Origin of the sequence: Pseudomonas sp. RL_5y_Pfl2_73, assembly GCF_963970515.1 — a bacterium.
Lineage (GTDB): Bacteria > Pseudomonadota > Gammaproteobacteria > Pseudomonadales > Pseudomonadaceae > Aquipseudomonas.
Window position 1 is genome coordinate 169,170 of the sequence record NZ_CAXAPD010000002.1, and the last position, 56,020, is coordinate 225,189.

Annotated in this window: 58 protein-coding genes and 2 tRNA genes (2 of these 60 only partly in view); 19 read left to right on the forward strand and 41 right to left on the reverse strand. The window is 60.1% G+C overall.

The genetic code is table 11. From position 1 onward, the window contains the following. The 3 genes from AACY42_RS02560 to AACY42_RS02570 all read left to right on the forward strand — a co-directional run. A protein-coding gene (locus tag AACY42_RS02560; protein ID WP_339476121.1) for an AmpG family muropeptide MFS transporter crosses the window boundary here: on the forward strand, positions 1-639 show its final stretch. Its footprint begins 921 nt before the window's first position; 639 of the gene's 1,560 nt are visible here — the last part of the coding sequence; its start codon lies off the left edge, out of view; the stop codon is at positions 637-639. Between the two features lie 129 nt (positions 640-768). Then, positions 769-2,484 carry a proline--tRNA ligase gene (locus AACY42_RS02565; protein WP_339476123.1) on the forward strand — a complete coding sequence of 572 codons (1,716 nt, stop codon included), beginning with the start codon at positions 769-771 and terminating at the stop codon, positions 2,482-2,484. Between the two features lie 17 nt (positions 2,485-2,501). Beyond that, a complete protein-coding gene (locus tag AACY42_RS02570) occupies positions 2,502-3,455 on the forward strand; it encodes a hypothetical protein (protein ID WP_339476126.1) in 954 nt (317 codons plus the stop codon). A 203-nt stretch (positions 3,456-3,658) separates the two neighbouring features. Here the strand turns inward: AACY42_RS02570 and dinB are convergent, their stop codons facing one another. Next, positions 3,659-4,720 carry a DNA polymerase IV gene (gene dinB / locus AACY42_RS02575; protein WP_339476128.1) on the reverse strand — a complete coding sequence of 354 codons (1,062 nt, stop codon included), beginning with the start codon at positions 4,718-4,720 and terminating at the stop codon, positions 3,659-3,661. Between the two features lie 286 nt (positions 4,721-5,006). Here dinB and AACY42_RS02580 point away from each other — a divergent pair. From AACY42_RS02580 to AACY42_RS02595, 4 genes are all read left to right on the forward strand, one after another. After that, a tRNA-Met gene (locus tag AACY42_RS02580) sits at positions 5,007-5,083 on the forward strand. 233 nt (positions 5,084-5,316) lie between these two features. Then, positions 5,317-5,393 (forward strand) — tRNA-Met (locus tag AACY42_RS02585). Positions 5,394-5,545: 152 nt separating this feature from the next. Beyond that, positions 5,546-8,188 carry a bifunctional lysylphosphatidylglycerol flippase/synthetase MprF gene (mprF, locus tag AACY42_RS02590; RefSeq protein ID WP_339476130.1) on the forward strand — a complete coding sequence of 881 codons (2,643 nt, stop codon included), beginning with the start codon at positions 5,546-5,548 and terminating at the stop codon, positions 8,186-8,188. Further along, entirely contained in the window at positions 8,188-9,492 is a 1,305-nt protein-coding gene (locus AACY42_RS02595) for a virulence factor family protein (RefSeq protein WP_339476132.1), read from the forward strand. Before mprF ends, AACY42_RS02595 begins: the two co-directional genes overlap by 1 nt. Before the next feature lie 49 nt (positions 9,493-9,541). Here AACY42_RS02595 and AACY42_RS02600 read toward each other — a convergent pair whose 3' ends face one another. After that, positions 9,542-11,383 carry a potassium transporter Kup gene (locus AACY42_RS02600; RefSeq protein WP_445261520.1) on the reverse strand — a complete coding sequence of 614 codons (1,842 nt, stop codon included), beginning with the start codon at positions 11,381-11,383 and terminating at the stop codon, positions 9,542-9,544. 338 nt (positions 11,384-11,721) lie between these two features. Between AACY42_RS02600 and rimO the strand changes: the two genes are divergently transcribed. From rimO to tsaA, 5 genes are all read left to right on the forward strand, one after another. Continuing rightward, positions 11,722-13,062: a 30S ribosomal protein S12 methylthiotransferase RimO gene (gene rimO / locus AACY42_RS02605; RefSeq protein WP_339476138.1), complete on the forward strand. Its 1,341-nt coding sequence runs from the start codon at positions 11,722-11,724 to the stop codon at positions 13,060-13,062. Between the two features lie 202 nt (positions 13,063-13,264). Continuing rightward, entirely contained in the window at positions 13,265-13,738 is a 474-nt protein-coding gene (locus tag AACY42_RS02610) for a GNAT family N-acetyltransferase (protein WP_339476141.1), read from the forward strand. Between the two features lie 83 nt (positions 13,739-13,821). After that, complete coding sequence (locus tag AACY42_RS02615; protein ID WP_339476143.1) at positions 13,822-14,532, forward strand: rRNA pseudouridine synthase; 711 nt, start codon at positions 13,822-13,824, stop codon at positions 14,530-14,532. A 57-nt stretch (positions 14,533-14,589) separates the two neighbouring features. Beyond that, complete coding sequence (locus AACY42_RS02620) at positions 14,590-15,051, forward strand: YehS family protein (protein ID WP_339476145.1); 462 nt, start codon at positions 14,590-14,592, stop codon at positions 15,049-15,051. 34 nt (positions 15,052-15,085) lie between these two features. Then, the gene (gene tsaA, locus AACY42_RS02625; protein ID WP_339476147.1) at positions 15,086-15,784 is read left to right on the forward strand and encodes a tRNA (N6-threonylcarbamoyladenosine(37)-N6)-methyltransferase TrmO; all 699 of its coding nucleotides are present in this window, start codon (positions 15,086-15,088) and stop codon (positions 15,782-15,784) included. A 243-nt stretch (positions 15,785-16,027) separates the two neighbouring features. Here tsaA and fpr read toward each other — a convergent pair whose 3' ends face one another. Next, positions 16,028-16,807 carry a ferredoxin-NADP reductase gene (fpr, locus tag AACY42_RS02630; protein ID WP_003184787.1) on the reverse strand — a complete coding sequence of 260 codons (780 nt, stop codon included), beginning with the start codon at positions 16,805-16,807 and terminating at the stop codon, positions 16,028-16,030. Positions 16,808-16,928: 121 nt separating this feature from the next. Here fpr and AACY42_RS02635 point away from each other — a divergent pair, with 121 nt between their 5' ends. Next, entirely contained in the window at positions 16,929-17,855 is a 927-nt protein-coding gene (locus AACY42_RS02635) for a LysR family transcriptional regulator (RefSeq protein WP_063322709.1), read from the forward strand. A 4-nt stretch (positions 17,856-17,859) separates the two neighbouring features. Here the strand turns inward: AACY42_RS02635 and AACY42_RS02640 are convergent, their stop codons facing one another. From AACY42_RS02640 to AACY42_RS02650, 3 genes are all read right to left on the reverse strand, one after another. Further along, positions 17,860-18,222 carry a diacylglycerol kinase gene (locus AACY42_RS02640; protein WP_339476154.1) on the reverse strand — a complete coding sequence of 121 codons (363 nt, stop codon included), beginning with the start codon at positions 18,220-18,222 and terminating at the stop codon, positions 17,860-17,862. 72 nt (positions 18,223-18,294) lie between these two features. Continuing rightward, positions 18,295-18,948, reverse strand: coding sequence for a response regulator transcription factor ErdR (gene erdR, locus AACY42_RS02645; RefSeq protein WP_339476157.1), 654 nt, complete (start codon positions 18,946-18,948; stop codon positions 18,295-18,297). A 201-nt stretch (positions 18,949-19,149) separates the two neighbouring features. Continuing rightward, complete coding sequence (locus AACY42_RS02650) at positions 19,150-19,896, reverse strand: tRNA-uridine aminocarboxypropyltransferase (protein WP_339476159.1); 747 nt, start codon at positions 19,894-19,896, stop codon at positions 19,150-19,152. A 184-nt stretch (positions 19,897-20,080) separates the two neighbouring features. Here AACY42_RS02650 and AACY42_RS02655 point away from each other — a divergent pair, with 184 nt between their 5' ends. After that, complete coding sequence (locus tag AACY42_RS02655) at positions 20,081-20,503, forward strand: quorum-sensing-regulated virulence factor family protein (protein WP_339476160.1); 423 nt, start codon at positions 20,081-20,083, stop codon at positions 20,501-20,503. On the opposite strand, the gene AACY42_RS02660 is transcribed toward AACY42_RS02655, so the two are convergent. Continuing rightward, positions 20,504-20,698, reverse strand: coding sequence for a hypothetical protein (locus AACY42_RS02660; protein WP_339476162.1), 195 nt, complete (start codon positions 20,696-20,698; stop codon positions 20,504-20,506). It lies immediately after the preceding gene. A gap of 462 nt (positions 20,699-21,160) precedes the next feature. On the opposite strand from AACY42_RS02660, the gene AACY42_RS02665 reads away from it, so the two are divergent. Continuing rightward, positions 21,161-22,279 carry an LOG family protein gene (locus tag AACY42_RS02665; protein ID WP_339476164.1) on the forward strand — a complete coding sequence of 373 codons (1,119 nt, stop codon included), beginning with the start codon at positions 21,161-21,163 and terminating at the stop codon, positions 22,277-22,279. A gap of 46 nt (positions 22,280-22,325) precedes the next feature. Here the strand turns inward: AACY42_RS02665 and recX are convergent, their stop codons facing one another. From recX to AACY42_RS02780, 23 genes are all read right to left on the reverse strand, one after another. Then, positions 22,326-22,793, reverse strand: a complete 468-nt coding sequence (gene recX / locus AACY42_RS02670) for a recombination regulator RecX (RefSeq protein WP_339476166.1) — start codon at positions 22,791-22,793, stop codon at positions 22,326-22,328. A gap of 8 nt (positions 22,794-22,801) precedes the next feature. Beyond that, positions 22,802-23,854 carry a recombinase RecA gene (recA, locus tag AACY42_RS02675; protein WP_047230023.1) on the reverse strand — a complete coding sequence of 351 codons (1,053 nt, stop codon included), beginning with the start codon at positions 23,852-23,854 and terminating at the stop codon, positions 22,802-22,804. Between the two features lie 83 nt (positions 23,855-23,937). Then, positions 23,938-24,438: a CinA family protein gene (locus AACY42_RS02680; RefSeq protein WP_339476172.1), complete on the reverse strand. Its 501-nt coding sequence runs from the start codon at positions 24,436-24,438 to the stop codon at positions 23,938-23,940. Between the two features lie 71 nt (positions 24,439-24,509). Next, the gene (locus AACY42_RS02685; protein WP_339476174.1) at positions 24,510-25,046 is read right to left on the reverse strand and encodes a lysis system i-spanin subunit Rz; all 537 of its coding nucleotides are present in this window, start codon (positions 25,044-25,046) and stop codon (positions 24,510-24,512) included. Beyond that, a complete protein-coding gene (locus AACY42_RS02690; RefSeq protein ID WP_339476176.1) occupies positions 25,028-25,591 on the reverse strand; it encodes a glycoside hydrolase family 19 protein in 564 nt (187 codons plus the stop codon). Before AACY42_RS02690 ends, AACY42_RS02685 begins: the two co-directional genes overlap by 19 nt. A gap of 118 nt (positions 25,592-25,709) precedes the next feature. Beyond that, positions 25,710-26,726, reverse strand: a complete 1,017-nt coding sequence (locus AACY42_RS02695) for a phage late control D family protein (RefSeq protein ID WP_339476177.1) — start codon at positions 26,724-26,726, stop codon at positions 25,710-25,712. Positions 26,727-26,735: 9 nt separating this feature from the next. Further along, positions 26,736-26,948: a tail protein X gene (locus AACY42_RS02700; RefSeq protein WP_339476179.1), complete on the reverse strand. Its 213-nt coding sequence runs from the start codon at positions 26,946-26,948 to the stop codon at positions 26,736-26,738. Beyond that, a complete protein-coding gene (locus tag AACY42_RS02705) occupies positions 26,941-27,324 on the reverse strand; it encodes a phage tail protein (RefSeq protein WP_339476181.1) in 384 nt (127 codons plus the stop codon). The genes AACY42_RS02700 and AACY42_RS02705 overlap by 8 nt, the downstream gene beginning before the upstream one ends. Beyond that, a complete protein-coding gene (locus AACY42_RS02710) occupies positions 27,324-29,429 on the reverse strand; it encodes a phage tail tape measure protein (protein WP_339476183.1) in 2,106 nt (701 codons plus the stop codon). Before AACY42_RS02710 ends, AACY42_RS02705 begins: the two co-directional genes overlap by 1 nt. A gap of 6 nt (positions 29,430-29,435) precedes the next feature. After that, positions 29,436-29,561: a hypothetical protein gene (locus tag AACY42_RS02715; RefSeq protein WP_003184823.1), complete on the reverse strand. Its 126-nt coding sequence runs from the start codon at positions 29,559-29,561 to the stop codon at positions 29,436-29,438. Continuing rightward, entirely contained in the window at positions 29,558-30,124 is a 567-nt protein-coding gene (locus AACY42_RS02720) for a phage tail assembly protein (protein WP_339476185.1), read from the reverse strand. Before AACY42_RS02720 ends, AACY42_RS02715 begins: the two co-directional genes overlap by 4 nt. A 197-nt stretch (positions 30,125-30,321) precedes the next feature. Further along, on the reverse strand, positions 30,322-30,828 hold the full coding sequence (locus AACY42_RS02725) for a phage major tail tube protein (protein ID WP_339476187.1): 507 nt from the start codon (positions 30,826-30,828) through the stop codon (positions 30,322-30,324). After that, on the reverse strand, positions 30,828-31,994 hold the full coding sequence (locus AACY42_RS02730; RefSeq protein ID WP_339476190.1) for a phage tail protein: 1,167 nt from the start codon (positions 31,992-31,994) through the stop codon (positions 30,828-30,830). The genes AACY42_RS02725 and AACY42_RS02730 overlap by 1 nt, the downstream gene beginning before the upstream one ends. A gap of 2 nt (positions 31,995-31,996) precedes the next feature. Then, positions 31,997-32,206 carry a hypothetical protein gene (locus tag AACY42_RS02735; protein ID WP_339476194.1) on the reverse strand — a complete coding sequence of 70 codons (210 nt, stop codon included), beginning with the start codon at positions 32,204-32,206 and terminating at the stop codon, positions 31,997-31,999. Positions 32,207-32,308: 102 nt separating this feature from the next. After that, the gene (locus AACY42_RS02740) at positions 32,309-32,737 is read right to left on the reverse strand and encodes a phage tail protein (RefSeq protein ID WP_339476196.1); all 429 of its coding nucleotides are present in this window, start codon (positions 32,735-32,737) and stop codon (positions 32,309-32,311) included. 2 nt (positions 32,738-32,739) lie between these two features. After that, positions 32,740-34,692 carry a phage tail protein gene (locus AACY42_RS02745; RefSeq protein ID WP_339476198.1) on the reverse strand — a complete coding sequence of 651 codons (1,953 nt, stop codon included), beginning with the start codon at positions 34,690-34,692 and terminating at the stop codon, positions 32,740-32,742. Continuing rightward, positions 34,693-35,328 carry a phage tail protein I gene (locus AACY42_RS02750; protein WP_339476201.1) on the reverse strand — a complete coding sequence of 212 codons (636 nt, stop codon included), beginning with the start codon at positions 35,326-35,328 and terminating at the stop codon, positions 34,693-34,695. Further along, a complete protein-coding gene (locus tag AACY42_RS02755; protein WP_339476203.1) occupies positions 35,325-36,320 on the reverse strand; it encodes a baseplate J/gp47 family protein in 996 nt (331 codons plus the stop codon). The genes AACY42_RS02750 and AACY42_RS02755 overlap by 4 nt, the downstream gene beginning before the upstream one ends. After that, positions 36,317-36,649 carry a phage baseplate protein gene (locus tag AACY42_RS02760; protein WP_014336817.1) on the reverse strand — a complete coding sequence of 111 codons (333 nt, stop codon included), beginning with the start codon at positions 36,647-36,649 and terminating at the stop codon, positions 36,317-36,319. Before AACY42_RS02760 ends, AACY42_RS02755 begins: the two co-directional genes overlap by 4 nt. Before the next feature lie 11 nt (positions 36,650-36,660). Then, positions 36,661-37,272, reverse strand: coding sequence for a phage baseplate assembly protein V (locus AACY42_RS02765; protein WP_339476208.1), 612 nt, complete (start codon positions 37,270-37,272; stop codon positions 36,661-36,663). Positions 37,273-37,275: 3 nt separating this feature from the next. Beyond that, entirely contained in the window at positions 37,276-37,788 is a 513-nt protein-coding gene (locus AACY42_RS02770; RefSeq protein ID WP_339476210.1) for a hypothetical protein, read from the reverse strand. 36 nt (positions 37,789-37,824) lie between these two features. Next, entirely contained in the window at positions 37,825-38,175 is a 351-nt protein-coding gene (locus AACY42_RS02775) for a phage holin family protein (RefSeq protein ID WP_339476212.1), read from the reverse strand. Positions 38,176-38,691: 516 nt separating this feature from the next. After that, positions 38,692-39,426 carry a LexA family transcriptional regulator gene (locus AACY42_RS02780; RefSeq protein WP_339476470.1) on the reverse strand — a complete coding sequence of 245 codons (735 nt, stop codon included), beginning with the start codon at positions 39,424-39,426 and terminating at the stop codon, positions 38,692-38,694. Between the two features lie 554 nt (positions 39,427-39,980). On the opposite strand from AACY42_RS02780, the gene AACY42_RS02785 reads away from it, so the two are divergent. The 3 genes from AACY42_RS02785 to fdxA all read left to right on the forward strand — a co-directional run bounded on the left by AACY42_RS02785 (position 39,981) and on the right by fdxA (position 44,037). Then, entirely contained in the window at positions 39,981-40,340 is a 360-nt protein-coding gene (locus AACY42_RS02785) for a DUF6124 family protein (RefSeq protein ID WP_339476214.1), read from the forward strand. Between the two features lie 651 nt (positions 40,341-40,991). After that, the gene (mutS, locus tag AACY42_RS02790; protein WP_339476217.1) at positions 40,992-43,571 is read left to right on the forward strand and encodes a DNA mismatch repair protein MutS; all 2,580 of its coding nucleotides are present in this window, start codon (positions 40,992-40,994) and stop codon (positions 43,569-43,571) included. Between the two features lie 142 nt (positions 43,572-43,713). After that, positions 43,714-44,037, forward strand: a complete 324-nt coding sequence (fdxA, locus tag AACY42_RS02795) for a ferredoxin FdxA (protein WP_339476220.1) — start codon at positions 43,714-43,716, stop codon at positions 44,035-44,037. 1,496 nt (positions 44,038-45,533) lie between these two features. Here the strand turns inward: fdxA and rpoS are convergent. The 8 genes from rpoS to AACY42_RS02835 form a co-directional block, all read right to left on the reverse strand. Then, the gene (gene rpoS / locus AACY42_RS02800; RefSeq protein WP_003198289.1) at positions 45,534-46,541 is read right to left on the reverse strand and encodes an RNA polymerase sigma factor RpoS; all 1,008 of its coding nucleotides are present in this window, start codon (positions 46,539-46,541) and stop codon (positions 45,534-45,536) included. A 106-nt stretch (positions 46,542-46,647) separates the two neighbouring features. Next, positions 46,648-47,493 (reverse strand): peptidoglycan DD-metalloendopeptidase family protein, encoded by an 846-nt coding sequence (locus AACY42_RS02805; protein ID WP_339476223.1) that lies wholly within the window; start codon positions 47,491-47,493, stop codon positions 46,648-46,650. Between the two features lie 211 nt (positions 47,494-47,704). Next, a complete protein-coding gene (locus AACY42_RS02810) occupies positions 47,705-48,340 on the reverse strand; it encodes a protein-L-isoaspartate(D-aspartate) O-methyltransferase (RefSeq protein WP_170862085.1) in 636 nt (211 codons plus the stop codon). A 41-nt stretch (positions 48,341-48,381) separates the two neighbouring features. Further along, positions 48,382-49,131: a 5'/3'-nucleotidase SurE gene (gene surE, locus AACY42_RS02815; protein WP_339476225.1), complete on the reverse strand. Its 750-nt coding sequence runs from the start codon at positions 49,129-49,131 to the stop codon at positions 48,382-48,384. Next, positions 49,119-50,177, reverse strand: a complete 1,059-nt coding sequence (gene truD / locus AACY42_RS02820) for a tRNA pseudouridine(13) synthase TruD (protein ID WP_339476228.1) — start codon at positions 50,175-50,177, stop codon at positions 49,119-49,121. The genes surE and truD overlap by 13 nt, the downstream gene beginning before the upstream one ends. After that, positions 50,174-50,647: a 2-C-methyl-D-erythritol 2,4-cyclodiphosphate synthase gene (ispF, locus tag AACY42_RS02825; protein WP_063322748.1), complete on the reverse strand. Its 474-nt coding sequence runs from the start codon at positions 50,645-50,647 to the stop codon at positions 50,174-50,176. Before ispF ends, truD begins: the two co-directional genes overlap by 4 nt. A gap of 43 nt (positions 50,648-50,690) precedes the next feature. Further along, entirely contained in the window at positions 50,691-51,536 is an 846-nt protein-coding gene (fghA, locus tag AACY42_RS02830; RefSeq protein WP_339476231.1) for an S-formylglutathione hydrolase, read from the reverse strand. An 8-nt stretch (positions 51,537-51,544) separates the two neighbouring features. After that, entirely contained in the window at positions 51,545-52,657 is a 1,113-nt protein-coding gene (locus AACY42_RS02835) for an S-(hydroxymethyl)glutathione dehydrogenase/class III alcohol dehydrogenase (protein ID WP_058542189.1), read from the reverse strand. Positions 52,658-52,764: 107 nt separating this feature from the next. Between AACY42_RS02835 and AACY42_RS02840 the strand changes: the two genes are divergently transcribed. Beyond that, positions 52,765-53,661: a LysR substrate-binding domain-containing protein gene (locus AACY42_RS02840; protein WP_230152137.1), complete on the forward strand. Its 897-nt coding sequence runs from the start codon at positions 52,765-52,767 to the stop codon at positions 53,659-53,661. A gap of 81 nt (positions 53,662-53,742) precedes the next feature. Here the strand turns inward: AACY42_RS02840 and ispD are convergent, their stop codons facing one another. The 3 genes from ispD to eno form a co-directional block, all read right to left on the reverse strand. After that, positions 53,743-54,450: a 2-C-methyl-D-erythritol 4-phosphate cytidylyltransferase gene (gene ispD / locus AACY42_RS02845; RefSeq protein ID WP_339476239.1), complete on the reverse strand. Its 708-nt coding sequence runs from the start codon at positions 54,448-54,450 to the stop codon at positions 53,743-53,745. After that, positions 54,447-54,725: a cell division protein FtsB gene (gene ftsB, locus AACY42_RS02850; protein ID WP_003184873.1), complete on the reverse strand. Its 279-nt coding sequence runs from the start codon at positions 54,723-54,725 to the stop codon at positions 54,447-54,449. Before ftsB ends, ispD begins: the two co-directional genes overlap by 4 nt. A gap of 171 nt (positions 54,726-54,896) precedes the next feature. Beyond that, on the reverse strand, positions 54,897-56,020 hold the 3' portion of the coding sequence (gene eno, locus AACY42_RS02855) for a phosphopyruvate hydratase (RefSeq protein ID WP_339476243.1). Its footprint extends 166 nt past the window's final position; 1,124 of the gene's 1,290 nt are visible here — the last part of the coding sequence; its start codon lies off the right edge, out of view; it ends in the stop codon at positions 54,897-54,899.

Below are 56,020 nucleotides of genomic sequence, written 5' to 3' on the forward strand. Positions count from 1 at the left end.
GATTTCATCCTGCGCTATCGCTGGCAAGCGCTGCTGCTGCTCGGGCTGATCGCAACCTATCGGATGTCTGACACCGTCATGGGCGTCATGGCCAACGTGTTCTACATCGACCAGGGGTTCACCAAGGACCAGATCGCCAGCGTCAGCAAGATTTTCGGATTGATCATGACCCTCGTCGGTGCCGGCATGGGCGGCCTGCTGATCGTGCGCTTCGGCATCCTGCCCATCCTGTTCATCGGAGGCATAGCCTCGGCCGCGACCAACATCCTCTTCCTGATGCTCACCGACATGGGCGCCAACCTGCAGATGTTGATTGTCACCATCTCCCTGGACAACTTCAGCTCCGGCCTGGCCACTTCGGCGTTCGTCGCCTACCTGTCGAGCCTGACCAACCTGAAGTTCTCCGCCACCCAATACGCCTTGCTCAGCTCGATCATGCTGCTGCTGCCGCGCTTGATCGGTGGTTATTCAGGGGTGATGGTGGAGAAATTCGGCTATCACAACTTCTTTCTGATCACCGCCCTGCTGGGCGTGCCGACCCTGCTGCTGATCGCCTTGCACTGGTTCCAGGAGAACCGTCGCCAGGACTCGACACCCACCGAGGAGCCGGCGCCCACCCGGCCCGCGGAAGAATCGTAGGAAACTTCAGCAAACGCCGGGGAAACCGGCGCTCGTACCTGGCGACCGGCCACGCGCCTGTACGCCAGGGCATCTCGCCCGTACAATGCTCCGTCACTTCTCGTCATCAGCAACCGACAACGGCCAACCATGCGCACCAGTCAATATTTGCTTGCCACACAGAAAGAAACGCCTTCCGATGCCGTCGTGATCAGCCATCAGTTGATGCTGCGTGCCGGCATGATCCGCAAACTCGCCTCGGGCCTGTACACCTGGCTGCCGATGGGCCTGCGGGTCATGCGCAAGGTGGAAGCCATCGTTCGCGAAGAAATGAACGCCGCCGGCTCCCTGGAAGTGTTGATGCCAAGCACCCAACCGGCCGAGCTGTGGCAGGAATCGGGGCGCTGGGAAGAATACGGCCCTGAGCTGCTGCGCATCAAAGACCGTCACGGTCGCGACTTCTGTGCAGGCCCGACCCACGAAGAAGTGATCACCGACCTGATGCGCAACGAGTTGAGCAGCTACAAGCAGCTGCCAATCAACCTGTATCAGATCCAGACCAAATTCCGTGATGAGATCCGTCCACGCTTCGGCCTGATGCGCGGTCGTGAATTCATCATGAAGGACGCCTACTCGTTCCATACCGACCTGGCTTCGCTGCAAGTCACCTACGACCGCATGCACCAGGCGTATTGCAACGTGTTCACCCGCCTGGGCCTGAAGTTCCGCCCGGTTGAAGCCGACAACGGCTCCATCGGCGGTGCCGGCTCCCACGAATTCCACGTACTGGCTGAGTCCGGCGAAGACGACATCGCCTTCAGCAATGGCTCCGACTACGCCGCCAACATCGAGAAAGCCGAAGCCGTGCCACGGGAAACCTCCCGCGCCGCACCGACTGAAGCCCTGCGCCTGGTGGACACGCCAAACGCCAAGACCATTGCCCAGTTGGTGGAAGGCTACAACCTGCCAATCGAACGCACCATCAAGACCCTGATCGTGCGAGCGGAAGAAGCCGGCAAGCTGATTGCCCTGATCGTCCGTGGCGACCACGAGCTCAATGAAATCAAGGCCGCCAACCAACCAGGCGTCGCCAGCCCGCTGGTCATGGCCACCGAAGCCGATCTGCGCGACGCCATCGGCGCCGGTGCCGGCTCCCTCGGCCCGTTGAACCTGCCACTGCCGATCATCATCGACCGCTCGGTGGAGTTGATGAGTGATTTCGCCATCGGCGCCAACCTCGACGACAAGCACTATTTCGGCGTGAACTGGGAACGCGACCTGCCGGTTCCAACCGTCGCGGACCTGCGCAACGTCGTGGCCGGCGACCCGAGCCCGGACGGCAAGGGCACCCTGGAAATCAAGCGGGGCATCGAAGTCGGGCACATTTTCCAGCTGGGCAACAAGTACAGCAAGGCAATGAAGTGCGAAGTGCTGGGCGAGAACGGCAAGCCGGTCACCCTGGAAATGGGTTGCTACGGCATCGGCGTTTCCCGCGTGGTGGCTGCCGCCATTGAGCAGAACAACGACGAGAAAGGCATCATCTGGAGCGACACGCTGGCGCCTTTCCAGATTGCTCTGGTGCCGCTGCGCTATGAAACCGACCTGGTGCGTGAAGCCACCGACAAGCTCTACGCCGAACTGACGGCCGCCGGCTTCGAAGTGCTGCTGGACGACCGCGACAAGAAAACCAGCCCCGGCATCAAGTTCGCGGACATGGAACTGATCGGCATCCCGCATCGGATCGTCGTCAGTGACCGCGGCCTGGCCGAAGGCAACCTGGAATACAAGAGCCGCACCGAGGCCGAGCCGCAAGCGCTGCCAGTCGCCGATGTGCTGTCGTTCCTTCAGGCCCGTATCCGCCGCTGACACCAGATAGAGACGTCATGTTCAAGCGAAACACCTTAGGCCTCGGTGGCGCCGCCCTGTGCGGCGCCCTGCTGGTCAGCGGCTGTGCCAACCAAATGTCACAACGCAGCGAGCACGAAGAGCGGGTCGAGCGCAAATTGCTCGACCACAGCCTGCAGATCGACGTGGGCGAACCCAAGGTGCTCGACCTGCCGCAGCGTCGGGTGCGTATCCATGAGCAGAAGACCTTCGAAGTCACTGAGTTCGAGGTCACTCGCCATTATGATCGCTACACGCCGTACCAACCCTGGCGGGAGATTTACGAGATTCCCTTGGGCGCGGTGGCCGTGGTGGCCGGTGTCGGCGCGAACGTGGTCAATGTGCTCGCCCTCGGCAACCTGCCGGACACCGTGACCCGTGACTGGATCAGCTACGGTTTCGCCGGGCTCAACCCATTCATGAACGTCCCTTCCCATGGCCGTGCCCAGCAGAACCTGGCGGGTATCGACGAAGTCCAGCGCGACAAGCGCACGGAACACTCGAGCCTGCCCTGGAGCGAACGCCCGGTGGAGGTCAAGGCCGCCCGGCAGACCTTCGAGCTGAGCACTGACCGTAACGGCGTGCTGCGCTTGAACCTGCTGGAAAGCCCGTTCGCCGAACAGGACCTGAGCCAGTTCGGCAAATTGCAGATCAGCGTGACCGATGCCCAGGACGAAGTGCACACCGACTCATCCCTGAGCATCAGCAGCACCTTGCGCAGCAGGCTGGTGGAAGCCCACGCGTTGATCTACGACGACCTGGAAGATGACGAGGTGAGCCAGTGGGTGCATCGAGTCAAGCGCCTGTCGGAGCTGGGACTTGAAGAAGAGGCCAGCGAACTGGAACAGAGCCTGATCGAACTGACGCGCAATGATCCGGAGCTGCAAGCCGAATTCATGAAAGCACTGACCAAGGATGGCGGGCGGTTGGTGGCGGATCCTAGCGTTAACTGAGCCCAGCTTGGATTGGTCAACCTCTCTTGCTCCCGCTGGGCTGTAGGAGCTGCCGAAGGCTGCGATCTTTTGATCTTTCGCTTGAGATGCAAGCGTTAGGGGAGAGATCGCAGCCTCGCTTCGCTCGACAGCTCCTACAGGCCCAGCGGGAGCAAACCCCCTCGCCACAAGAGCAAGGCAAGGCATTCAGCCAACCGACAGCCCTACCGCTCAAACAACTCCAACTGCTCAAACCCACCGCGCAAATCCTCCAGCCGCACCCCGATCCCCAATAACCGCACCGGCTTACCACCCCGGTTGAACGCCTGGGTCAGCAGCAACTGGTAGCTGCCCAAGTCCCGCCCTGCCCCGGCCTGCTCCAGCGTGGTCTGGGTGAAGTCGTGGAACTTCACTTTGACGAACGGCTTGCCCGGTCGATAACTGCTGTCGATCCGCGCCATGCGCCCTTTAAGGGTTTCCATCAGCTCCGGCAGCTTGTCGAGACAACTCACCAGGTCGGGCAGGTCGACATCGTAGGTGTTTTCCACACTGATGGACTGCCGTCGGCTGTCGTTGTGCACCAGCCGCACATCGATCCCCCGGGCCAAGCTCCAGAGCCGCTCACCGAAACTGCCAAATTCGCGCACCAGGGCCAACTTGTCCCATTGACGCAACTGCAGGCAATCGACAATGCCGAACCGGTTCAACTTATCGGCGGTGACCTTTCCAACACCGTGGAGCTTGCTGACCGGCAGGGCCGAGACAAAGTCTTCGACCTGGTCGGGTGTGATGACGAACAACCCGTTGGGTTTTTTCCAGTCACTGGCGATCTTGGCCAGGAACTTGTTCGGTGCGACGCCGGCCGACACGGTGATGTGCAACTGGTTGGAAACCCGCCGACGAATGTCTTGGGCGATGCGGGTGGCGCTGCCACCGAAATGGGCGCAGGTGGAGACGTCAAGGTAGGCTTCGTCCAGCGACAGTGGCTCGATCAGGTCAGTGTAATCGCTGAAAATCGTATGAATTTCCTTCGACGCTTCCCGATAGGCCTCCATTCGTGGCTTGACGATGGTGAGGTCCGGACAAAGCTTCAAGGCGTGGCCGGAGGACATGGCCGAGCGCACCCCGTAGGCCCGCGCTTCGTAGTTACAGGTGGCAATCACACCTCGTCGATCCGCCGAGCCTCCCACCGCCAAGGGCTTGCCGGCCAGCCGCGGGTCATCGCGCATCTCGATGGCGGCATAGAAACAGTCACAGTCGACATGAATGATCTTACGTTGCGTCATAATAAAAGAAGCAGAGTGTGCGACGAATCGGGCCACCAGTATCGCACCGGCACCTGTATATAGCACCAGTAGTTTGAAAGATCCTTCGTTGAGACCCGAAAGCACCTACACAAATGTACTTTTTCAATCGCAACGAACCCTTCAATAGAGCTAGAGCCCTTGCCAGGCCTGCGTCACAGCGTTGCCACAATGCATTCTCTCAAGGCTAAGCACTTGAAGCGGAACAGGTTTTTATCGCATCAGGGTTGACAGCGGCGCGATACTCTGTAGAATGCAGCCACACAGACGCGGGATGGAGCAGTCTGGTAGCTCGTCGGGCTCATAACCCGAAGGTCGTCGGTTCAAATCCGGCTCCCGCAACCAAACATCAAAAAAGGCTACTCGAAAGAGTGGCCTTTTTTGTGCCTGTTCGTTTTTTGACTGGCTGATCAGAGAGTCGCCGCCTACGCCTCCCCTACAAGCAACGAGTTGTAGGACAATTTCCTTTAAATTCCGAGCATTTAGGAAGGTACAGGGCGGATCGACGGTTTATTTGAACCCATGGCCTTTTAACGGTTGACACTTGGGCGTTCGCCTGTAGAATGCCGCCACACAGACGCGGGATGGAGCAGTCTGGTAGCTCGTCGGGCTCATAACCCGAAGGTCGTCGGTTCAAATCCGGCTCCCGCAACCAAACATCAAAAAAGGCTACTCGAAAGAGTGGCCTTTTTTGTGCTTGGTGAAAAAAGACTTTATTAAAAATATTTTGTAATTATTTTTTACTGCAGGGATTGGTAACTTAGCTGCATACCCCCATCCTGTCGCGCATAGCTCAAGAGGTGATTGATGCGCGCCCACTCGTCTGACCCGCAAGACTCCGTTACTGCGACACACCCCATCAAGGCCGAGCGACTGAGCTGGCTGGATCGGATCAGCCAATATCGCCAGCCCATAGGCCTCGCCGTCACACTGCTGCTATTTGCAATTGCATTGATTGCCTGCCGCCACCTGCTGAGCGAGCTCGATCTGTACGCCCTGCACGACTCGATTCTGCAAGTGCCCCAGCCAGCCCTCCTCGGCGCGATCGCCGCCACGGTAGCCGGCTTCATCATTCTTTTGGGCTACGAATGGTCCGCCAGTCGTTATGCCGGGGTGACGTTGCCGCCACAAACCCTGGTCCTGGGTGGGTTCACCGCATTTGCCATCGGCAATGCCATTGGCCTGTCACTGCTGTCGGGCGGCTCGGTTCGCTACCGTCTGTATGCGCGTCATGGCCTGGGGGCCTCGGATGTGGGCCACATGACGCTGTTCGCCAGCCTATCCCTTGGCTGCGCACTGCCGCCATTGGCAGCCCTGGCGACACTCAGCAACCTGCCCGCCGCGTCCGCCGCACTGCACCTGCCTGCGACTTTGCTGGGGGCAATTTCCGTGGCGGTGCTGCTGCTCACCAGCGTGTTGGCCATCGGCATTTACCGCCGACGCCTGCCGGAACAGCCACATCGTGACAGCCTTCTGGTTAAAGTCGGGCGCCGTACACTGCGCCTGCCGGGGCGCCGTCTGACCTTCCTGCAACTGGTGATCACCGCGTTGGATGTCGCCGCCGCGGCCACCGTGTTGTATCTGTTGCTGCCCGAGGCGCCGCCGTTCGGCGCTTTCCTGCTGGTGTACCTGCTGGCGCTGGCCGCTGGGGTGCTCAGCCATGTACCGGGCGGCGTCGGGGTGTTCGAAGCGATCCTGCTGGCCGCGTTCGCCGACAAACTCGGGGCCGCGCCACTGGCCGCCGCGCTGTTGCTGTATCGCTTGATCTACGTGCTGCTGCCGATGCTGGCGGCCTGCCTGCTGCTGCTAATCAATGAGGCGCAACGGCTGTTCCAGACGCGTCAGACCCTGCGGGCGGCATCGGGTTTCGCCGCGCCGATCCTGACGGTGCTGGTGTTTCTCTCAGGTGTGGTGCTGCTGTTTTCCGGGGTAACACCGGAAATCGACACCCGCCTGGAGCACATCGGCTTCCTGATCCCTCATCGGCTGGTCGACGCTTCGCACTTCGGCGCCAGCCTGGTGGGCGTGTTGTGCCTGTTGCTCGCCCAAGGCTTGCGCCGTCGCCTGTCGGCCGCCTGGATGCTGACCACGGTTCTGCTCCTGGTGGGCGCCCTGCTCTCGCTGCTCAAGGGTTTTGACTGGGAAGAAGCCACGCTGCTGACCCTGACCGCCGCCCTGCTGGCGATATTCCGACGCTCCTTTTATCGTCCGAGCCGCCTGACTGAGCTGCCCTTTTCCCCGTTATTCCTGATCGCCAGCCTCTGCGTGCTCGGTGCATCGACCTGGCTGCTGCTGTTTGCCTATCAGGACGTGCCCTACAGCCATCAACTGTGGTGGCAGTTCACTCTCGATGCCGACGCTCCTCGCAGCCTGCGCTCCCTGCTGGGCGCCGCAGTGCTGCTGGTGGTGGTGTCCCTGACCTGGCTGCTGCGCACCGCACGGCCGATGATCCAGTTGCCGACGGCGCAAGAACTGGAACGCGCCAAGCCGATCCTCATGACCTCGTCGCAGCCCGACGGCGGCCTGGCCTTGACCGGTGACAAGGCATTGCTGTTTCACCCCAACGACGAGGCGTTCCTTATGTACGCCCGCCGCGGCCGCAGCCTGGTGGCGCTATACGACCCGATCGGGCCGCCCCTGCAACGGGCTGAAATGATCTGGCAGTTCCGCGACCTGTGTGACACCCACCATGCCCGCCCCGTGTTCTATCAGGTACGTGCCGAGAACCTGCCGTACTACATGGACATCGGCCTGACAGCCATCAAGCTGGGCGAGGAAGCCCGGGTCGACCTCAAGCACTTCGATCTCGAAGCCAAGGGCAAGGAGATGAAGGACTTGCGCTACACCTGGAACCGCGGCACCCGTGACGGCCTGTCGCTGGAGATCCACGAACCGGACCAGGCGCCGATAGAGGAGCTCAAGGTCATTTCCGATGCCTGGCTGACCGGCAAGAACGTGCGCGAGAAAGGCTTCTCCCTGGGCCGTTTCAGCGATGATTACCTCAAGCATTTTCGTATCGCGGTGATTCGTTTCGAAGGCCGTCCGGTCGCATTCGCCAATCTGCTGGAAACCCACGCCCATGATCTGGCCAGCCTCGACCTGATGCGTGCCCACCCCGAGGCCCCGAAACTGACCATGGAGTTCATGATGGTCGGCCTCATCCAGCATTATAAAAACCATGGCTACGCCCGCTTCAGCCTCGGCATGGTCCCGCTGTCGGGCCTGCAACCGCGTCGCGGCGCACCGCTGACCCAACGCCTGGGTTCGATGGTGTTCCGCCGTGGTGAGCAGCTCTATAACTTCCAAGGGCTGCGCCGCTTCAAAGACAAATTCCAGCCTGACTGGGAGCCTCGCTACATGGCCGTGCCCGCCGGACTCGATCCGCTGGTGGCACTGGCTGATACCGCCGCCCTGATTGCAGGCGGCCTGACTGGATTGGTGAAACGCTAATGATGCAACGCTCCTGGCGATACCTAGTGACCGCCCTACTGGTGCTGGCGGTAATTCTCGGTGGCGGTTACTGGTACTGGAACCGCCCAGCCCCGCAACCGACCCTGGAACAGCTGGCGCCCGCCGATGGCGTAGCGATGACCCGGGTTATTCCCGGCACCCAGCCGCGCGCCCAGGTGCTGGTGGCGGTCAATGAAGACCAGAAGCTCAGCGACACGCTGTTGACGACCCTAAGCCGCAGCGGCGCGGCACAGATCGTCCAGGTCATTCTGCCCAAGGACTGCATGTTGCAGGGCCGCGCCCTGCAGATTGGTCTGCGGCAGCTCCAAGGGCCAGCCACACTGGTCAGCGGCATCGGCCCTGGCGCTGTGCTGGCCTGGCGCTGGCTGGCCGAGCAAAAGGACGACAAGGCCAAGGCCGTTTCGGTGGACCTGGCCCTGGAAAAACCCGGCTGCACCCACCTGCTGCCTAAAAGCGCAGCCCACGGTCACTGGCTGGTGGCCTGGAATGACAACCCCGACGACACCAGCGCCGGCTTCGTACGCGATCAATCGAATGCCGAGACCAGCATCAGTGACTACGACATCAACCTGCCGCAAGTGCTGAACAACGAACTGCGCAAGATCCTGGTAGGCACTGACAAGGCCAAGGACGGGCTGAGCATTGCGGTGGTGGAAGTCCCAGCCAGCCAGGCGCGGGATACCGTGACCCTGTTTCTCTCCGGAGATGGCGGCTGGCGCGACCTGGACCGCGACGTGGCCGATGAAATGGCCAAGATTGGCTACCCAGTGGTCGGCATCGACACCCTGCGCTACTACTGGCAGCACAAGAGCCCGGAGCAAAGCGCGGCGGATCTGAGCGAACTGATGCAGCACTACCGTCAGATCTGGGGCACCAAGCGCTTTATCCTGACCGGTTACTCCTTCGGCGCCGACGTGTTGCCGGCCATCTACAATCGCCTGCCGACCACCGAACAACAGCGGGTCGATGCGATCATCCTGCTGGCTTTCGCCCGCACCGGCAGCTTCGAGATCGAAGTCGAAGGCTGGCTCGGCAACGCCGGTACCGAAGCCGCCACCGGCCCGGAAATGGCCAAGCTGCCAGCCGAGAAAGTGGTGTGCATCTACGGTGTTGAAGAAGCCGACGAAAGTGGCTGCACCGACAAGACAGCCGTGGGCGAGGCCATCAAGCTGCCTGGCGGCCACCACTTCGACGAGAATTACCCGGCCCTGGCCAAGCGTTTGATCGACGAGATCAACAAGCGGCAGAGCAAGCAGCCGAACAGTGATCTGACGCAGAACTGAGAAAAGCCCCGGCTACCGCAAGGCAACAAGGGCCGTTTGTTTCCGGTTGCTACATCTCCACCTGCGTCCCAAGTTCAATCACCCGGTTCAACGGCAGATTGAAGAAGCGCAGATTGCCGTTGGCGTTCTTCAACATGAAGGCGAACAACGCCTCGCGCCAGCGGGCCATGCCCTCGAGCTTGGAGGCAATGACGGTTTCGCGGCTGAGGAAGTAGGTGGTGCGCATCGGGCTGAAGTCCAGGTCATCGAGATGACAGAGCTTGAGTGCCTGCGGGACGTCCGGCTCGTCGGTGAAGCCGAAGTGCAGGATCACCCGGAAGAACCCTTCGCCATAGGCATCGACGTCGAAGCGCCGCTGCGGCGGTACCCGGGGGATGTCTTCGTACACCACCGTCAGCAGCACCACTTGTTCATGTAGCACCTGGTTGTGCAACAGGTTGTGCAACAGCGCATGGGGTACGGCGTCCGAACGTGCAGTCAGGAACACGGCGGTGCCCTGTACGCGATGGGGCGGCTGCACGCGAATACTGCTGATGAAGATCGGCAGCGGCAAAGCACCTTCGTCCAGGCGTTCTACCAGCAATTGCTTACCGCGCTTCCAGGTGGTCATCAGCACGAACAAGGCGATACCGGCGATGACCGGGAACGCACCGCCCTGAACGATTTTCGGCACGTTAGCGGCAAAGTACAGGCCATCGACCAGCAGGAAACCGATCAATACCGGCACAGCCAGCAGCGGCGGCCATTTCCACAACAGCAGCATGACCGCCGAGACCAGGATCGTGGTCATCAGCATGGTGCCGGTCACTGCCACGCCGTAGGCCGAAGCCAGCGCGCCGGAAGATTCGAAACCCAGCACCAGCAGCACCACGCCGACCATCAGCGACCAGTTCACCGCACCGATGTAGATCTGGCCCTGCTCGGCGCTGGAGGTGTGCTGGATATACATGCGCGGGATGTAACCGAGCTGGATCGCCTGGCGCGTCAGGGAGAATGCGCCGGAAATCACCGCTTGCGAAGCGATCACCGTCGCCAAGGTCGACAGGCCCACCAACGGGATCAGCGCCCAGCTCGGTGCCAACAGATAGAACGGGTTACGCGCCGCTTCCGGGTCACCCAACAACAACGCGCCCTGACCGAAATAATTGAGCAGCAACGCCGGCAGTACCAGCAGGAACCAGGCCCGTGCAATGGGTTTACGACCGAAATGCCCCATGTCGGCGTACAACGCTTCGGCACCGGTCAGCGCCAGCACCACGGCACCAAGAATCGCCACGCCGATGCCCGAATGGACGATGAAGAAACGCACAGCCCAGGCTGGGTTCAACGCCTGCAGCACTTCCGGGTGTTGGCTGATGCCGTAGACACCGAGGGCGCCGAGCACCAGAAACCAGATGACCATGATCGGGCCGAACAGGATGCCGATCCGTGCCGTGCCATGGCGCTGGATGACAAAGAGCCCCACCAGCACGACCAACGACAGGGGCACGACCCAATGGTCGATGCCCTCGAACGCCAGACCAACGCCTTCGATCGCCGAGAGCACGGAAATCGCTGGCGTGATCATGCTGTCGCCGTAGAACAACGCCGCACCGATCAAGCCGCAGATCACCAGCAATTTGCGCAGCCTCGCCCGTCCTGCTGCTGCCCGCCGCGCCAGGGCGGTGAGCGCCATGATTCCACCCTCACCCTGGTTGTCGGCGCGCAGGACGAACATCATGTACTTGATCGACACGACCCAGATCAACGACCAGAAAATCAGCGACAGGATGCCCAGCACCCCATCGTGGTTGACGGGCACGCCATAACCGCCGGAAAACACTTCTTTGAGGGTGTACAACGGGCTCGTGCCAATGTCGCCATAAACCACTCCGACCGCAGCGACCAGCATGCTCAGCGGTTTCGCTACCGAATGCTCGGCACCCGCCGCCTGACTACTTGCATGACCCATCCAACACTCCTGATTCCCAGACCTGTCTGCTTCTAATGAAGCCCTATGCTTTATGAAGCAGCATGCGCTGTTTTTTACATTTAGTTACAGATGTTTTGTTGACTGTAAAAAACAATACCGCGCAAAGCCGCGAAGCATAGCGCAGCACTCGTCGTATTTCCCGGTATAAAGCTGGTCAAGCAGCCCGGCCGCAGATAGAATTGCGCACTTTTTGATCAGAGGCGCGCCAGGCGCCCTGTCTCGGCAAGAGACGATCCCCCCTTACACCGAGGTTAGACATGTCCACCACTACCGCGCCTGCCAATCCAAAGGTTGGCTTCGTATCCCTGGGTTGCCCGAAGGCTCTGGTCGACTCCGAGCGCATCCTGACCCAGTTGCGCATGGAAGGCTATGACGTTGTGTCCACCTATCAGGACGCCGACGTGGTCGTGGTCAACACCTGCGGCTTCATCGACTCGGCCAAGGCCGAGTCCCTGGAAGTGATCGGCGAAGCCATCAAGGAAAACGGCAAGGTCATCGTCACCGGCTGCATGGGCGTGGAAGAAGGCAATATCCGCAACGTGCACCCGAGCGTGTTGTCCGTGACGGGTCCGCAGCAGTACGAGCAGGTGGTCAACGCCGTGCACGAGGTGGTGCCGCCACGCCAGGACCACAACCCCCTGATCGACCTGGTGCCGCCACAAGGCATCAAGCTGACCCCGCGCCACTACGCCTACCTGAAGATTTCCGAAGGCTGCAACCACAGTTGCAGCTTCTGCATCATCCCCTCGATGCGCGGCAAGCTGGTGAGCCGCCCAGTAGGCGATGTGCTCGACGAGGCCCAGCGCCTGGTCAAGGCTGGCGTCAAGGAGCTGCTGGTCATCTCCCAGGACACCAGCGCCTACGGCGTCGACGTGAAATACCGCACCGGCTTCTGGAATGGCGCCCCGGTGAAAACCCGCATGACCGAGCTGTGCGAGGCCCTCAGCACCCTCGGCGTGTGGGTCCGTCTGCATTACGTTTACCCATATCCGCATGTCGACGAACTGATCCCGCTGATGGCCGCCGGCAAGATCCTGCCGTACCTGGACATCCCGTTCCAGCACGCCAGCCCGAAAGTCCTCAAGGCCATGAAGCGCCCGGCGTTTGAAGACAAGACCCTGGCCCGCATCAAGAACTGGCGTGAAATCTGCCCGGACCTGATCATCCGCTCGACCTTCATCGTCGGCTTCCCCGGTGAAACCGAAGAAGACTTCCAGTACCTGCTGGATTGGCTGACCGAAGCCCAGCTCGACCGCGTCGGCTGCTTCCAGTATTCGCCCGTCGAAGGCGCACCGGCCAACGACTTGGACCTGGACGTGGTGCCGGACGACGTCAAGCAGGACCGTTGGGAGCGCTTCATGGCGCACCAGCAGGCCATCAGCTCGGCGCGCTTGCAAATGCGCATCGGCCGTGAAATCGAAGTGCTGGTGGATGAAGTGGACGAGCAAGGCGCCGTGGGCCGCTGCTTCTTCGACGCCCCGGAAATCGACGGCAACGTCTTCATCGACAATGGCAACAACCTCAAGCCGGGTGACAAAGTCTGGTGCAAGGTGACCGACGCCGATGAGTACGATTTGTGGGCTGAGCAGGTCGGTTGACCTGTGAGAGCAAAGCTTGCTCGCGATAGCGCAGTGTCAGCCACTGCAAATGTTGACTGATACTCCGCCATCGCGAGCACGCGTTGCTCCCACAGGCTCTTGCGAAACTCGGTAAAAAATTGAAAGCCCCGCTCTTGCTACAAGATGCGGGGCTTTTTTGCAGCTATCGTATGGAGATATCCAGCACAAGGAACAGGCGGGCATGCGTCAGCATTCGGTCATCCACACACCGAAACCCAGCGATTACCAGGAACTGACCCAGGTGTGGGAGGCGTCGGTACGAGCCACCCACGACTTCCTGCCGGACAGCTACATCGAGCTGCTGAAAAACCTGGTGCTCACCCGCTACCTGGATGCGGTGATGCTCATTTGCACCCGGGACGCGCGCCAGCGGATCACCGGTTTCGCCGGCGTTGCGGCCGGCAAGATCGAGATGCTCTTCATCGACCCGCAGCACCGTGGCCAGGGCCTGGGCAAGCAACTGCTGCGCTACGCCATGGAACACCTGAACGCCGATCAACTGGACGTCAACGAGCAGAACCCGCAAGCCCTGGGCTTTTACCTCAAGCAAGGCTTCGAAGTGGTCGGGCGCTCGGCGAAAGATGGCATGAACCAACCCTACCCGCTGCTGCACATGCGCTACAAGCAGCCCGGCCTGAAGGCTGGACGCGGCTAAAAACGGCATGAGGCAAATGGACCCGCGATTAACCGGCGCCAGGCAGGTACAATGCCCACCCTCTTTTTGTTACGGCCCCCGTCATGACTGACCCGATTCGTCTCTCCAAACGCCTCATCGAACTCGTCGGCTGTTCCCGTCGGGAGGCTGAGCTGTTCATCGAGGGCGGCTGGGTCAGCGTGGATGGCGAAGTAATCGATGAGCCGCAGTTCAAGGTCACCACCCAGAAAGTCGAACTCGACCCCGAGGCCAAGGCCACCGCGCCGGAACCGGTGACTCTCCTGCTGAATGCGCCTGCTGGCATGGATTCAGACACCGCGATGGCCTCCCTTGGACCGCAGACCCTGAGCGAAGAACATCGCTTCGGCAAACGCCCGCTCAAGGGCCATTTCCTGCGCCTGACCGCCAGCGCCGACCTGCAGGCCAACGCCAGCGGGCTGCTGGTGTTCACCCAGGACTGGAAGATCTTGCGCAAGCTCACCGCCGACGCCGCCAAGATCGAGCAGGAATACGTGGTGGAAGTCGAAGGCGAGATGGTCGCCCATGGCCTCAATCGCCTGAACCATGGCTTGACCTACAAGGGCAAGGAGCTGCCGGCGGTCAAGGCCAGCTGGCAGAACGAGAACCGCCTGCGCTTCGCCATGAAAAACCCGCAGCCCGGCGTGATCGCTCTGTTTTGCCAGGCGGTCGGGCTCAAGGTCGTCGCCATTCGCCGCATTCGCATCGGCGGCGTGTCCATCGGCAAGGTGCCGCTGGGCCAGTGGCGCTACCTGTCTGCCAAAGAGAAATTCTAATTTTCCGGCGCCACACCGAACCGGGGCGCCCACTGCCGATTGATCAGGACTGCACACATGATTCACAACGACGTACTGCGCAGCGTGCGCTACATGCTCGACATCAGCGACAAGAAAGTCATCGAGATCATCAAGCTGGGCGGCCTGGACGTCTCCCTGGCGGACCTGGAGGGCTACCTCAAGAAAGACGAGGAAGAAGGCTTCGTGTTCTGCCCTGACGAAGTCATGGCGCACTTTCTCGATGGCCTGGTGATCTTCAAGCGTGGCAAGGACGAAAGCCGCCCGCCACAGCCGATCGAAGTGCCGGTGACCAACAACATCATCCTCAAGAAACTGCGGGTGGCCTTCGAGCTGAAGGAAGACGACATGCACGCCATCCTCAAGGCCGCCGAGTTCCCGGTGTCCAAGCCGGAACTGAGCGCGCTGTTTCGCAAGTTCGGCCACACCAACTACCGTCCGTGCGGCGACCAGTTGCTGCGCAATTTCCTCAAGGGCCTGACGCTGCGTGTGCGCGGCTGACACCCCCCATGGTCACCCAGATCGTCCCCAACCCATGACTTACAGCGTCTCTCCCATCGGCTTCGTCCGCTCCTGCTTCAAGGAGAAGTTCGCCATCCCCCGCCAACCGCAGTTGGCGCCGGCCGCACGTGGTGTGCTGGAGCTGGTGGCGCCGTTCGATCAGGGCGAGGCAGTGCAAGGCCTGGAGCAGGTCAGCCATGTCTGGCTGCTGTTCCTGTTCCACCAGGCCCTGGAAGACAAGCCACGGTTGAAAGTACGCCCTCCGCGCCTGGGCGGCAACAAGTCCATGGGGGTATTCGCCACCCGCGCCACCCACCGCCCCAACGGCATCGGCCAATCGGTGGTGAAGCTGGAGCGGGTCGAAGCCGGGCGCCTGTGGATCTCAGGGATCGACTTGCTGGACGGCACCCCGGTGCTGGACATCAAACCCTACGTGCCCTACGCCGACATCATCGGCTCAGCCTCCAACAGCATCGCCAGCGCAGCGCCTGCGTTGATTCCGGTGCAATGGGCGGACACTGCCCTGCTTCAAGCGCGCGAGCACGCTACGCGCCTGGAAGAGCCCTTGGTGGAACTGATTGAACAGTGCCTGGCTCAAGACCCACGTCCGGCGTACCAGGTTCCTACCGTCGAACGGGAATATGGCGCGCAGTTCTGGGACCTGGACGTTCGTTGGCATTACCCGCAGGCGGGATTGATTCGGGTATTGGAAGTGATTCCGGCAAAACCGTAACCACCAGAAACGAAAAAGCCCGCGCGGCCTTCATCAGGCGGCGCGGGCTTTTTTGTGGGGCATCTGTTGGACCGAGTCGCCTTCTTGGCGAGCAAGCCCGCTCCCACACTGGATCTCTGGTGAACACAAGATTCGCGCTCACTGCGATCTAATGTGTGTGGGCTTGCTCGCGAAAGCGGTCCAACATTCAACGACTATGTCGGCTGACACCCCCACTCCACACTCCACACTTATCGCAACAGCTTACTTCTCTACAAACGCCCGCTCGATCAGGTAATCACCCGGTTCGCGCATACGCGGCGAAACGGTCAGGCCGAAGCTGTTGAGCACTTCGCTGGTCTCGTCGAGCATGCTCGGGCTGCCGCACAACATGGCGCGGTCGTCCTGCGGGTTGATCGGTGGCAAGCCGATGTCGCGAAACAGCTTGCCGCTGCGCATCAGATCGGTCAAGCGGCCTTCGTTCTCGAACGGCTCGCGCGTCACGGTCGGGTAGTAGATCAGCTTGTCACGCAGCGCTTCGCCGAAGAACTCGTTCTGCGGCAAGTGTTCGGTGATGAACTCGCGGTAAGCGACTTCATTGACGTAACGCACGCCGTGGCACAGGATCACTTTTTCGAAACGCTCATAGGTTTCCGGATCCTGGATGACGCTCATGAAGGGCGCCAGGCCAGTACCGGTGCTGAGCAGGTACAAATGTTTGCCAGGCTTGAGATCGTCCAGCACGAGGGTGCCGGTGGGTTTCTTGCTGATGATGATCTCGTCGCCTTCCTTCAGGTGCTGCAACTGGGAGGTCAGCGGACCGTCAGGCACCTTGATGCTGAAGAATTCGAGATGCTCTTCCCAGTTCGGGCTGGCAATCGAGTAAGCGCGCATAAGCGGGCGGCCATTGGGCTGTTGCAGGCCGATCATCACGAACTGACCGTTCTCGAAGCGCAGGCCCGGATCGCGGGTGCACTTGAAGCTGAACAGAGTGTCGTTCCAGTGATGAACACTGAGGACACGCTCGTGGTTCATGTTGCTCATGTACGGGGACTCCTGGGAATAATGCCTGCGCCGATAATCTGCGCAATTGCATCGCATTCTAATGGCGGCGACAATATCTGTTAAATGGATTATTAAGATAAGGGTTATCGGTTATATAGATATGCGATTTACTCTCCGTCAACTTCAGGTCTTCGTCGCCGTCGCCCAGCAAGAAAGCGTGTCTCGCGCTGCGGGCCAACTCAATTTGTCGCAGTCGGCGGCCAGCACCTCCATCACCGAACTGGAGCGGCAATCGAGCTGCCAATTGTTCGACCGTGCCGGCAAGCGCCTGAGCCTCAACGCCTTGGGCAAACAACTGCTGCCCCAGGCAGTGGCGCTGCTGGACCAGGCCAAGGAAATCGAAGACCTGCTCAACGGTAAGTCCGGCTTCGGCTCACTGGCGGTCGGTGCCACCCTGACCATCGGCAATTACCTGGCGACCTTGTTGATCGGCGGTTTCATGCAGCGCCATCCAGAAAGCCAAGTGAAGCTGCACGTGCAGAACACTGCCAATATCGTGCACCAGGTTGCTCACTATGAAATTGATCTGGGTCTAATCGAAGGTGACTGCAGCCATCCGGACATCGAAGTACAGAGCTGGGTCGAGGACGAACTGGTGGTGTTCTGCGCACCTCAACACCCGCTGGCCAAGCGCGGCCAGGCGACCATGGAGGAACTGACCCATGAGGCGTGGATTCTACGGGAGCAGGGTTCCGGCACACGCCTGACCTTCGACCAGGCCATGCGTCACCACCGTAGCGCACTGAATATCCGCCTGGAGCTGGAACACACCGAAGCGATCAAGCGCGCCGTGGAATCCGGCCTGGGCATTGGCTGCATCTCACGCCTGGCACTGCGCGACGCCTTCCGCCGCGGCAGCCTCGTCGCAGTGGAAACCCCGGACATGGACCTGGCGCGGCAGTTTTATTTCATCTGGCATAAACAGAAGTACCAAACCTCGGCCATGCGCGAATTCCTCGAGCTGTGCCGGGCTTTCACCGCCGGGGCCCAGCGCAGCGACGAAATCGTGCTGCCGACCATTGCCTGAGCCGTTACAACAGTACTACGCCCCACACCAACGCGATCATCGTCAGCGCGAGTAACTGGGCTGCGCTGCCCATGTCCTTGGCGTTCTTTGACAATGGGTGCAGCTCCAGGGAGATGCGGTCGATGGCCGCCTCCACTGCCGAGTTGAGCAATTCCACGATCAATGCCAACAGGCACACGGCAATCAGCAGCGCCCGCTCGACACGACTGACGCTCAGGAAGAATGACAACGGAATCAACACGACGTTGAGCAGCACCAACTGACGGAAAGCCGCTTCGCCGACAAAAGCTGCACGCAGCCCGTCCAAGGAGTAGCCGGAGGCGTTGAGGATGCGTTTCAGGCCGGTCTGGCCTTTAAAAGGTGACATAGAGTGGGCAACTGATCTAAAAGGAGTGGAGAAGCTAATTCAAAGCCGGTCAAAAAAGCGTGAAGCGGAACACTAAGCCTGCGGTGAAATTGACTCAAGTTGTTGCAGCAGCAAGGCCGCCTGGGTCCGGGTGCGCACCTTCAGTTTACGAAAGATCGCCGTGACATGAGCCTTGATGGTGGCCTCCGAAACGTTCAGTTCGTAGGCAATCTGCTTGTTCAGCAAGCCTTCGCAGACCATGGTCAGCACCCGGAACTGCTGCGGTGTGAGACTGGCCAGCCCCTCGCTGGCGGCCTTGGCTTCCTCGGACACGCTCACGGCGTCGAACGCCTGGGGCGGCCAGCAGACATCACCGTCCAGGACCGCCTTCACAGCCTTCTGAATCATCTCGAGGGAACTGGACTTGGGTATGAATCCGCTGGCGCCGAACTCCCGGGCCTTGACCATCACCGAGGCTTCTTCCTGAGCCGAGACCATGACCACGGGGATCTGCGGGTATTGGCCTCGCAACAGCACCAACCCTGAAAAACCATAGGCCCCGGGCATGTTCAGGTCCAGCAGCACCAGGTCCCAATCGGCCTTCGCCGTCAACTGGACCTCCAATTCCGCGATACTGGCCACCTCCGTCAACCGGACAGCCGGGCCGAGGCCCAGGGTCACAGCCTGATGCAACGCGCTGCGAAAAAGCGGGTGGTCATCGGCAATCAGGATTTCGTATGTGGCCATTTTTCAAATGATCCTGTTTTTTATGGCAGGCCCGATGCATTCGCGCCTCGCCAAGACAACTCAAGACCCCGCCATGCAGCGGCATCCACAGGGGCACATTCAACCGTTTCAAACATTGCGGCGCCCTGGTCGGCGCCAAGCATGCCCAGCGAAGCCGGGGTGGTCAAGCAGCACGGCCGCCACACTGTCCAGTATGGGCCACTATTGAGCCAATACTGCTTGCCGCGTACGGATAAAGGGTTGCAACTCGGCGTGGGCCGGGGTCGACACGTTCACCTCCTGCTGGCCCTTGGCGCCGAGGTAATGCTGACTGAACACATCGAAATAGGCGTCCAGGGCCGAAGCGGCATCGCTGTCCCCCGCCAGTTCCAGACACAATGCCGCCACTTCGGCGGTGCACAGGTGCTCACTGCGGGTCGAACGGCGCAGGCGGTAGCGCGACAGTCTGTCGGGCAGCAGGCTCAGAATCGGCAGTCGGTCGAAATACGGGCTTTTTCGAAAAATCTTCCGCGCCTCGGTCCAGGTCGCATCCAGCAGAATGAACAGCGGGCGCTTGGAATGATCGAGGTCGACCGTGTGGGTAACCCGCGATGGCTCGACGTATTCGCCCGGAAACACCAGGTACGGTTGCCATTGCGGATCGTTCAACAGCGCCAGCAGTTGCTCATCGACGTCAGTGCGCGACCAGATGAATGCGTGATTGTCGCGCACGACGTCAGCAATCAGCCAACCCGTGTTGCTCGGTTTGAACACTTCCTTGTTGGTCATGATCAGGCAGACCCCGGAGCGGGTCTCGACACTCGGACGCCAGGCGCACAGGCAATGGCTCTCGATCACTCGGCAGGCACTGCAACGGGGTGCGCGCCAGCCACGGGCCTGAATCGGCCTGATCCCTTCATCGATGCGCTGGTCGCGCAGGCGAGCAACGGCGTTAGGGGCGTGATTCATCGTGGGCGACGCCGACAGACAGGAAAACTCGACACGAACAACACTCGGTAGGGCAATAAAGGCCGGCAGTCTACCAGAGCCCACGCGCCTGTACCGTCCATCCGGGCTCCCCTATAATTCCCAGCCACTGAACGCACAGTCATGTGATCGGTCGAACCACCAGTCACTGAACCAGGAGAGTTTCATGCTGCGCCTTATCGTCCCTACCGTTGCCGTTCTGCTGGCGACGTCTTTCAGCGCTCAGGCTGCTTCGCTGAAAGAACTCGAACTGAACAAGATGCTGCAGAACGTCGCCAAGGAAAGTAGCGTCGGTACGCCACGGGCGATCAACGAAGACATTCTCGACCAAGGCTATACCGTCGAAGGCACCGAGCTGATCAACCATCTCAGCGTGCAAAACAGCCACGCCCAGAAAATGCGCGCAGACCCCAAGGCCGTGTATTTCCAGTTGGGCTCCACGGTGTGCAGCAATCCGGGTTTCCGCAAGTTGATGGCCAAGGGTGCAACGATGCGCTATGAGTTCACCGAGGTTAAGACCAACCGCCCAGTCGCGACCGAGCGCTTCCAGGAATCGGATTGCCCGAAACCCGCCAAGACGAAGAAGTAATCAACCTGAGCTTGCGCGCTGCGGCTCATCGTCGGCGCGCAACTCCGCCACCAGCGCCTGCAAGTAACGCGAGCGCCATGCTCGCCCTCCCAGCCGACGACAGCATTCTTCCTCAAGACTCACCCGATTGGCCTGTGCCGACTCCAACAACATCAAGTACAGCTGCCTGTCGAGCTCCAGAGTGACCCTGGTCATTTTCCCGCCTCCATGCCCGATTCGCTTCAATCCATCACGTGGCACCCAACCCTGGGCGTCAAATTGCATTGGCACGCTTGTTATCAGTAAATCAGAGCGGCACACACCCGGCCGGCAATCTGACGAGCGGCGCGTTAGTTCAGGGCATGTATCAGCGGTTGCCAACGGTCACTTTTGAGCGCCATGATCAGGGCAGCAAAGATCGGCATGACGGTCTAGATTCAAACGTATCCATAGGATTTTCATCGGGCAGAAAGAGGCCGCCCGGCCAACACCTTGGCGTGTCATTGTTTTTTATCAAAGGGAAAAGCAGAACCCGCTGGATGGCTTGGTCGCCTGGCTGTAGACCGCGTCAAGCCAGGTCACCCTCCAGGCCGATGCCTGGGCTGACAACGACACACGGTGTCGTGGCCTCGATGAATTTTCATCCGGGCCGGGGTCCTGTTAAGAAGGAGAAGCTGAATGCCTTACAAACCGAATGACCTGCTCAGTCGTCATTTTGAGAACCACGGCCACGACCTCACTCGCAAGGTCGAAGAGCAACTCAACCTAGTGTCCCCCAACAGCCCCAACCTCCCCATTTACCGAGACATGATCCTGACCGTGCTGCGCATGGCCCAGGAAGATCACAACCGCTGGAATGCCAAGATCACGCTACAAGCCCTGAGGGAACTGGAACACGCCTTCCGTACACTCGAGCAGTTCAAGGGTCGACGCAAGATCACGGTCTTCGGCTCAGCCCGAACGCCCATCGAACATCCACTGTATGGCCTGGCCCGAGAACTGGGGGCGGCGCTGGCCCATTCGGACATGATGGTCATTACCGGCGCCGGCGGAGGCATCATGGCCGCCGCGCATGAAGGCGCAGGGCGCGACCACAGCCTGGGATTCAATATCACCCTGCCTTTCGAGCAACACGCAAACCCGACCGTTGAAGGCACGCCGAACCTGCTGCCGTTCCACTTCTTCTTCACCCGTAAACTGTTTTTCGTCAAAGAGGCCGACGCACTGGTGCTCTGCCCCGGCGGTTTCGGCACGCTTGATGAAGCGCTGGAAGTCCTGACGCTGGTACAGACAGGCAAGAGCCCGCTGGTGCCGGTGGTCCTGCTGGATGTCCCGGGAGGCAAGTTCTGGCAAGGTGCCCTGGACTTCATTCGTGAGCAATTGGAGGAAAACCGCTACATCCTGCCCACCGACATGAAGCTGATGCGCCTGGTGTACAACGCCGAAGAGGCCGTGGAAGAGATCAACCAGTTCTACCGCAACTTCCACTCCAGTCGCTGGCTCAAGCATCAGTTCGTGATTCGCATGAACCACAAGCTAAACGAACAGGCGTTGCAGCAGATGCAGGGAGAATTCGCCGATTTGTGCCTGAGCGACTGCTTTCATCAACATGACTACAGCGGTGAAGAGCACGATGAAGCCCAGTTCAGTCATCTGGCGCGACTGGCGTTTGCCTTCAACGCCCGGGATCACGGGCGCTTGAGGGAACTGGTGGATTACATCAATCTGCCGGAAAACTGGGCCCAACCCACCCCAAAACCCCATCCCCTCACATGGACGCCGATCAAGGTAACCTGAGCCCATAAAAAAACGGCCTGCTATCGAAATAGCAGGCCGTTTTTGTTTAATCATCCATACCGCGACCGCTGAACAAGCGGTTGATCATTTCCATGGAGTAGCCTCGATACGCCAGGAAACGCCCTTGTTTGGCTCGTTCCCGTGCATCGATGGGTAAATGTCCTGAGAACTTTCGGCGCCAGGTGGCCGTCAGTTGCTCCTGCCAATCGATACCACTTTCGCGCAAGGCAAGTTCGATATCCGGGCGTTGCAAACCACGCTGGCCCAGTTCCTCACGAATTCGCAAAGGACCATAACCGGAACGGGCGCGATAGGAGACAAAGCTTTCCAGGTAACGGGACTCCGACAGCAAGCCCTCTTCGGTCAAACGGTCGAGGGCAGTGTCGATCAACTCATCGGGAGCGCCGCGCTGACGCAGCTTACGCGTCAGCTCGACTCGACCGTGCTCGCGCCTGGCGAGCAGGTCCATCGCGGTTCGCCGCACCGCGACGAGGGTATCGAGTACGCCGGTCATCGAATCGATCAGATGTCAGCGTCAGCCAGGTCGTCAGCGGTCTCGCGATTAGCCACGGACTTGACGTCTGCCACCGGGCTCAACAGTTTGTCACGCAGTTGCTTCTCAAGGGTGGCGGCGATTTCCGGGTTGTCCGCCAGGAACTTGGCCGAGTTGGCCTTGCCCTGACCAATCTTGGTGCCGTTGTAGGCATACCAGGCACCCGACTTCTCGACGAAGCCGTGCAATACACCCAGGTCGATCATCTCGCCATTGAGGTAGATGCCCTTGCCGTAAAGAATCTGGAACTCGGCCTGACGGAACGGTGAAGCCACCTTGTTCTTCACGACCTTGACGCGGGTTTCGCTGCCGACAACCTCATCACCTTCTTTCACCGCGCCGGTGCGGCGGATATCGAGGCGAACCGAGGCGTAGAACTTCAGTGCGTTACCACCCGTGGTGGTTTCCGGGCTGCCGAACATCACGCCGATCTTCATACGGATCTGGTTGATGAAGATCACCAGACAGTTGGCATTCTTGATGTTACCGGTGATCTTGCGCAGGGCCTGGGACATCAGGCGAGCCTGGAGACCCACGTGCATGTCGCCCATTTCACCTTCGATTTCAGCCTTTGGCACCAGTGCGGCCACGGAGTCGACGATGATCACGTCAACCGCGTTGGAACGCACCAGCATGTCGGTGATTTCCAGGGCCTGTTCGCCGGTGTCCGGCTGGGAAACCAGCAGGTCGTCGACGTTGACACCCAGCTTGCCGGCGTATTCCGGGTCCAGGGCGTGTTCGGCGTCGACGAAAGCACAGGTCGCACCGGCTTTTTGGGCCTGGGCGATCACGGATAGGGTCAGCGTGGTTTTACCGGAAGATTCAGGACCGTAGATTTCAACGATTCGGCCTTTTGGCAGGCCGCCAATACCAAGCGCAATGTCCAGGCCCAGGGAGCCGGTGGAGATGGAAGGAATAGCCTGACGGTCCTGATCGCCCATACGCATTACGGCACCCTTGCCGAATTGACGTTCGATCTGACCCAAGGCCGCAGCCAAGGCTTTCTTCTTGTTGTCGTCCATTAAAGTCCTCACGTAATCAATAAGGCCTGACGGCCAACACCTGTATAAGTAGCCAGTATTATTCCACAGCGTTTGAGGATCGCCTACCCCTGATTTGAGATTTCTACAGCGGCATGTTGCAACAGCCCCTCTAGCGCGGCCTTCACCGTTTGTCGGCGGACCTCGTCGCGGTTGCCTGCAAAGAATCGCTGCTCGCTGATCACCACCTCGCCAACACCCCAGGCCAGCCACACGGTGCCCACCGGTTTATTCGACGAACCACCGTCCGGCCCCGCTACACCGCTGACCGCCACAGCAAAACGCGCCAGGCTTTTATGCTGGGCACCTCGCACCATGGCCTCGACCACCTCGCGACTGACCGCCCCCACCTTCTCGAACAACTCGGTCGGCACATCCAGCTGCTGGCTCTTCTGGCGATTGGAATAGGTGACGAAACCGGCCTCGAACCAGGCCGAACTCCCGGGAATCCGGGTAATTGCCTCGGCAATCCCGCCTCCCGTGCAGGACTCGGCCGTGGTGACATGGGCATTGAGCAACTGCAGGCGCCTGCCCAGCTCAGCGGCCAGTTCGGTAATGTCGTCCATGGTGCTCTCCTGATTCCACACAAGTGAGGCCTACCGTACACGAGCAATGGAAGCTTGCAAGGCTCGCCGGATTATCGACCCAGCGCTCTGATATAGGCCTGACAGGCCTGCAAGGCAATCAGTCCGCGATCACCGGCATCGGTGATGGCGACAATTCGTTGAGCATGCGCCGGGTCAAGTCGGGCTCTCGCGCTTCCATGATCCACGCCGCCGGCGCGGGTGGCGGCAGGCACTGCACAACCGGCGGCAACATCGTCGGCGTCGAGGAGGACTGACAGCCGGACATCGGCAGTAGCAAGGCGATCGCGCAGGCGATCCTGGTCACGTTGGGCATCGCTCAAGGCTCGGTAATGGGTTTGTTCGCTGGCGGCGAGCTGCTGCTCCAGAGCCAGGCGTTTGTCTTGCTCGGCCTTTTGCTGCGTCGCGGCCGTTTGGGTCATTTGATTAAGCGTCTCGGCCTGGGACTGTGCGAGTCGGGCCAACTGCTGTCCGTAACGCCAGTCCTGGAACCGCCATGCGAGCATCGCCGAGCCGCCGGCCAGCAGCGCGAGCAACACAACAACGCCCAGGGCGCGAGACGAAAAAGGCATCAGGCCGAAGGTTGGCATAACACCGCCCTCGCCCGAGCCCACAATTGCAGGCGGTCCTGCAGGCCGCTCAAACCGCCATTAATGCGCCGGGTGATGGTGTTGAACTGATCGCGATCGGCCAGCTCGTTCAAGCCGTTCCGCTCCCAGAACCACGCAGCGGACTCGGCGGCCCATTGCGGTTGCTCAAGAAGCTCAGGCAAGGCCAGCAGGCGTTCGTCGCCGAACAGCCCCTGACTGCAACGACGGTAATTGTCACGACCGGTAATCTGGATCAGCCCTCGGCCGCGATACTTCTGGCCGTCACCGTCGGCCTGGGGCGAGTTGCCCAAGCGAACGGCCAGGGTTCCGGTATCGTATTTTTTTAGGTATTGCTCGCTGCCTAGCTCGCGCACATAACGCAGTTGTCCCGACTCATGACCGACCTGGGCCAGGAATGCGGCGATGCGCTTGGGCGTGTCGATAAGGTGCCGAGACATTGCGCTGTTGAGAGGAAAAATGAAAACGCCCGTTTGGGCGCGGGCGTTGGGCATGATGTTGATGAGTTGCTGTGGGGTAACGTCCATGATCAGATCATCGAAAACACGTTATTGAAATGCCCAGCTCGCGATAGCGGCGTGTCAGGCAATGGAGGTGTCGAATGTCATATCGCAATCGCAAGCCCGCTCCCACAGGGGCTTGGGGTCAGGCCTTGGCATCCAGGCGGGTGGCATGAATCAAGCTGCGATAGCTTTTTTCCCGGTCGCCACTGGCGGTGACCTTGTCGATCGACCAGCGACCGCGCATGAAATCCGGCCAGGTGAGATCCAGCAGTACGATGCCCTCGGCCGAAAGTCCCGGGTTACCAGGGCACTCGATGTCCACCTTGAGTGCTTCGCGCTCCATCCGTCGCACCTCCCCTTCACCGGCGGCGCGGGCATCGTCGGCGCTCTGGAAGCGCTGGCGCAGGGTCTTGAACGGCGCGACGCCGCTCTCCTCGACCTGCAGCTTGCCGGCCGCCGCATCCCACCAATAGGTCTTGCAGCCCTGGTACTTGGCCCGGGCGTTTTCATCAAACTTGGCCGAAATGAAGGCGTGGTCGCCCGGGCGATTGTTGGTCGTCACCGACAGCTTCATCTCAGGCAGGACCTTGCCCGACAACGACTTCGCCTGGCCGCGCCGGGCCAGCACATACAGCTCGTTGACCGGCTTGGCGACGGCGTCATAACGATGGGCCAGACGCGTGAGGAAGCCCATGTCGGTTTCGTTGGTCTGGTCGATGTGCTCGATTTTGATCAGCGACAGGTCCGGCGCCACCCGGGGCGAAAACCCGTGCCGGGAAGTCAGCTGACGAAACAGCGCCCCAAGGGTCGTCGGACCATGGCTGACGGATCGGCGTTGCTTGAACCCGGTCTGGTCCGCCGCGCTGAACGGCGCCGCCATGGCCACCAGAACGAGTTGCAAGGGAAACAGGAACGGCGTGCGCCCGGTGATGACAAACTCGCCTTTGTCCACCAAACCCGACTCCAGGTAACCGACCCGCAGACCAATCTTGCCGCCCAGGCTGGGCAATCCTTCCAGACCGTCCAGGCTAATGGTGAGTTTCAGTTGATCGGACTCGATACCCGCTGCGTCGACATGCTCCCACTTGAGCAGACGTTCGTTGAGCAGCGCGGCGTTCGCCCCATAAATTTCCACCGCAGGCGTGAAACCCAATGACATGTCGCCTCCTTAATCCCAGGCCGAAACCGGTGTGGGTGCAACAGGTTTGAGTTCCACTTCCGGCAGGACCACCCAGACCCCGGCCGGCAATACCGGGTCCCATTCGGCCAGCAGCGGATTGAGCCGCCAGAGCGCTTCCTCGGCGGCATCGTCACAACGCTCAAGCTCGCGGTACAGCAACAGATTCACCGAATCACCGGCGATACTTCGAACCCTACGCATTGGCGAACTCCGTCAATTCAACCACCCAGCCGACCACCATCGCCGTGCCGTCATCAATGATCTCGGTCTGGGTTTCCGTCACCTTGGTGATCTGCCATAGGCCCCAGTTGCGACCGATGCCATCAACCAACGGCACCGGGACGCGCTGCGCCTGCAAGACGCGCAACTCATCGAGTCGATCCATGGCGGTCGCGTACATCGACTTACCGGTGATCATTAGCCCTTGCAGGCCTTGGCCGATCTGGCTGGACTTGGGTTTGCTGGTGAGGATGTCGATGCTTTTCCAGCCACCGTCCGAGGTGCGTACCAGGCTGTGGTACGCAAAATTTCTCGACAGACCGAAAATGAAACTGCCGAGTGCCATTTGCTGACGCATCACGTACCTCCGTCGGTCAGGGCCGCGTCGCTGCGCATGGCCAGTGAATTGGGCGTGGATGTCAGGCCGAATTGGCCGGTGATCTGCTGCACGACCAGGTTGGCCAACTGACTCGCGCTGGCCTGGTCCTGGCCGTTGATGTAGATGTTTGCGGTCATGGTGTTCTGTTGCGTGGTTGTCTGGGTGCTGGCCAGGTCTTTGCTGACCTGGTCTGGAGCGGCGAGTCTGTCGGCGGGGGCGACGAGCTTTTCACCCAGAGACGCGCCCGCATCGCCCCCCAACCAGCCGCCCAGCAGTCCGCCAATCAGACCACCAATGGCAGTGCCAATCACCGGAACGACACTGCCCAAAGCGGCACCGGCCGCAGACCCCGCAGCAGCGCCTGCCCAACCGCCACTTGCAGCTCCCATGCCTGCGCCCATCATTCGTTTGTCGCCGGTCAGTACACCCTTGGCCACATCAGCGACGGCGCCGACGACTTTTAATGGGCCGGGCGCCCTGCGAGTCATCGAGCGTAATGAGGCCGTTGGCCCGAGTGAAAAACGCCCTGCGCCTCCTCGTGAGCCTCGTGTACTGACGCGTATTTTCGGCCGTCTCGTGGGTTCGGGACGCTGGTTGGCATTGCTTGTATCCAGCTTGCCCCCACGAGGATTTCTGAAAACTTTGGAGATCTCATCCACTACCGCCTTGAGCAAAGCGCCCACCAGCGGTTTGATCGCCGCGCCAATCAACACGATGGCCGCGGCGGCTTTGGGTGAGGACTCAACCAACTCACTCATGCCATCGGCCAGCGAACCCAGCCACTGGAACGAGGTATCCGCCAAAGGCGTCAGGGCGTTGCCAGTGGCCACCGACAAACGCTCGCTGCGGGCGTTGAGGACGTTCAGGTGGCCCTGCCGGGTGTTCGAGAGCGCCAACGCGTCCTGCCGTACCGAACCGTTGTTGCCCAATTGCGATGTAGCGTATTGGCCAGGGTCTTTCACCTGCCAGAACGCCGCGTTCACGTCGTCCAGTTTCTGCGACATGCGCAGCACTGCTTCATCGCCAGAGCCAAACAGTGAAGAGGCAAGGGTCGAGCGTTTTTCGGCTGGCTGCGCGTTCAAGGCTGCCAGCACCGACATCACCGTGCCAGACGCCGTGTCCTTGTCACGTAAGCCGCTCGCCACCGCCTTGGGCTCCAGCCCCAACTGTTTCCAGGCTGTTTGCTCGGTAGCCGGGGCCTGGTCACCCTTGCTCAGGGCCGTCGTGAAGCTATCAAGCGCTACGCCGGCTTCAGATTGTTGCGTACCGGTATTGAGCAATGCCGCTGTCAACGCGGCGGCCTGTGCTGGCTGCAAGCCTGCTGAGGTCGCGGCCGCACCGTCACGCTGCAACACGGTGCCGATCTCAGTCGCTTTCGCACCACCGGGAATCTTGCTCAGGTGGTTGGTGGCATCCGCCAGGTCGAAGGCCTTCTCGGCGCTGAGCTTCATGGAAGTGCGCCAGGCGAGCAGCATTTCGGCGGTTTCCATGGCCGGCATTTTGAACGTCGATGCTGTAACACCCGCATCACTGGCGAAGCGCAACAGTGCCAATTGCCGGTCCGAGGCATTGGGCAGGTCGCTGCCGATGCCTGCCCTGGCCGCCAGGCTTTCCATTCTCACAACATCAACCGCCGTGGTGCCGCCGGCCGCCACCAATGGCGCGCTGGCGATACGCTGGGTTGGCTCCGCCATCTCGGCAATCTGGCGTGGCGTGAATTGGCCGGCCTGCTTCAGATCGGCCATGGCCGAATCCATTGCTATCGCGGGCTTGAGCAGCGCCGGTGGTTCGATAACGCCACCCGACTTACCCTTTGGCTCAGTGGCCGACTCGCCCTTGGCGCCCGCGTCCATCGTTTGGGAAAACAATCGTTGCGCCGAAAGCTTCACGGTCAGCGACTCGATCGCCGTGGTCAGCAGCCCGATCTTGAGCCCGAGTTTTTCCAGCGCCGGATCGAGGCTCGACAGTTGATCCCTGGCGAACGCGCCTTGTGCTGATCCACCACTGGTGAGGCTGGTATTACCGAACGCCAAGCCACTCTCATCGAAGGCTGCGTATTTGAGCCAATATCTATCGTCCGCCATCCCGCTCTACTCCTGTTTCACGCCAAGGCGAGTGATCGCGATGTCGTAGCGGCGCAAGGCCTTGCCGGCGTCCCACTCCAGGATTTCCGCCTCACTTACCGAGTAAATGAGCGGCACCACATCGAGGATCACTTCGATGTCGCGCTCCGAAAGAAGTCCGCCGGTTTGTTTAAAAAATCGTCGATGCGCACCTGAAGTTGTGTCCAGTCGGGCACGCTCAGCAGGTCCAGATCGGGAATCATCAGGCCGGTGCAATGGGCGGTGATGAACTCGGCGCGCTCCTTAGCCGTCTTCAGTTTTTTCATCGCTTTGGTGGCACGCAGCACCGGCATTTCCAGGGTCAGCGACGTCAGGCTGCGGCCCGCGACGTCGAGCGGTTGCAGCAGTTGCACCTGGTCGGGGTCGGCCTGTGGGTCATCCAGAAAGTACGACGCCGGGCGCGTGGACATTTCGTGCACGTACTGGGCAATGCTCACGTAGTCCGGGCGCTTGAGCTGGTCGAGTTCCTTGACCGACAGGCCGGTGGCCAGCTTGGCCAGCTCGAAGAACTGATCGTCTTCGTCATCGCCCGCACGGGCCAGGGCGTCTTTTTGCGCGGCGTAGTACAGCGGTTTGAGGGTGAGCTGCTCGATCTGCGAGCCGTCGTCACCGGTGATTGGCGACAACAGCTCATGGGTAGGAGGCATCCAGGACATGAAATCGGTTCCTTGGTGGTTACTGGGAAGGTGTTGCGCAATACCGGAAAATCAAGCCGCGCCACCTGTGGGAGCGAGCCTGCTCGCGATGACGGCGGTACATTCAGCACCAAGGTGCCTGACACACCGCTATCGCGAGCAGGCTCGCTCCCACAGGGGCTGTGCTTAACTGGCTGGCATTAAGGTGTTCAGGCTATTTAAGGCAGCAACACCGCCCGGCGCGCATCACCGAGGATGTCGACGCCGTTGAGCACGAACTTCTGGGTGCGCACGTCGATGTCGATCACCGGGACGCCGTTTTCCAGGCGGTTGTAGGTGCGGCAGGACAGCTCAAGATTGGTCTTGGGCTTCTCGTTCATTTTCAGCGCAGTTTCCTCGAGGGATTTCAACTTGCCGCCCACCGTGTGGTAGGTAAACCAGGTGTTGCCGTCCTGATCCTGGCCGGCTTCACGCACGTTCAGCAGAATGTCGTCGCCCACGCTCACCCCCAGCGCCAGCATGACTTCCGGGCCGAGGCCTTGCAGCGTCAGCTTGGCCGTCAGCACCTTGCCGCCCTTGGCCATTTCCTCGCCAATGAAACGGCCGCCGCGCATCTCTTCCATGTCGAATTCGATCTTCGGCGGCGTGAATTCTTCCACCGTCGCCGACAACGGCAGGCCTTGCAGGGTGGCCGCGATGGCCTGTCTTACGCGGTTGGTAAACATTAGAGAACGTCCTCCAGGAACTGCTCGATGATTTCATCGCGGGCATTGAGTTGATAAATCATGTGTTCGTTCGGCGCGTAGCGGCCATAGTCGATGACCACATACCAGGTGCCGTTCTTGTACTTCTCGACGCTGTTCAATTCCGGGTGCAGGTACACGCTGCCGCCGGGGATGGTTTCGTCGGCGACCAGGGTTTGCAGCCAGTCGTTGATGCGCTTGACCTCCTGGTCCATGAAGGATTTGGTCAGGTTCTTGGCCATGGCCTTTTGGCCGGCTTTCACCAGCTTGCGGCTGATGGCATCTTCAAGGCCGACGTAACTGATGAACTTGCCGGTGACGGAGCGGTTACCCAGCAGCGAGAAGCCGCCGAGAATGGTCCGGGCGTAGTAGCAAACACCATAGCGATTGAGCAGATCGCCCTCGGTGGAGGTGTCGAGGATGTTGTATTCGACGGTGCGCGACACGTCTTCGGCGTAGGTCACCTGGTTACCCGGGCTCTCCCATTGCTTGACCTTGGCCAGCGCGGCGATGGCCAGGCTCGACGGGGCCAGGAAGACGTTTTTCTTCGCCGCTTTCGAGTAGATCGCCGGCATGTTATGCACCACCAGGCAACGGTCGAAACCGAGGTCCGCGCCGCCCAGTTCCTGGCTGTAGGTCACTTGATCAGCGACCGCGGCGTCCTTGCCGTCGAGCACCACACGCGCCTTGATACGCTTGCCAAACGAGGCGAACTCGCTCGCTACCGCCTTGGTGCCGGTGAAACCTGGCGCGCCGATGATGGTCAGGTCTTCAGCGACCCCACTGAGCGCCGCCAAACCGAGTTTGCGTCCGGTCTCGGCCTCAATGCCGCCAATCACGTTGTTCTGCGTGTCGGCCGGTGTGGCGCCCTCTTCGACGATGACCACGTAGACCGGCACCTTGACCACTTTGAGGATCTGGTAAACCGCGTGAAACAGCGTCCCCGCCTCAGCACCGGTCGGGTCCAACTGGGCCTGAGTGGTGAAACTGTTGATGCGGAACGGGGTGTTTTTCGGAATCAGCAGGTTGGCATTCGGCGCGGTGCCGACCAGCCCGATGACGTTATCACCCAGGCCACCCATGGCCTCGGGAGATTCAGTGGCATTGACGGTAATGCCGTTGTGCTCGAAGTTCAGAACCTCAGCCATGGTTATTCAGCCTTTTTGGTGGTGGCCTTATTGGCCGGGGTGGATGTGGAAGCCGGTTCGACGGCTTCGGTTTTTTTCAGCTGCAGACGACCGGCGCTGTGCCAGGCGTTGGCCTCGACGTCGAGCAGGTCGAGTTCCTGGCCGACGCTCGACCAGTGGCCGCCGCCGGTGGGGAATGGGAGGAGCACGGTGTAGGTTTGGCGTAGTGCCATTTTTGGGTTCTCCAGATATGAAAAAGCCCCGTGTGTGCGGGGCTGTTGTCAGGTTTTTGTGATGTGTGCGGAAAGGAAAACGCCCCGTCGGTGCGGGGCGTTTTATTGGGGGTGGTCAGCGAGCCAAGGTGGTGCAGCCGGGCGTAGTTCGTCGCTTGGAAAGTCTGGTGACAGCGGCCAATCGCGCAAGGCTTGCACATAGTCCAGCAGCGCCCCGGACTGTTCAATCGTCAGGGTCGTGGGCCGGCCAGAATCTACTTCGTCACGATGACGCTCACGCAGCCATCGAACGCTCTCGATCTCGGCATCTCGCCATCTGCGCTCAACCGCTGCCAACTCATAAGCCGAAACAGGTAACGGATCTATCAGAGTCGGCAGACCGTCGACGTCATGGCTGCGGACCTTACCTAGGGCTGGATTGGCAATCACTTGGTTATAGCGATCATCGGGAATATCCACAGCATCGGCGGGAATTACTGAATGAAGGCCGACTATGTAACAAGTCCCCGTTGTGCGACTGTACTTACGCATGATCATCTCCCAAGACAAATAAAGGTGTATCCAGCGACACCGGCAGGAACTGCAATAGACCCTGCGCTTACAGTACGCGCCAGAACGTCAATCCCATTAACGGACGCTGACTGACAGCTCATCATTGTCCCAAGGCTTGACGTACTAATCGAGTAAGCGAGAAGTGAAGAGGGAAAAGCCATTGCCAAGTTTATATGGGCAGTACCTGCGCCTGCATTAACTTGCCCGTTAGCCCATTGAATGATAAAGCCACCCAGCCACGACGGGAAAGCTATATAACCATTAGAGGTAAAGCTAACAGCAAATCCCCAGCGCATTTTCTTCGGCGAGACTACAACGTCGTCTAATACACCCGCATCTACTTGTGCTTGCGTCGCAATCTGTTCGTCGCTCAATAGCCAAGACCAAAACAGAGTATCGGTAGTTGAAGTATATTGACCGAGCCAGAACCGGCGATCATTGCTGTCAGAAGCATGCTCAACAGCAAGATAATAAGTGGCATCACTACGAGGCGTAATTGCCAGAACGCCTATGAGTCTGTTACCGCTCTCGGGAGGTGCCCCCGGAGTCGCCGCGTTTGGAACAAGCGCACCATAAGCCTGATACAACCCACCGGCTGTAATTGATTTGAATGTAGTCAGCGGGGTCCCAATCCCCCCCAAACCAAATTGCCCAACACTGATTTTTCCAGCCATCAGATCCTTGAACGCTGTAGACAACACGTCTCGGATCGACCCATCCTCCGCATACCAGGAAATACCCGCCCCCGTCGACAAACTGATGCTGTCCATCGTCTTTAACACAAGCTGATTCGCAGCCATGCCCGCCACATAATCCGTGCCTTGCAGGATGATGGTCGCGGCGCCGGTTGAGACGTTTACGAAAGTTATGGTACCGCCGTTAAACCCCGTATTGGCCCGGGGCAACGTGATATTGATCGGGTTTGTCGAGTTGATAATGAACGATCTCCCGAAAGCATCGGCTGTCAGCACAGTGCTTGCGTCAAGCCCACCAATCCCCGAATGATTGCCAAGAGCTCGTTGCACAAACGCGGTATTGGCGAGCATCTGACTATTATTGCTGAGCGGTGCAGTCGGGGCCGTTGGTGTGCCCAACAAGGCCGGGGAATTAAGTGGCGCAAACCCCTGCGTCACATTCTGAAAACTCAATGCCGTAACGCCCAGAACAATCCCGCCATCCGTAACCAACTGCCAGATCGTATTGGCAAGCGTCGCCCCCTCTTCGACCGGAACACTCAATCCCGAAGTAACCTCGGCGTTCGCATCAGCATCCTTTGCCCGAACCCAAGCGCCGTTCGCGGCAACGTAGATACCGTTGTCTTTCGCCAAGGTCTGGGATTTAACAAGCACCCGATTCCCGGCAACCACGGCAACACCATCAATCGCCTGCGCACCACTCAAAACAATGTTGGCCGTTGTCGCCACCCGCACAGACTGCTTCCTGTCGAGCTTGGCGAGTTCGTCAGCGACATAGCTGGCAACCCAGGCCCGCGTCGCTTTGACCACCGTGTCGTCGATCAGCAACGTTACCAACTCAGCATTACTGGTTTCGAAAATCGACCGAATGTAAAACTCTTTCCCCGACCCCGAAGTCGCCAACACCGGCTTGAACGACTCCGGATATTTGACGATGGCATACAGAATCCCGGTATCGGTCCAGATCCCGGCCTCACGCACATACCAGCCGCCCACGTCGGGCGGGATGGTGACTTCAGCGAGCAACCAGCTCGGGTTTTTCTCATCTTGGAACAGCGCATTGAGCGGCCCGCGCCATACTTCGCGTTTGAGCGCCGTGGCGGTTGCGGCCGGGTTGTAAACTTCGCCGCCGCCGTCACCGACGGAAATCTGCGACAACTTGATCGGTGTGCCCGCCGCCTTGCAGGCGGTTTCGTAGGCGATCCCCGTATCGGTGAGCAAGGTGTAATAGTCGGCCATTTAGGACCCCTGTGGATAAATAGTGGAGGTTTCGACGGTGTAGAGCGCGGCGGCCATGAAGCCCCGGCCCGAGGCTTCTAGCCCTTCGATTACAATCGGATAAACCGTGGTCAGTTCGCCGCACAGCGTGGCGGCACCGATGACGTGACGGCCGAATGCACTCAAGCCGACAGACACCTTCAAGGTGTCGCGCTCGCTTTTGGCATCCGCCAGGCGACGGTCGAGACGGGCGTCGATTTCTTCGCTGTAGGGCTGCTCGGTAAATGCCCTGACGGAAAAACTGTAGGGCGGGTCAGGGGGTGTTTGCTCATACCAGGCGCGCACTTCAGGCATCAGTTGCAAACCCTTGGCGGCATTTTCCAGGGCCTTTCGCGTCCCGGCCTGCCGGGCGGTGGACCAGGCGAGCTCAACGGTCAGGCGCTTTTCCGCCTCGGGGGCTGCGGAGCTCCATTCGTTGACCCCACGATCCGCCGCCAGATACGGCAGGAACGCCAAGGGCGTGCTCGTTGGATTCATCAGCTCGGGAAACGGCGGATCGATGCGTTCGAGCAACCGAGCGAACCCCAGATCCAGGGCCCGTTCCAACGGTGAACTGTTGACCGGCAGCAGGCTCGGGCGAGGTGTGTCGTCACTCATAACGTATCCACCTCGACCTCGATGCCCGTGCAGTACGGGGCTTGAAAAGCCGTCGTCACAATCGGTGCAAGCGGTTCGAGAATCAGCAACTGAACCGCCCCGGCGCTGTGCAGCGTGTAGTCGATCCAGCTCGGATCCACCCGACCTTCCAGGCGATGACAAGCTTGGGCATACGCCTGCAACTGCTGCTGGGCAGCAACCTGAGTCAACCCTGAATCCGGACCGGCATTGATCTTCGCCGCGACGCGGATTTTGTAGGGTTTGATTTGCGCGCCCTGAACAATGACCAGGTCCGTTTCCGGGCGTACATCCGGCCGGGCAAAATGTTGGCGAACACCGTCGAGCAGTACCTCGCTCGGCGTGCCGTCACCGTCACGGGACAGTACCGTGACTGTGACTTCGCCCGGCGCGGTGCGGCGTCCGTTGCCGTCCTTGACCTGCGCCGCATGGCCATCCGGATCGAAGGTGTAGGTGACGGTCACCACGCCCGCTGCGGCGTTTTCCACCTTCACCGCTGGCCGTTCACCCAGGGTGAAAATCTCCCGCCGATATTGCATGCGCGAGCCAGCCGCCGGGGCGTGGGGCGCCAGGTAATAACGCAACCGCGCATCGTCATCGCTCTCGTAGACCGGTGGGATGGGCGGGAACGCCGCCGGGTCGCCCGGGTCGAGCAACTGGCGTTCAAGCCCCATGTCCGCGAGGCGAGCGTCGAGGTTGGTGCCCGAGGCCCACCACGCCAACATCTGCTTGATGCGGGCGTTGTATTTGCGCTCGTGGGTTTGCAACCGGACACAGAACGCCTCGAGAGCCAGGGTCAGCAGTTCGCTTTCGTTTTCGAGGCTGTCCACCAGTTTGGCGGCACTGGCAGGAGAGCGTGCGCCGACGTACTCGACCACGAAGGTCTTGAACTCGGCGAGCAAGTCCTCGAACGCTTCGACGGTGACGATGGTCGGTTCGGCCAGTTGGTTCTGACCGGGTATCAACATGCTCATGTCACCACCTCGAAAGTCTGTTTACGGTTTTTCCAGGTGCCGGCGAAACGCAGCAGCAATCCGGCACCGTGCCGGCTGGCGACAATGACCTGCGGCTCGAAATCATCGATGCCGTTGTCCGGGTTGTAGAACGCTTGGGCCGCGTGGCTCTGGGCAAGGATCAGCAGGTCGTCACCGAGGTTCTGCCCCAGCAATTGCGTGAGTGCGCAGCCATACAACGGGCGCTTCTGGCGAGTGCCCAACGGCGTGGTCAAGGCACGGGTGGCGCGCTGCACGAACTGCAGCCAGTCGTCGACCGTGGCGCCGGTATTTCGATCGATTCCAATCATGAGGACATCTCTTATGCGGTACTGATGACGCGTCCCTGGTGATCCACCACCGGGCCGCTCAGGTGCACACCGGAGGCGTCGAGCCGAATGCCGACGCCGCCCAGTTGCAATTCGATGGTTTCGGGAGTCATCGCCAGCCGCGACGGGCCAATGTTCAGTCGCAGGGTTTCACGGGAACCGCTGAACGCCGCCGGGCCGTTTTGCCAGTGCAGGACATGGCTGGCATGGTCGTAGCCGTTTTCCGTACCGTCCTGATAGAGGCGACGCGTCAGCGAGGCCTGGGTCGAGACGGGTGGGAACTGACCGCCGTTGAGACCGAACAACGCCACGGCTTGCCCGCCGCTCTCACCGCCGCCATGGTTCAGCAACAGGCATTGCTCACCCACGGACGGAATCCGCGATTCGCTCTGGGCGCCGGCGCTCGGATTGAAAAAACGGATCGCTGGGGTCAGCAGGCCGCCATGGCTGACCTTGCAGGTGTTGCTGGCCGCGTCGACTTCCTGGCAGATGCCGATGCGGCAGAAACTCTCCGCACGCCGATGCAAGTCTTCCAACTCGGTTTCCATCTGCGCCAGACGCTCGATGATCGGCCCCAGATGCATCCGTAACAGCGCATCAAACATGGCTCAGCCCTCGAGTGCGGTGTATTGGTCCGGGTCGTCGATGTTCGACACTTCCCAGGTACGAGCAAACTTCGGGATGCCCAACGGATCCTCCAGCAGCGTCGGGCCGAGGTACAGGATTTGGCTGAAGGAAAGGGTCCAGGCGGTGTATTGCCGTGCCGGGTTGATGAACGTGGATGGCAGGCCATCGAGTTCCGTGGGCAAGTCGCATTGATCGCCCGACAGCCCCCAGCGGTTATCCATGACCAGATGCTTCAGTTCCGCGGCCAAGTCGCAGGCCTCCCAGCCCGGAACGGCCATGACCACTTGCAGGGAAACCGTGAGGACATGGGCAATACGCCCGTCGTTGGCGCGGTGGCCGGGTGCATCACGCTCGATGGCAATCAGCACCCAGGGTTGATCGTCAGTGCCATCGAAGTCCTGGGGGCTGCCGACTTTCAAGGTGGGATAAGTAGCGCGCAGTGTCTGGGCAATGGCCGAGAACAACTGCGACGGTTTTTCGATAAGGACGGGCATTGATCGCCTCCTTGTGTAGGGATCAGCGATGCTGGTTCACGGCTGGTCGGGAGGAACGTCCCGCGGAGGGACTTCGCAAACGCCGATCCGCTTGGCGACCCAGCGCTCGTAAAGACCGATGGCCACATCGGCACCGGCCATGGCGGTCAGGCAACCCAGGGCGCAGGCGCTCCAGATCGACATCCCGAGGGCATACAACAGCATGATCGCCGAGACGCCGCAGACCATGCAGGCGCCGGAGCGCAAGGCCAGGCGCCGCAACAGCGACCAGCCACGGGCGCCCTCCTTGTCGGCGCGCCACATCTCGCCGGACACCCCGCCCACCAGGGCGAGCACGATGACCAGCCAGATCGGCATGTCCAGCAACGCTTGTTGCTCGTTTGTCATGTCACGCCTCCTGGGGGTGATTGATGAGAAAGGTGTGTTGGGTTCAAACGATGTCTCTTGAGGTAGGCATTCCAAAAAGCCCGGGGTGAACCGGGCTTTTCAGTAATGCGGTCCTTCGCCTTCCCTGGCCGATGGCCTGAGGGAAGTTGATCTTTCGGCGCGACTGGCGCGGTACGGATCCATTCAAATTGTTCCTCCGGCCGCGGTCCCTGCCCGCCGGATAACTGCTTCTGGTGCTTTACGCTGCACACCCGGGTCAGTTGCCAACCCTCTGAACCGTTAAGGCCGGTTCATCGCTGCCTGTTGGTGGAACTAAAGAGCTTTGTTGCCAGCCGCTTTGTCGAGCGGCTTGGACACAGAATATGCATGGATGCATACACAGTCAATGCGCAAATGCATTTATTTATGCGCAACGAATGCAGATATGCATGAAAGCCCTGTAAATGCGGGGTCGCGGGTTTTCAGGAGGCGAAAAAAAACCCGCACGGCGGCGGGTTTTATCTGACAGCGGAGGGGTTAACGGGCGTACATGCCCCACCAGAAGACGTGACCGAGGATGACGATCTGCTCGTCCTGCATTTCCTGGAATGTGTAGTCCTCGTCCGGATGTTCATCGCGGTTGAAGCTGCGCAGGCGAATGCCGGTGGGCAGGCGGTAAAGCTGCTTCACGCGCAATTGGCCGTTGTGATTGATGGCGTAGAGGTCACCGTCGACGATGTCGCCGATCCCACACTTGCCTGCATTCACCCCGACCGTGGCGCCGTCGCGCAGCACCGGCAACATGCTGTTGCCGCGTACCGTCACGCACTTGGCCTGGTCGAACTGCACGCCGTTATGGCGCAGGCTGCGTTTGCCGAAGCGCAGGCTTGAGCGCTCGCTTTCCTCGATGACGAATCTTCCTGATCCAGCAGCCAATTCAACCTCGCGCAGAAAAGGGACCGACACTTCGTCTTCTTCGACGGGTGTTTCGTCGTCCCACAGGCTTATGTCCTTGAGTTCGGAATGCGGCTCGTCGCGGCGGGCATTGCTGGTCGGCACAACGTCCGCGCGCCCGCGCAACTGATCGGTGCTCACGGCAAAGTATTCGGCGATCTTCGAGATGTGTTTATCCGAAGGGTCGACAATCTTGCCGCTAAGAATCCGCGAGAGGGTGGACTGAGGCACGCCGGTACGCCGGTGAAGCTCCGTGGGGGAGATCCCGTGCTGATCGAGCAATGCTCTTAATACGGTAGAAACGTTGCGTTTTTGCATAGCGCGCATAGTGCTTGTTCTTTTCGCAGAAGACAAATGCTGTTTTGCATAAATATGCAATCTGTAGGAGCTGTCGAGTCCAACGAGGCTGCGATCTTTCCCCAGACACTTGAATCTCAAGCGAAAGATCAAAAGATCGCAGGCTTCGCCAGCTCCTACAAAAGCCAAACCCTCCCACCCGGGATTTGCCCTACACGCCCCTAAGAAAAGACTCCAAACCCGTCCTTCAAATGTGTGACGCAAGGCTACGTTTTCTTGCGCCTCTGCCTACAACTACGCCAGAATCCACCGGCTTGTGCGCCTTGGGGCCCATCGGTACTTTTGATCCTGTCACTGCCCATCAGTGATCGGGTTTAGTAGCTCGGTATCTCCAAGATGTACATCGCTCCATCCAGTCAGGTGTTCCTACTCCTGCATTCGATGGTAGCTGTGCGCAGGGCGCCTTCGGGTGCGCCGGTTTCTTGGATCCCCGGTCTACTAACCTGCGTACAGCTGCCACCCATTTCGTTTAGTAGCGAATCGGTGATGGCTCCCACTTCGAGGATCCAAGAATCATGAGCAAGCACACTCCAAATCCCCCAACCCCAGACGATCACGTCTCCCGCAGCCAATCGGCCAACGCCAAGAAACTCGACGACGCGGCCACCCGCGCGCTGGACTATTACCTCAAGCCGAAAAACGACAAGGAAACCTCTGACAAACCCGACACCCTTTTCATCATCGCCCCCAACATCGACGCCGAATGCCTGCTCGCCAACCTCAGCGAAACCCTGGCCTCGGCCAACGCCATGGTCAGTGACCTGGCATTCGACCTGAAGGGCTCGCGACGGAATATCTTGCTGGGGGTTCAACAGATGATCGAGCTGAGCCAGTTGTTGGCGAACCGGGCGTTGGATGTGGTTGAGGTAAGGTAGGCACTCATGATGCAAGCCGAGACCTAAGAGCAGCCCGGGTAATCACTGTGGGAGCGAGCCTGCTCGCGATAGCGGTAGTCCAGTGACAACTAAGTTGTATTGGCTGCCGTCATCGCGAGCAGGCTCGCTCCCACATTGGATCGGGGTACAGCCGGAGAGACAGGCCGGCTGTCAGGCCGCCTCGCGAGCAAGCTTTGCTCCCACAGATATGATGGGTGTACGACCGGGAGAGCCAGGTCGGCTATCAGGCCGCCTCGGTTTTGTTTTTGATCTGGGGCGCCCCATTAACCACGCTGGCTGAACGAAGGCATTGCGCAGTGGGCAACCCGGCATGGATGCCGGGTTAGCCGCGCTGGGCCATGGATGGCCCTTCGCGGCGGCCCACGGAGCAATGCCTTCGTTCAGGCATGCCGAGCCTAGGCGAGGCACCGAGTGGTGGGGCAAAAGCGCTTTGGTTACTTTCGCGCTTTTCGAAAGTGACCCGCCGTCAGGGCGGAACCCTAAGCAGCCGTTACCGCGGCAACGGATATACACCCAATCCCAAACTGGGTCCCCCCCGCCCCCCCATGTTAACCTTGCGCCCATCGCGGAAAAGCCGGGCCAATGCCCCTCCTTTTGCCCCACACCTTTCAACGAGCTTGCCTGACACCCATGAATACAGCCGTAAACGACCTGTCCTCCCATACGCCGATGATGCAGCAATACTGGCGTCTGAAGAACCAGCACCCCGATCAGCTGATGTTCTACCGCATGGGCGACTTCTACGAGATCTTCTACGAGGACGCAAAGAAGGCCGCCAAGCTATTGGACATCACCCTGACCGCGCGTGGGCAATCGGCAGGCATGGCGATTCCAATGTGTGGGATTCCTTACCACGCGGCGGAAGGTTATTTGGCGAAGCTGGTCAAACTCGGCGAATCCGTAGTGATTTGCGAGCAAGTCGGCGACCCGGCCACCAGTAAAGGACCGGTAGAACGCCAAGTCGTGCGGATCATCACCCCGGGCACGGTCAGTGACGAAGCCTTGCTGGATGAACGCCGGGACAACCTGATCGCCGCCGTACTGGGCGATGAACGCCTGTTCGGCCTCGCGGTGCTGGACATCACCAGCGGCAATTTCTCGGTACTGGAAATCAAGGGCTGGGAAAACCTGCTGGCGGAACTGGAACGGGTCAACCCGGTAGAGCTTTTGATTCCTGATGACTGGCCCAAAGACCTGCCGGCAGAAAAACGCCGTGGCGTGCGTCGTCGGGCACCGTGGGATTTTGAACGTGACTCGGCGCTGAAAAGTCTTTGCCAGCAGTTTTCCACCCAGGACCTCAAGGGGTTCGGTTGCGAAAACCTGACCCTGGCCATCGGCGCTGCCGGTTGCCTGCTGGCCTACGCCAAGGAAACCCAGCGCACCGCCCTGCCCCACTTGCGCAGCCTGCGTCACGAACGCCTGGATGACACCGTGGTACTGGACGGCGCGAGCCGCCGCAACCTGGAGCTGGACACCAACCTGGCCGGCGGACGCGACAACACCCTGCAATCGGTGGTCGATCGCTGCCAGACCGCCATGGGCAGCCGCCTGCTGACCCGCTGGTTGAACCGTCCGCTGCGGGACCTGACCGTGCTGTTGGCGCGTCAAACCTCCATTACCTGCCTGCTGGATCGTTACCGCTTCGAGCAGTTGCAACCGCAGCTCAAGGAAATCGGTGACATCGAGCGGATCCTCGCCCGTATCGGCTTGCGCAATGCCCGTCCCCGCGACCTGGCGCGCCTGCGCGATGCCCTCGGCGCGTTGCCCGAACTGCAAGTGGCGATGACCGACCTCGAAGCGCCGCACCTGCAGCAACTGGCGCGCACCACCAGCACCTACCCGGACCTGGCCGCGCTGCTGGAAAAAGCCATTATCGACAACCCGCCGGCGGTGATCCGTGACGGTGGCGTGCTGAAAACCGGTTACGACGCCGAACTCGACGAGCTGCAAGCGCTGAGCGAGAACGCCGGCCAGTTCCTGATCGACCTCGAAGCCCGGGAAAAAGCCCGCACCGGTCTGGCCAACCTCAAGGTCGGTTACAACCGCATCCACGGTTATTTCATCGAATTGCCGAGCAAGCAGGCCGAGCAGGCCCCGGCCGATTACATTCGCCGCCAGACCCTCAAAGGCGCCGAGCGTTTCATCACCCCGGAACTCAAGGCGTTCGAAGACAAGGCGTTGTCAGCCAAGAGCCGCGCCCTGGCCCGGGAAAAAATGCTCTACGAAGCGCTGCTCGAGGATCTGATCAGCCAACTGCCGCCGTTGCAGGACACCGCCGCCGCCCTGGCGGAACTGGACGTGCTGAGCAACCTGGCCGAACGCGCGCTGAATCTGGACCTCAACTGCCCACGCTTCGTCAGCGAGCCTTGCATGCGCATCAGCCAGGGTCGCCACCCGGTGGTCGAGCAAGTGCTGACCACACCGTTCGTGGCCAACGACCTGAGCCTGGACGACAACACCCGCATGCTGGTGATCACCGGTCCGAACATGGGCGGTAAATCCACCTACATGCGCCAAACGGCGTTGATCGTGCTGCTGGCTCACATCGGCAGTTTCGTCCCGGCGGTCAGTTGCGAATTGTCCCTGGTGGACCGGATCTTCACCCGCATCGGCTCCAGCGATGACCTGGCCGGTGGACGCTCGACGTTCATGGTGGAAATGAGCGAAACCGCGAACATCCTGCACAACGCCACCGAACGCAGCTTGGTGCTGATGGACGAAGTCGGACGCGGCACCAGCACCTTCGACGGTTTGTCCCTGGCCTGGGCAGCGGCCGAACGCCTCGCGCACCTGCGGGCCTACACACTGTTCGCCACCCATTACTTCGAACTCACCGTGTTGCCGGAAAACCAGCCGCTGGTGGCCAACGTTCACCTCAATGCCACCGAGCACAACGAACGCATCGTCTTTTTGCACCACGTGCTGCCAGGCCCGGCCAGCCAGAGCTACGGCTTGGCGGTGGCGCAACTGGCCGGCGTGCCAAGTGAAGTCATTACCCGTGCCCGCGAACACCTGAGCCGCCTGGAGACCACCAGCCTACCCCACGAAGCACCGCGCCCGACCAAAGGCAAACCGGTCGCTCCGCAGCAAAGCGACCTGTTCGCCAGCCTGCCCCATCCGGTGCTCGATGAACTGGCCAAGCTCGATCTGGATGACCTGACACCTCGTCGGGCACTGGATTTACTCTATACATTGAAGACACGGATCTAACACACGGGCTTTCAAGCTGTTAGAATCGCGCGCGGTTTGGGATGCTGCGAACTATTAGCTTGGTTCGCAGACTATCGCTCCCAAACCTGGCGACCCTACCGTGAAGGGGCTTCGCTGCCGCCGCCTGAGGAGAGAATTAGAAATGACCTTCGTCGTCACCGACAACTGCATCAAGTGCAAGTACACCGACTGCGTAGAAGTGTGTCCGGTGGACTGCTTCTACGAAGGGCCGAATTTCCTGGTCATTCACCCGGACGAGTGCATCGACTGCGCCCTGTGTGAACCGGAATGCCCGGCGACTGCCATTTTCTCGGAAGACGAAGTGCCGGCCGGCATGGAGAACTTCATCGAGCTGAACGCTGAACTGGCGGACATCTGGCCGAACATCACCGAGAAGAAAGATGCGCTGCCGGACGCCGAAGAGTGGGATGGCAAGGAAGGCAAGCTCAAGGAACTGGAACGCTGATCGTTGCTGCTTTGGTGGAAAAGGCCCCTTGCGGGCCTTTTTTGCTTTTTCGGATCAAGAAATCGCAGGCAAAAAAAGGGGCGGTTTGACCCGCCCACATTTTTTTCCCTAATCCCTTTAATCCTTTTCATCATCCTGATGAATCGCGTCCTGCGATGTCCTTCCTTCCCATCGTCCTTGACGGGTGTGTCTGTCCGTCGACACAGGACTGATATTAGTATTTTCCCGGGCGAGTGCAACGCGGCTGATACAGGTGGCTTGCTCTGTAACGCTACGTTCATCAACAATTTTTCGTTATAAATCAGATGAATACAAAAAGATCACGGCATTTATAGCGGTCTGTCCGGCCGATGGGGAACTGATCGCTTACGTAAGACTAGGCAAAGGCTTACAAGCTGAACCTACAAATGGATCTCGGCTGGAAAAGCGATTCTTCAGAAACGCTCCAGGCCTAGTCGTTGTTGAGCTGTAGGTTTTATGAGTGGGATTTCAAAGAGGGGGTGTATATCCGTTGCTGCGGTAATGGCCGCTGACGGTTCCGCTCTTACAGCGGGTCACTTTCGAAAAGCCCGGAAGCCGGCCCAGTCGAAAGTAACCAAAGCGCTCATGCCCCACCACTTGGCACCTCGCCTAGGCTCGGTGTGCCCTCACTCCGGCATTGCTCCGTGGGCCCGCCGCGAAGGGCCATCCATGGCCCAGCGCGGCTATCCCGGCATCCATGCCGGGATGCCCACTCCACAATGCCTGCGTTCGGCCAGCGTGGTTAACGGGGCGCCGAGATCAACGTCATCCCCGAGGCGGCCTGATAGCCGACCTGGCTCTCCCGGTCGTACACCCATCAGATCTGTGGGAGCAAAGCTTGCTCCCATATTCAATCTTCAGCGGACACAAAATTCATATCCAACACAGACCTCCTGTGGGAGCGAGCCTGCTCGCGATGAGGCCTGCAAACCCAACATCCATGTGATTGAACCACCGTCATCGCGAGCAAGCTCGCTCCCACATTCAATCTTCAGCGGACACATAATTCATATCCAACACAGACCTCCTGTGGGAACGCGGTCCCACTAGGAACCAGGTCGGCTATAAGGCCGCCTCGCCCCGGCCTTTGATCTGGGCGCCCCGTTAAACCACGATGGCCGAACGCAGGCATTGTGGAGTGGGCACCTCGGCATGGATGCCGAGGTAGCCGCGCTGGGCCATGGATGGCCCTTCGCGGCGGCCCACGGAGCAATGCCAGAGTGAGGGCACACCGAGCCTAGGCGAGGTGCCGAGTGGTGGGGCAGAGCGTTTTTGGTTACTTTTGGCGCTCTTCCAAAAGTGACCCGCTGTAAGAGCGGAACCATTAGTGGCCGTAACCGCAGCAACGGATATACACCCAAACCCAAACCCAAACCAAAAAAAACGGCACTTCCCATTTCTGAAAGAAGCACCGTTTTTTCCAAGTGGACAGCATCACAACCAGTCAGGGCGTTTCTGCTGCACTTGCCTTGGTATTATTGAAACAACGACTCGCTCGACAAGCCGTTCTTCTCCAGGATCTCCCGCAGACGCTTGAGACCTTCAACCTGGATCTGCCTCACCCGCTCACGGGTCAAACCAATCTCCAGGCCTACATCTTCAAGCGTGCTGCTTTCATGACCGCGCAAGCCGAAGCGGCGAATCACCACTTCCCGCTGCTTGTCCGTAAGCTCCGAAAGCCACTGATCGATGCTCTGGGACAAGTCATCGTCCTGGAGCAACTCGCACGGATCGGTCGGACGATCGTCGGTCAGGGTATCCAGCAGGGTCTTATCCGAGTCCGGCCCCAGCGAGACGTCCACCGAAGAGACCCGCTCATTGAGCCCAAGCATGCGCTTGACCTCACCCACCGGTTTTTCCAACAGGTTGGCGATTTCTTCGGGTGAAGGTTCATGGTCGAGTTTCTGGGTCAACTCACGGGCAGCCCGCAGGTAGACGTTCAACTCCTTGACCACATGAATCGGCAACCGGATGGTCCGGGTCTGATTCATGATCGCCCGTTCGATGGTCTGGCGGATCCACCAAGTGGCGTAGGTCGAGAAACGGAAGCCTCGTTCGGGGTCGAATTTCTCGACGGCGCGAATCAGGCCCAGGTTACCCTCTTCGATCAGGTCCAGCAGCGAAAGCCCGCGATTGACGTAGCGTCGGGCGATTTTCACCACCAGGCGCAGGTTGCTTTCAATCATGCGTTTTCGACCGGCTGGGTCGCCACTTTGCGACAGTCGCGCAAAATGAACTTCTTCCTCAGGGGAGAGCAGTGGCGAGAAACCAATTTCGTTGAGGTACAGCTGAGTGGCGTCCAGCGCCCGGGTGTAATCGATGTACTTATGTTGTTTAAGCGAAGCGGAGTGTTTGGATTTGGCACGAACGGAAGGTGGAGTCGCCCCTTCATCATTCGACATCGAATCCATAGCGATGCCGGTCTCCATAAGGAGAACCTCATCGTCGATGTCAAACTCCGGCACTTCTTTACTGAGAGCCATTGTTATAGTCCTTTGGTGAGTTCGACCTCAAGCTCAAGCGACGCCTTTATCCTTGGCAACGCTGGAGCCTGTCCCCTCTACGTGACGGAACAGGCTGACAATCAAATCAACGCCGTGGCAGGAATTGCAGCGGATCGACTGGTTTACCTTGTCGGCGAATCTCAAAATGCAGTTTCACCCGGTCTGTTCCCGTTGATCCCATTTCGGCAATTGTCTGTCCGACTTTGACCTGCTGCCCCTCCCGAACCAACAGCCTGCGGTTGTGACCGTAGGCACTGACGTAGGTATCGCTGTGTTTGATGATCACGAGTTCGCCGTAGCCCCTCAAACCACTCCCGGCGTACACAACCGTACCATCAGACGCGGCTAAAACAGGCTGTCCCAAATCCCCGGCGATATCAATTCCTTTATTCAAACTACCGTTTGAAGAGAATTTTCCAATGAGAACGCCACTAGAAGGCCATCCCCAGCCCTTCGGGGCGGGGCCTGCGGGAGGCATCGGCGCAGGGGCCGGTTTGTTCGCGACGGACGGCACTGTCGCCGTCCCAGCCTGCGCCGGCCGGCGAATGACCGTGGTTTTGCTCGATGAAGAAGGCGTCGAACCCGACTGCGTCACCACCGCGGTAGGCGTTGAACCGCTACGGCCATCGAAGCGAATCGCCTGACCGGGGTGAATCGTATAAGGCGCAGGAATTTTGTTGCGCGCCGCGAGGGCTTTGTAGTCCCAGCCGTAGCGAAAAGCGATGGAAAACAGCGTATCGCCGCGACGGACTACATATTGGCCGGTCGTTACTGTAGGACGTTGAGGTGTTGCATTGTTGCGATCGACGACCCGGACATTACCCGACGGTGTACTGGAACATCCGACCAGCAAAGTGCTCAAGACAAGGCCAGTCACCAGGCGCTGAAAGCTCGTGATACCCATACGCTGCGCAATGACTGTGAGACTCACCCGCCGCTCCCTTTGTGGTGGCTGAAAAATTGGAAACTGCCTGTCCAGGCAGAACTCATATAAATATAGCTGGCAACCACTGCGCCTCTATTAATGAAGCGCAATGTGTCGCCGCACACGTTTGCTCGACGCCGTTGGACTCTGTTCAACAAATCGGTGCCGCTGTAAGACACAGGCCAGGCCACGGAATTCAGCGTCTGTTTATAGATGCTCAGGCCAACGGTCCATTGAGTAACGGCACGAACCGCACCGCCCCCAGGACGTGTCGCGAAAAACCGTGCTCTTCGCGCACAATCAGCATCAGTTGCTGGACTTCACCGGCACCCACCGGAATGACCAGTCGTCCACCGGGAGCAAGTTGATCCAACAGGGCCTGGGGTACATCGGTGGCCACCGCGGTCACGATGATGCCGTTGTACGGCGCCAGGGCCGGCCACCCCTCCCAGCCATCTCCCCAGCGAAACACTACGTTGCGCAGGTTCAACTCGACCAGGCGTTCCTTGGCGCGATCCTGCAGTACCTTGATCCGCTCTACGGAAAATACCCGCTCGACCAGTTGCGACAACACCGCCGTCTGGTAACCCGAGCCGGTACCGATCTCCATCACCTTGTCCAGCGGCCCCGCCTCCAGCAGTAACTCGCTCATGCGGGCCACCATGTACGGCTGGGAAATGGTCTGGTTGTGGCCGATCGGCAACGCCGTGTCTTCATAGGCGCGATGGGCCAGGGCTTCATCGACGAACAGATGGCGCGGCGTGCGGCGAATCACCTCCAACACCTGGGCGTTGGACAGGCCTTCTTCGTAAAGTCGCTGGATCAGTCGTTCACGGGTGCGCTGGGAGGTCATGCCGATTCCGCGGCGCAGCATATCGTCTTGCTCACGAGCCATCAGCGCAGCCCCTCCAGCCAGCCATCGAGATTCCGAAAGGCGTCGTTGAAGGTACGGTCCAACTGCAACGGCGTGATCGAGACATAACCTTGCATCACCGCATGGAAATCAGTGCCCGGCCCGCCGTCTTCGGCATCACCGGCGGCGGCGATCCAGTAACCGGCCTTGCCGCGCGGGTCGACGACATGCATCGGCTTGGCGGCGCGGGCACGGTGGCCCAGGCGAGTGAGCTGGATGCCACGGATGTGATCGAGCGGCAGGTTGGGGATATTCACGTTCAGCACCGTGCGTGGCGGCAGGTCCAGTTCGCCGTGGGCTTCGACCAGTTTACGGGCGAAGTAGGCGGCGGTCGGCAAGTTATCGACTTGCCGTGAAACAAACGAAAAGGCAAACGATGGCTTTTCCAGGAAGCGACCTTCCAGGGCGGCGGCAACCGTGCCGGAATACAACACGTCGTCCCCCAGGTTGGCGCCCAGGTTGATTCCCGACACCACCATGTCCGGCTCACGCTCCAGCAAGCCATTGAGGCCCAGGTGCACGCAATCGGTCGGGGTGCCGTTGAGGCTGATGAAACCGTTATCCAGATAGCAGGGGTGCAACGGACGGTCGAGCGTCAGCGAGCTGCTGGCGCCGCTTTTGTCCTGGTCCGGGGCGATGACCACGCACTCGGCATAATCCGCCAGCGCAGCATAAAGCGCGGCAAGACCGGGGGCAGTCACCCCGTCGTCGTTAGAAATCAGAATACGCATGGGCTGTCCGTCTGCCCCACCGGCACCAGATCGACGAGTTCGCGCACCAAGACAGTGGCGAAACATCCGGCCGGCAGGACGAATTCCAGTTGCAGAATGTCCAGCGAGGGATAATGCCACGACAGCCCGCCAATGGGCAGTCGCAGGATGCGACGTTCGTGACTCATTCCCGCGTTTATCAACCAGTCCCGCAGATCGGCCTCGCCCGCGGCGGTGGCTTGTTCCAGTTCGAACGTCGCGCCAGCGGCAGGCGAAGGTCCCTCGCCCCACTGCGGCCCGGTCGGGTGCACGTCGAGAATGGCCAGCCGCGGGTCGCTGCATTCAGCCTCGCCGGCCGGGAAAAAACTGCGGCTGTCGGTGAAGGCGAGCAAATCCCCAACCTGGGCCTTCTGCCAGGTACCGTCGGCGACCCGCGCCGCCAGCACCCGGTTGAACAGAAAGCTGCGGGCGGTGGACAACAGCCGCGAGCGCACATTGCGCTGTTCCGGCAACGCCTTGCGCGCCGCCCAGGCACGGGCATCGACGACATTGCCGCCATCATGGCCAAAGCGCTGGGCACCAAAATAGTTGGGGATGCCCTGGCGGACAATCTGTTGCAGGCGCGCATCGATCGCCGCCGTATCGCCCTTGAATTGGGTCAGGCGCAAGGTAAAGCCATTGGCCGAGTGCGCGCCGCGTTGCAGCTTGCGCCTGTGGCGTGCAGTCTTGAGGATCTTCAGCGTGTCGTTCTCTGCCGCCGACAGGTCCGGATCGGCCTTGCCCGGCAACTGGACGCTGAACCACTGGCGGGTCAGGGCCTGACGGTCCTTGAGCCCGGCATAGCTGACGGTGCGCAACGACACGCCGGCAGCCTTGGCGATTCGCCGGGCGGCCTCTTCGGTGTTCAAATCACGTTTTTCAACCCAGATCCACAGGTGCTCACCATCGCCGGTCAACGGGATGTCGAGCACTTCGTCGACCTGGAAATCTTCGGCGCTGGCCTTGAGTACCGCACTGCCCAGCGACTCGCCGTAGGCCCGTGGCCCCAACAGTTCCAGTTCAGTCATGGGCGCAGCAACAAGGCAACGGAGTGGACGGCAATGCCTTCTTCGCGACCGACGAAACCCAGCTTTTCGGTGGTGGTGGCTTTCACGTTCACTTGGTCCAACTCAACTTGAAGATCCTCGGCAATCAGTTGGCGCATCGCTTCGATGTGCGGCGCCATCTTAGGGGCCTGGGCAACGATGGTGTTATCGACATTGCCGACTTTCCAGCCCTTGGCGTGGATCAGCGAGACCACATGACGCAGCAGCGCGCGGCTGTCGGCGCCCTTGAATTGCGGGTCGGTGTCGGGGAAGTGCTTGCCGATGTCACCCAGGGCAGCCGCGCCGAGCAGTGCATCGCTCAAGGCATGCAGCAGGACATCACCGTCAGAATGCGCGAGCAGCCCGAAGCCGTGTGCGATCCGCACGCCGCCCAGAGTAATGAAGTCGCCTTCAGCGAAACGGTGAACATCGTAGCCGTGGCCAATACGCATAAAAAAACGCCCCGATTTTTGTCAGGGCGTGATTCTACCTGCATTAGGCGTTTAGAGCGCGTGCATGATGCCGTAAGTGGTCATCAATGAAGCTGGCGATGAAGAAATAGCTGTGGTCGTAGCCCGGTTGCAGGCGCAGTTCCAACGGATGGTCGGCCGCCTTGGTCGCCTGTTGCAAGGCTTCGGGCTTGAGCTGGTTGGCCAGGAAATCATCGCGATCGCCCTGGTCCACCAGCAGTGGCAACTTCTCCTGCGCCTCGGCAATCAATGCACAGGCATCCCATTCCCGCCATTTCGAGCGGTCTTCCCCCAGGTAACGAGAAAAAGCCTTTTGCCCCCATGGGCAATCCATCGGATTGTTGATCGGCGAAAAGGCCGACACCGAACGGTAACGCCCCGGGTTGCGCAAGGCGCAGACCAGCGCGCCATGGCCGCCCATGGAATGACCACTGATACCGCGCCTGTCCGAAGCCGGGAAATGCGCTTCGACCAGTGTGGGCAATTCCTGCACCACGTAGTCATGCATCCGATAGTGCCGTGCCCATGGGTCCTGCGTGGCGTTCAGATAAAACCCCGCCCCCAGGCCGAAGTCCCAGGCACCGTCCGGATCGTCCGGCACGTCGGCGCCACGGGGACTGGTGTCCGGCGCAACGATGATCAGGCCCAGCTCGGCAGCCATGCGCTGGGCACCGGCCTTTTGCATGAAGTTCTCGTCGCTGCAGGTCAGCCCGGACAACCAATACAGCACAGGCAACTTGCCGCCCTGCTCGGCTTGCGGTGGCAGGTACACGGCAAACACCATGTCACAACCGAGCACGTCGGAACGGTGCCGGTAACGTTTGTGCCAGCCGCCGAAGCTTTTCTGGCAGGAGATGTTTTCCAGACTCATGACCGACCTCAGAAATGGATAACGGTGCGGATGCTCTTACCTTCATGCATCAGGTCGAACGCCTTGTTGATATCTTCCAGGCCCATGGTATGGGTGATGAAGGTATCCAGCGGAATTTCGCCCTTCTCGGCCATTTCCACGTAGCTTGGCAATTCGCTGCGACCGCGCACACCACCAAAGGCCGAACCGCGCCAGACGCGCCCGGTTACCAACTGGAAGGGACGGGTGGCGATTTCCTGGCCGGCACCGGCCACGCCGATGATCACCGACTCACCCCAACCTTTGTGGCAGCACTCCAGCGCAGCACGCATCAACTGGACATTGCCGATGCACTCGAAGGAAAAGTCCACACCGCCGTCGGTCATATCCACGATGACTTCCTGGATCGGGCGGTCGAAGTCTTTCGGGTTGACGCAATCGGTGGCACCCAGTTGCTTGGCGATTTCGAACTTGGCCGGGTTGATGTCGATAGCAATGATGCGCGAAGCCTTGGCCTTCACCGCGCCAATCACCGCCGACAGGCCGATGCCGCCCAGGCCGAAGATCGCCACGGTGTCACCCGGCTTGACCTTGGCGGTGTTGAGTACCGCGCCGATGCCGGTGGTGACGCCGCAACCCAGCAGGCAGACTTTTTCCAGCGGGGCTTCTTTTTGAATCTTCGCGACGGAGATTTCCGGCAGCACGGTGTACTCAGAGAACGTCGAGGTGCCCATGTAGTGGAAAATCGTCTCGCCCTTGTAGGAGAAGCGCGAAGTGCCATCTGGCATCAGGCCTTTGCCCTGGGTGGCGCGAATCGCCTGACAGAGGTTGGTCTTGCCCGACTTACAGAATTTGCACTGGCCGCACTCTGGCGTGTACAGCGGGATCACATGGTCCCCCACCGCGACCGAGGTAACGCCTTCGCCGATGGCTTCGACAATGGCGCCGCCTTCATGACCGAGGATCGACGGGAAGATCCCTTCCGGATCGGCGCCCGACAAGGTGTAGGCGTCGGTGTGGCAGACACCGGAAGCCACCACGCGCAACAGCACTTCGCCCGCCTTGGGCATGGCGACGTCGACTTCAACGATTTCCAGGGGTTTCTTGGCCTCGAAGGCAACGGCAGCGCGCGACTTGATCATCCGGACTCTCCAGTAAATAAAAACAAGACCGGGAGTGTAATCCTCTACCGGACGATGAATAATCCAACCAAAAGCAAAACATTATTGCTGTATAGGGATAATCCTTCATGTCCGACAACCGCTGGGAAGGCATCGACGAGTTCGTCGCCGTGGCCGAATGCAGTCAATTCACCGCCGCCGCTGAACGTCTTGGGGTTTCGTCTTCCCACATCAGCCGACAAATCGTACGGCTTGAAGAGCGCTTGCAGACACGTTTGCTCTACCGCAGTACCCGGCGGGTCACCCTGACCGAAGCCGGCCAGACATTTTTGCAGCATTGCCAACGCCTGCAGGACGGGCGTGAGGAAGCCCTGCGGGCGGTAGGCGATCTCACCAGCGAACCCAAGGGCATGCTGCGCATGACCTGCGCCGTGGCCTATGGCGAACGGTTTATCGTGCCCCTGGTAACGCGGTTCATGGGGTTGTACCCGCAGTTGCGGGTAGACATCGAACTGAGCAACCGCCCTCTGGATCTGGTGCACGAAAGCCTGGACCTGGCAATTCGCCTGGGTCGCTTGCAGGACTCCCGCCTGGTCGCTACGCGCCTGGCACCACGGCGCATGTACCTGTGCGCGTCGCCCTCTTACCTGGAACGCTACGGGCGGCCCCATAGCTTGTCGGAACTGAGCCGCCACAATTGCTTGATCGGCAGCTCCGACATCTGGCAATTGGAACAGAACGGGCGGGAATTTTCCCAACGGGTGCAGGGAAACTGGCGCTGCAACAGCGGGCAAGCGGTGCTCGATGCGGCGCTGCAAGGGGTGGGGTTGTGCCAACTGCCGGATTATTACGTGCTGGAGCATTTGCACAGTGGTGCATTGATCTCGCTGCTGGAGGCCCATCAGCCACCGAATACGGCGGTGTGGGCGCTGTATCCACAGCAGCGGCATCTGTCACCGAAAGTGCGCAAGTTGGTGGATTACTTGAAGGAAGGGTTGGCTGGGCGACCGGAGTATCGGGGGTAACACTGATTTTTATGTTGCTTGAGCGATTGCTATCGCGGGCAGACTCGCGATGGCGACTCAGAAGACGCCTCCACTTCTCGCTTAATGCCGATTCGCCCAGCGCTGCCGCAACCACTCCAGGTCTTCCGGCCGGGTGACCTTGATGTTATCGGCCCGCCCCTCGATCAGCCGCGGCGCCTGCCCCGCCCATTCCATGGCGGACGCTTCATCGGTAATCACCGCATCGGCAACCAGGCTGTCGGCCAAGGCCCGATGCAAGGCGCCGAGTCGGAACATCTGCGGCGTGTAGGCTTGCCAGATCACGCTGCGATCAACGGTCTCCAGCACCCGACCCTGTTTGTCGACACGCTTGAGGGTGTCACGCGCCGGGACGGCCAGCAGGCCGCCGACCGGATCGGTCGCCAACTCGCTCAGCAGCGTGTCCAGATCGTCCCGGGCCAGGTTAGGCCGGGCGGCGTCGTGTACCAGCACCCAGTCGTGATCGTCGGCGCCTTGCTCGTGCAGGTGTAGCAAGGCATTGAGCACTGAATCCGAACGCTGCTCGCCACCGTCGACGCGCTGGATGCGTGTGTCGCTGGCACAGGCCAGGGTCGGCCAGTAAGGATCATCGTGTGCAAGGCTGACCACCACGCCCTTGACGGTGGGATGGTCGAGGAAACAGCCAAGGCTGTGTTCAAGAATTGTGCATGCGCCCAACTGCAAGTATTGCTTGGGACGGTCCGCGGCCATACGAGCGCCAACGCCCGCGGCAGGAATCACGACCCAGAAGGCCGGCAAACGAATACTCATTGAGCCAACTGGTAGAGGGTTTCGCCCTCCTTGACCATGCCCAGTTCATGTCGAGCCCGCTCTTCAACGGTCTCCATACCTTTTTTCAGCTCTGTCACTTCGGCGTCCATCACCCGATTACGCTCCAGCAGCGCCTCGTTTTCGGCGTGTTGGTCGGCAATTTGCTGAGTCAGGTCGGCCACTTGCGCCAAGCTGCCATTGCCCACCCACAAGCGGTACTGCAGACCGGCCAGCAACAGGAGCAAGACAAGAAACAACCAATTGGGACTGCGCATCGAATATCAGGTTTCCAGTGAAAAAAGACCGCCATGCCAAACTTTGAAGCGTCTGATAGCACGAAGCCTGGAAAACCCAGGCTTGTGCTTGATAAGGCATCAGATTAGAGGCAAAACCGCCGCCATGGCGCCTTTTGCGACCTAATCCGCTGTCTTTTTACCATTTACCGCTTAACCGCGAAACTCGGCGCGACCGTTGTACTTGGCCTTGCCATTCAATTGCTCTTCGATACGCAGCAGTTGGTTGTACTTGGAAACGCGGTCGGAACGGCACAGCGAACCGGTCTTGATCTGGCCTGCCGCAGTGCCCACGGCCAGGTCGGCAATGGTCGAGTCTTCGGTTTCGCCGGAGCGGTGGGAGATCACGGCGGTGTAGCCGGCAGCCTTGGCCATCTGGATGGCTTCCAGGGTTTCGGTGAGGGTGCCGATCTGGTTGAACTTGATCAGGATCGAGTTGGCGATCTTCTTGTCGATGCCTTCTTTCAGGATCTTGGTATTGGTCACGAACAGGTCGTCACCCACCAACTGGGTTTTCTCGCCGATCTTGTCGGTGAGGATTTTCCAGCCGGCCCAGTCGGACTCGTCCAGGCCGTCTTCGATGGAGATGATCGGATAGCGTTCGGTCAGGCCCTTGAGGTAGTCGGCGAAACCTTCCGCGGTGAACACCTGGCCTTCGCCGGACAGGTTGTACTTGCCGTCTTCGTAGAATTCACTGGCGGCGCAGTCCAGGGCCAGGGTCACGTCGGTGCCCAGCTTGTAGCCCGCGCTGGCCACGGCCTCGGAGATCACTTTCAGCGCGTCTTCGTTGGACGCCAGGTTCGGTGCGAAACCGCCTTCGTCGCCAACCGCGGTGCTCAGGCCACGGGCTTTGAGCACAGCCTTGAGGTGATGGAAAATCTCGGTGCCCATGCGCAGGCCTTCGGAGAAGGTCTTGGCGCCAACCGGCTGCACCATGAATTCCTGGATGTCGACATTGTTATCGGCATGCTCGCCGCCGTTGATGATGTTCATCATCGGCACCGGCATCGAATAGACACCCGGGGTACCGTTGAGGTTGGCGATGTGGGCGTACAGCGGCAGGTCCTGGTCCTGGGCAGCGGCCTTGGCAGCGGCCAGGGACACGGCGAGGATTGCGTTGGCGCCCAGGGTGGCTTTGTTTTCGGTACCGTCGAGCTTGATCATCGCGTGATCGAGGGCTTTCTGGTCGGCAGGATCCTTGCCCAGCAACAGGTCACGGATCGGACCGTTGATGTTGGCGACGGCTTTGAGCACGCCCTTGCCCAGGTAACGGCTCT

Coding starts and splice junctions, on each gene's coding strand:
- AACY42_RS02665 (WP_339476164.1), top strand. CDS start 21,161: ATGCCTTACAAACCGAATGACCTGCTCAGTCGTCATTTTGAGAACCAC.
- erdR (WP_339476157.1), bottom strand. CDS start 18,948: ATGGCCACATACGAAATCCTGATTGCCGATGACCACCCGCTTTTTCGC.
- ispD (WP_339476239.1), bottom strand. CDS start 54,450: ATGAGTATTCGTTTGCCGGCCTTCTGGGTCGTGATTCCTGCCGCGGGC.
- AACY42_RS02635 (WP_063322709.1), top strand. CDS start 16,929: ATGCGATTTACTCTCCGTCAACTTCAGGTCTTCGTCGCCGTCGCCCAG.
- AACY42_RS02735 (WP_339476194.1), bottom strand. CDS start 32,206: ATGGCACTACGCCAAACCTACACCGTGCTCCTCCCATTCCCCACCGGC.
- AACY42_RS02770 (WP_339476210.1), bottom strand. CDS start 37,788: ATGCCCGTCCTTATCGAAAAACCGTCGCAGTTGTTCTCGGCCATTGCC.
- AACY42_RS02765 (WP_339476208.1), bottom strand. CDS start 37,272: ATGTTTGATGCGCTGTTACGGATGCATCTGGGGCCGATCATCGAGCGT.
- surE (WP_339476225.1), bottom strand. CDS start 49,131: ATGCGTATTCTGATTTCTAACGACGACGGGGTGACTGCCCCCGGTCTT.
- ftsB (WP_003184873.1), bottom strand. CDS start 54,725: ATGCGCAGTCCCAATTGGTTGTTTCTTGTCTTGCTCCTGTTGCTGGCC.
- rpoS (WP_003198289.1), bottom strand. CDS start 46,541: ATGGCTCTCAGTAAAGAAGTGCCGGAGTTTGACATCGACGATGAGGTT.
- truD (WP_339476228.1), bottom strand. CDS start 50,177: ATGACTGAACTGGAACTGTTGGGGCCACGGGCCTACGGCGAGTCGCTG.
- AACY42_RS02565 (WP_339476123.1), top strand. CDS start 769: ATGCGCACCAGTCAATATTTGCTTGCCACACAGAAAGAAACGCCTTCC.
- AACY42_RS02700 (WP_339476179.1), bottom strand. CDS start 26,948: ATGCGTAGGGTTCGAAGTATCGCCGGTGATTCGGTGAATCTGTTGCTG.
- AACY42_RS02685 (WP_339476174.1), bottom strand. CDS start 25,046: ATGCCAACCTTCGGCCTGATGCCTTTTTCGTCTCGCGCCCTGGGCGTT.
- AACY42_RS02655 (WP_339476160.1), top strand. CDS start 20,081: ATGCTGCGCCTTATCGTCCCTACCGTTGCCGTTCTGCTGGCGACGTCT.
- fghA (WP_339476231.1), bottom strand. CDS start 51,536: ATGAGTCTGGAAAACATCTCCTGCCAGAAAAGCTTCGGCGGCTGGCAC.
- AACY42_RS02595 (WP_339476132.1), top strand. CDS start 8,188: ATGATGCAACGCTCCTGGCGATACCTAGTGACCGCCCTACTGGTGCTG.
- AACY42_RS02660 (WP_339476162.1), bottom strand. CDS start 20,698: ATGACCAGGGTCACTCTGGAGCTCGACAGGCAGCTGTACTTGATGTTG.
- recA (WP_047230023.1), bottom strand. CDS start 23,854: ATGGACGACAACAAGAAGAAAGCCTTGGCTGCGGCCTTGGGTCAGATC.
- AACY42_RS02640 (WP_339476154.1), bottom strand. CDS start 18,222: ATGTCACCTTTTAAAGGCCAGACCGGCCTGAAACGCATCCTCAACGCC.
- AACY42_RS02745 (WP_339476198.1), bottom strand. CDS start 34,692: ATGGCCGACTATTACACCTTGCTCACCGATACGGGGATCGCCTACGAA.
- AACY42_RS02750 (WP_339476201.1), bottom strand. CDS start 35,328: ATGAGTGACGACACACCTCGCCCGAGCCTGCTGCCGGTCAACAGTTCA.
- AACY42_RS02680 (WP_339476172.1), bottom strand. CDS start 24,438: ATGGACGACATTACCGAACTGGCCGCTGAGCTGGGCAGGCGCCTGCAG.
- AACY42_RS02740 (WP_339476196.1), bottom strand. CDS start 32,737: ATGCGTAAGTACAGTCGCACAACGGGGACTTGTTACATAGTCGGCCTT.
- AACY42_RS02785 (WP_339476214.1), top strand. CDS start 39,981: ATGAGCAAGCACACTCCAAATCCCCCAACCCCAGACGATCACGTCTCC.
- AACY42_RS02705 (WP_339476181.1), bottom strand. CDS start 27,324: ATGCGTCAGCAAATGGCACTCGGCAGTTTCATTTTCGGTCTGTCGAGA.
- AACY42_RS02810 (WP_170862085.1), bottom strand. CDS start 48,340: ATGACCTCCCAGCGCACCCGTGAACGACTGATCCAGCGACTTTACGAA.
- tsaA (WP_339476147.1), top strand. CDS start 15,086: ATGACTTACAGCGTCTCTCCCATCGGCTTCGTCCGCTCCTGCTTCAAG.
- AACY42_RS02710 (WP_339476183.1), bottom strand. CDS start 29,429: ATGGCGGACGATAGATATTGGCTCAAATACGCAGCCTTCGATGAGAGT.
- AACY42_RS02570 (WP_339476126.1), top strand. CDS start 2,502: ATGTTCAAGCGAAACACCTTAGGCCTCGGTGGCGCCGCCCTGTGCGGC.
- AACY42_RS02615 (WP_339476143.1), top strand. CDS start 13,822: ATGACTGACCCGATTCGTCTCTCCAAACGCCTCATCGAACTCGTCGGC.
- AACY42_RS02610 (WP_339476141.1), top strand. CDS start 13,265: ATGCGTCAGCATTCGGTCATCCACACACCGAAACCCAGCGATTACCAG.
- AACY42_RS02835 (WP_058542189.1), bottom strand. CDS start 52,657: ATGATCAAGTCGCGCGCTGCCGTTGCCTTCGAGGCCAAGAAACCCCTG.
- fpr (WP_003184787.1), bottom strand. CDS start 16,807: ATGAGCAACATGAACCACGAGCGTGTCCTCAGTGTTCATCACTGGAAC.
- AACY42_RS02755 (WP_339476203.1), bottom strand. CDS start 36,320: ATGAGCATGTTGATACCCGGTCAGAACCAACTGGCCGAACCGACCATC.
- AACY42_RS02690 (WP_339476176.1), bottom strand. CDS start 25,591: ATGGACGTTACCCCACAGCAACTCATCAACATCATGCCCAACGCCCGC.
- AACY42_RS02695 (WP_339476177.1), bottom strand. CDS start 26,726: ATGTCATTGGGTTTCACGCCTGCGGTGGAAATTTATGGGGCGAACGCC.
- AACY42_RS02780 (WP_339476470.1), bottom strand. CDS start 39,426: ATGCAAAAACGCAACGTTTCTACCGTATTAAGAGCATTGCTCGATCAG.
- recX (WP_339476166.1), bottom strand. CDS start 22,793: ATGACCGGCGTACTCGATACCCTCGTCGCGGTGCGGCGAACCGCGATG.
- AACY42_RS02720 (WP_339476185.1), bottom strand. CDS start 30,124: ATGTCCTGGATGCCTCCTACCCATGAGCTGTTGTCGCCAATCACCGGT.
- AACY42_RS02840 (WP_230152137.1), top strand. CDS start 52,765: ATGTCCGACAACCGCTGGGAAGGCATCGACGAGTTCGTCGCCGTGGCC.
- fdxA (WP_339476220.1), top strand. CDS start 43,714: ATGACCTTCGTCGTCACCGACAACTGCATCAAGTGCAAGTACACCGAC.
- AACY42_RS02620 (WP_339476145.1), top strand. CDS start 14,590: ATGATTCACAACGACGTACTGCGCAGCGTGCGCTACATGCTCGACATC.
- ispF (WP_063322748.1), bottom strand. CDS start 50,647: ATGCGTATTGGCCACGGCTACGATGTTCACCGTTTCGCTGAAGGCGAC.
- AACY42_RS02650 (WP_339476159.1), bottom strand. CDS start 19,896: ATGAATCACGCCCCTAACGCCGTTGCTCGCCTGCGCGACCAGCGCATC.
- mutS (WP_339476217.1), top strand. CDS start 40,992: ATGAATACAGCCGTAAACGACCTGTCCTCCCATACGCCGATGATGCAG.
- AACY42_RS02730 (WP_339476190.1), bottom strand. CDS start 31,994: ATGGCTGAGGTTCTGAACTTCGAGCACAACGGCATTACCGTCAATGCC.
- dinB (WP_339476128.1), bottom strand. CDS start 4,720: ATGACGCAACGTAAGATCATTCATGTCGACTGTGACTGTTTCTATGCC.
- rimO (WP_339476138.1), top strand. CDS start 11,722: ATGTCCACCACTACCGCGCCTGCCAATCCAAAGGTTGGCTTCGTATCC.
- mprF (WP_339476130.1), top strand. CDS start 5,546: ATGCGCGCCCACTCGTCTGACCCGCAAGACTCCGTTACTGCGACACAC.
- AACY42_RS02600 (WP_445261520.1), bottom strand. CDS start 11,383: ATGCTGGTCGCTGCGGTCGGAGTGGTTTATGGCGACATTGGCACGAGC.
- AACY42_RS02725 (WP_339476187.1), bottom strand. CDS start 30,828: ATGTTTACCAACCGCGTAAGACAGGCCATCGCGGCCACCCTGCAAGGC.
- AACY42_RS02775 (WP_339476212.1), bottom strand. CDS start 38,175: ATGACAAACGAGCAACAAGCGTTGCTGGACATGCCGATCTGGCTGGTC.
- AACY42_RS02760 (WP_014336817.1), bottom strand. CDS start 36,649: ATGATTGGAATCGATCGAAATACCGGCGCCACGGTCGACGACTGGCTG.